The 57671-nt window shown below is 39.9% G+C and carries 49 protein-coding genes and 2 pseudogenes (1 of these 51 running past the window's edge); 21 read left to right on the plus strand and 30 right to left on the minus strand.

The features are described 5' to 3' along the window. From E0H81_RS16350 to E0H81_RS10820, 3 genes are all read right to left on the minus strand, one after another. On the minus strand, window positions 1-101 hold a 101-nt coding region (locus E0H81_RS16350), incomplete at its 3' end, for a transposase (protein ID WP_214613819.1). Window positions 102-406: 305 nt separating this feature from the next. Further along, entirely contained in the window at window positions 407-1579 is a 1173-nt protein-coding gene (locus E0H81_RS10815) for a glycosyltransferase family 2 protein (protein ID WP_131318834.1), read from the minus strand. A gap of 805 nt (window positions 1580-2384) precedes the next feature. Beyond that, the gene (locus E0H81_RS10820; protein WP_131318918.1) at window positions 2385-2990 is read right to left on the minus strand and encodes a sugar transferase; all 606 of its coding nucleotides are present in this window, start codon (window positions 2988-2990) and stop codon (window positions 2385-2387) included. A 748-nt stretch (window positions 2991-3738) separates the two neighbouring features. Here E0H81_RS10820 and E0H81_RS16240 point away from each other — a divergent pair. Beyond that, a pseudogene (locus E0H81_RS16240) lies at window positions 3739-4046 on the plus strand (transposase); the annotation flags it as partial. A gap of 116 nt (window positions 4047-4162) precedes the next feature. Here the strand turns inward: E0H81_RS16240 and E0H81_RS10830 are convergent. The 10 genes from E0H81_RS10830 to rfbB form a co-directional block, all read right to left on the minus strand. Then, window positions 4163-5317: a glycosyltransferase family 4 protein gene (locus E0H81_RS10830; RefSeq protein WP_131318836.1), complete on the minus strand. Its 1155-nt coding sequence runs from the start codon at window positions 5315-5317 to the stop codon at window positions 4163-4165. Beyond that, window positions 5307-6392 carry a glycosyltransferase gene (locus E0H81_RS10835; protein ID WP_131318838.1) on the minus strand — a complete coding sequence of 362 codons (1086 nt, stop codon included), beginning with the start codon at window positions 6390-6392 and terminating at the stop codon, window positions 5307-5309. Before E0H81_RS10835 ends, E0H81_RS10830 begins: the two co-directional genes overlap by 11 nt. Then, a complete protein-coding gene (locus tag E0H81_RS10840; protein WP_131318840.1) occupies window positions 6392-7465 on the minus strand; it encodes an EpsG family protein in 1074 nt (357 codons plus the stop codon). Before E0H81_RS10840 ends, E0H81_RS10835 begins: the two co-directional genes overlap by 1 nt. A gap of 53 nt (window positions 7466-7518) precedes the next feature. Further along, window positions 7519-8607 carry a glycosyltransferase gene (locus E0H81_RS10845; RefSeq protein ID WP_131318842.1) on the minus strand — a complete coding sequence of 363 codons (1089 nt, stop codon included), beginning with the start codon at window positions 8605-8607 and terminating at the stop codon, window positions 7519-7521. 84 nt (window positions 8608-8691) lie between these two features. Then, window positions 8692-9591: a glycosyltransferase family 2 protein gene (locus tag E0H81_RS10850; protein ID WP_131318844.1), complete on the minus strand. Its 900-nt coding sequence runs from the start codon at window positions 9589-9591 to the stop codon at window positions 8692-8694. Between the two features lie 153 nt (window positions 9592-9744). Continuing rightward, window positions 9745-10995 (minus strand): O-antigen translocase, encoded by a 1251-nt coding sequence (locus tag E0H81_RS10855; RefSeq protein WP_131318846.1) that lies wholly within the window; start codon window positions 10993-10995, stop codon window positions 9745-9747. After that, the gene (locus E0H81_RS10860) at window positions 10996-12111 is read right to left on the minus strand and encodes a DegT/DnrJ/EryC1/StrS family aminotransferase (protein WP_131318848.1); all 1116 of its coding nucleotides are present in this window, start codon (window positions 12109-12111) and stop codon (window positions 10996-10998) included. 429 nt (window positions 12112-12540) lie between these two features. Further along, window positions 12541-12966, minus strand: coding sequence for a sugar 3,4-ketoisomerase (locus tag E0H81_RS10865; protein WP_131318850.1), 426 nt, complete (start codon window positions 12964-12966; stop codon window positions 12541-12543). 2 nt (window positions 12967-12968) lie between these two features. Beyond that, on the minus strand, window positions 12969-13847 hold the full coding sequence (rfbA, locus tag E0H81_RS10870) for a glucose-1-phosphate thymidylyltransferase RfbA (protein ID WP_131318852.1): 879 nt from the start codon (window positions 13845-13847) through the stop codon (window positions 12969-12971). Continuing rightward, on the minus strand, window positions 13847-14905 hold the full coding sequence (rfbB, locus tag E0H81_RS10875; protein ID WP_171458595.1) for a dTDP-glucose 4,6-dehydratase: 1059 nt from the start codon (window positions 14903-14905) through the stop codon (window positions 13847-13849). Before rfbB ends, rfbA begins: the two co-directional genes overlap by 1 nt. A 748-nt stretch (window positions 14906-15653) precedes the next feature. Here rfbB and E0H81_RS10880 point away from each other — a divergent pair. Further along, the gene (locus E0H81_RS10880; protein WP_131318855.1) at window positions 15654-16724 is read left to right on the plus strand and encodes a polysaccharide biosynthesis/export family protein; all 1071 of its coding nucleotides are present in this window, start codon (window positions 15654-15656) and stop codon (window positions 16722-16724) included. Between the two features lie 439 nt (window positions 16725-17163). Further along, window positions 17164-19362 carry a polysaccharide biosynthesis tyrosine autokinase gene (locus tag E0H81_RS10890; RefSeq protein WP_131318857.1) on the plus strand — a complete coding sequence of 733 codons (2199 nt, stop codon included), beginning with the start codon at window positions 17164-17166 and terminating at the stop codon, window positions 19360-19362. Between the two features lie 536 nt (window positions 19363-19898). Here the strand turns inward: E0H81_RS10890 and E0H81_RS10895 are convergent. Further along, a complete protein-coding gene (locus tag E0H81_RS10895) occupies window positions 19899-21746 on the minus strand; it encodes a polysaccharide biosynthesis protein (RefSeq protein WP_131318922.1) in 1848 nt (615 codons plus the stop codon). 59 nt (window positions 21747-21805) lie between these two features. After that, window positions 21806-22187 (minus strand): annotated as a pseudogene (locus tag E0H81_RS16245) (aminotransferase); the annotation flags it as partial. Window positions 22188-22718: 531 nt separating this feature from the next. Between E0H81_RS16245 and bamJ (E0H81_RS10905) the strand changes: the two are divergent. The 9 genes from bamJ (E0H81_RS10905) (at window position 22719) to ahr (ending at window position 29395) form a co-directional block, all read left to right on the plus strand. Beyond that, window positions 22719-23423: a BamJ family beta-barrel-assembly machinery protein gene (gene bamJ, locus E0H81_RS10905; RefSeq protein ID WP_131267606.1), complete on the plus strand. Its 705-nt coding sequence runs from the start codon at window positions 22719-22721 to the stop codon at window positions 23421-23423. A 49-nt stretch (window positions 23424-23472) separates the two neighbouring features. Further along, entirely contained in the window at window positions 23473-24174 is a 702-nt protein-coding gene (gene bamJ, locus E0H81_RS10910; protein ID WP_131318859.1) for a BamJ family beta-barrel-assembly machinery protein, read from the plus strand. A gap of 359 nt (window positions 24175-24533) precedes the next feature. Then, window positions 24534-25274 carry a dienelactone hydrolase family protein gene (locus E0H81_RS10915; protein WP_131318861.1) on the plus strand — a complete coding sequence of 247 codons (741 nt, stop codon included), beginning with the start codon at window positions 24534-24536 and terminating at the stop codon, window positions 25272-25274. An 86-nt stretch (window positions 25275-25360) separates the two neighbouring features. Further along, window positions 25361-25723 carry an HIT family protein gene (locus tag E0H81_RS10920; protein ID WP_131267609.1) on the plus strand — a complete coding sequence of 121 codons (363 nt, stop codon included), beginning with the start codon at window positions 25361-25363 and terminating at the stop codon, window positions 25721-25723. 121 nt (window positions 25724-25844) lie between these two features. Further along, on the plus strand, window positions 25845-26879 hold the full coding sequence (mutY, locus tag E0H81_RS10925; protein ID WP_131318863.1) for an A/G-specific adenine glycosylase: 1035 nt from the start codon (window positions 25845-25847) through the stop codon (window positions 26877-26879). A 62-nt stretch (window positions 26880-26941) separates the two neighbouring features. Next, entirely contained in the window at window positions 26942-27484 is a 543-nt protein-coding gene (locus E0H81_RS10930; RefSeq protein WP_131318865.1) for a M23 family metallopeptidase, read from the plus strand. A 17-nt stretch (window positions 27485-27501) separates the two neighbouring features. After that, on the plus strand, window positions 27502-27747 hold the full coding sequence (locus E0H81_RS10935) for a hypothetical protein (RefSeq protein ID WP_131318867.1): 246 nt from the start codon (window positions 27502-27504) through the stop codon (window positions 27745-27747). 21 nt (window positions 27748-27768) lie between these two features. Beyond that, window positions 27769-28341 carry a DNA-3-methyladenine glycosylase I gene (locus E0H81_RS10940; protein WP_131318869.1) on the plus strand — a complete coding sequence of 191 codons (573 nt, stop codon included), beginning with the start codon at window positions 27769-27771 and terminating at the stop codon, window positions 28339-28341. A 31-nt stretch (window positions 28342-28372) separates the two neighbouring features. Next, entirely contained in the window at window positions 28373-29395 is a 1023-nt protein-coding gene (ahr, locus tag E0H81_RS10945) for an NADPH-dependent aldehyde reductase Ahr (protein WP_131318871.1), read from the plus strand. 83 nt (window positions 29396-29478) lie between these two features. Here ahr and E0H81_RS10950 read toward each other — a convergent pair whose 3' ends face one another. Then, the gene (locus E0H81_RS10950) at window positions 29479-30369 is read right to left on the minus strand and encodes a LysR family transcriptional regulator (RefSeq protein WP_131318873.1); all 891 of its coding nucleotides are present in this window, start codon (window positions 30367-30369) and stop codon (window positions 29479-29481) included. A gap of 116 nt (window positions 30370-30485) precedes the next feature. Here E0H81_RS10950 and dkgB point away from each other — a divergent pair, with 116 nt between their 5' ends. Both dkgB and E0H81_RS10960 read left to right on the plus strand, forming a co-directional pair. After that, window positions 30486-31289, plus strand: coding sequence for a 2,5-didehydrogluconate reductase DkgB (gene dkgB / locus E0H81_RS10955; protein WP_131318875.1), 804 nt, complete (start codon window positions 30486-30488; stop codon window positions 31287-31289). Between the two features lie 9 nt (window positions 31290-31298). Next, window positions 31299-32477 (plus strand): MFS transporter, encoded by a 1179-nt coding sequence (locus E0H81_RS10960; protein ID WP_131318876.1) that lies wholly within the window; start codon window positions 31299-31301, stop codon window positions 32475-32477. Between the two features lie 64 nt (window positions 32478-32541). On the opposite strand, the gene E0H81_RS10965 is transcribed toward E0H81_RS10960, so the two are convergent. From E0H81_RS10965 to E0H81_RS10990, 6 genes are all read right to left on the minus strand, one after another. Further along, window positions 32542-33186, minus strand: coding sequence for an START domain-containing protein (locus E0H81_RS10965; protein ID WP_131318877.1), 645 nt, complete (start codon window positions 33184-33186; stop codon window positions 32542-32544). A gap of 58 nt (window positions 33187-33244) precedes the next feature. After that, entirely contained in the window at window positions 33245-34066 is an 822-nt protein-coding gene (gene dapB / locus E0H81_RS10970) for a 4-hydroxy-tetrahydrodipicolinate reductase (protein ID WP_131318878.1), read from the minus strand. A 175-nt stretch (window positions 34067-34241) separates the two neighbouring features. Then, window positions 34242-35351, minus strand: coding sequence for a molecular chaperone DnaJ (gene dnaJ, locus E0H81_RS10975; RefSeq protein ID WP_131267620.1), 1110 nt, complete (start codon window positions 35349-35351; stop codon window positions 34242-34244). A gap of 107 nt (window positions 35352-35458) precedes the next feature. Next, the gene (locus tag E0H81_RS10980; protein WP_131267621.1) at window positions 35459-35836 is read right to left on the minus strand and encodes a hypothetical protein; all 378 of its coding nucleotides are present in this window, start codon (window positions 35834-35836) and stop codon (window positions 35459-35461) included. Window positions 35837-35969: 133 nt separating this feature from the next. Then, complete coding sequence (locus tag E0H81_RS10985) at window positions 35970-39128, minus strand: efflux RND transporter permease subunit (protein ID WP_131318879.1); 3159 nt, start codon at window positions 39126-39128, stop codon at window positions 35970-35972. Then, window positions 39125-40231, minus strand: coding sequence for an efflux RND transporter periplasmic adaptor subunit (locus tag E0H81_RS10990; RefSeq protein ID WP_131318880.1), 1107 nt, complete (start codon window positions 40229-40231; stop codon window positions 39125-39127). The genes E0H81_RS10985 and E0H81_RS10990 overlap by 4 nt, the downstream gene beginning before the upstream one ends. A 146-nt stretch (window positions 40232-40377) precedes the next feature. Between E0H81_RS10990 and E0H81_RS10995 the strand changes: the two genes are divergently transcribed. The 4 genes from E0H81_RS10995 (at window position 40378) to E0H81_RS11010 (ending at window position 46469) form a co-directional block, all read left to right on the plus strand. Further along, window positions 40378-41001 carry a TetR/AcrR family transcriptional regulator gene (locus E0H81_RS10995; protein WP_131318924.1) on the plus strand — a complete coding sequence of 208 codons (624 nt, stop codon included), beginning with the start codon at window positions 40378-40380 and terminating at the stop codon, window positions 40999-41001. 173 nt (window positions 41002-41174) lie between these two features. Then, window positions 41175-43859, plus strand: coding sequence for a phosphoenolpyruvate carboxylase (gene ppc / locus E0H81_RS11000; RefSeq protein WP_131318882.1), 2685 nt, complete (start codon window positions 41175-41177; stop codon window positions 43857-43859). Window positions 43860-44160: 301 nt separating this feature from the next. After that, the gene (locus E0H81_RS11005) at window positions 44161-45462 is read left to right on the plus strand and encodes a solute carrier family 23 protein (protein ID WP_131318884.1); all 1302 of its coding nucleotides are present in this window, start codon (window positions 44161-44163) and stop codon (window positions 45460-45462) included. 104 nt (window positions 45463-45566) lie between these two features. Then, complete coding sequence (locus E0H81_RS11010; RefSeq protein ID WP_131318886.1) at window positions 45567-46469, plus strand: LysR family transcriptional regulator; 903 nt, start codon at window positions 45567-45569, stop codon at window positions 46467-46469. Between the two features lie 35 nt (window positions 46470-46504). On the opposite strand, the gene E0H81_RS11015 is transcribed toward E0H81_RS11010, so the two are convergent. Continuing rightward, complete coding sequence (locus tag E0H81_RS11015; RefSeq protein WP_131318888.1) at window positions 46505-47242, minus strand: sulfite exporter TauE/SafE family protein; 738 nt, start codon at window positions 47240-47242, stop codon at window positions 46505-46507. Between the two features lie 501 nt (window positions 47243-47743). Here E0H81_RS11015 and E0H81_RS11020 point away from each other — a divergent pair. Continuing rightward, window positions 47744-48235 (plus strand): peptidoglycan amidohydrolase family protein, encoded by a 492-nt coding sequence (locus tag E0H81_RS11020; protein ID WP_131267627.1) that lies wholly within the window; start codon window positions 47744-47746, stop codon window positions 48233-48235. Between the two features lie 78 nt (window positions 48236-48313). Here E0H81_RS11020 and E0H81_RS11025 read toward each other — a convergent pair whose 3' ends face one another. From E0H81_RS11025 to ilvD (E0H81_RS11040), 4 genes are all read right to left on the minus strand, one after another. Next, window positions 48314-48601, minus strand: coding sequence for a chorismate mutase (locus E0H81_RS11025; protein ID WP_131267628.1), 288 nt, complete (start codon window positions 48599-48601; stop codon window positions 48314-48316). After that, window positions 48582-49892, minus strand: coding sequence for a hypothetical protein (locus tag E0H81_RS11030; RefSeq protein ID WP_131318890.1), 1311 nt, complete (start codon window positions 49890-49892; stop codon window positions 48582-48584). The genes E0H81_RS11025 and E0H81_RS11030 overlap by 20 nt, the downstream gene beginning before the upstream one ends. A 70-nt stretch (window positions 49893-49962) precedes the next feature. After that, window positions 49963-51648, minus strand: coding sequence for a dihydroxy-acid dehydratase (ilvD, locus tag E0H81_RS11035; RefSeq protein WP_131318892.1), 1686 nt, complete (start codon window positions 51646-51648; stop codon window positions 49963-49965). Window positions 51649-52011: 363 nt separating this feature from the next. Next, a complete protein-coding gene (ilvD, locus tag E0H81_RS11040) occupies window positions 52012-53841 on the minus strand; it encodes a dihydroxy-acid dehydratase (protein WP_131318894.1) in 1830 nt (609 codons plus the stop codon). Between the two features lie 429 nt (window positions 53842-54270). Here ilvD (E0H81_RS11040) and fmt point away from each other — a divergent pair, with 429 nt between their 5' ends. Together fmt and rsmB are read left to right on the plus strand one after the other, a co-directional pair. Continuing rightward, complete coding sequence (gene fmt, locus E0H81_RS11045) at window positions 54271-55230, plus strand: methionyl-tRNA formyltransferase (protein ID WP_131318896.1); 960 nt, start codon at window positions 54271-54273, stop codon at window positions 55228-55230. Further along, window positions 55230-56537, plus strand: coding sequence for a 16S rRNA (cytosine(967)-C(5))-methyltransferase RsmB (gene rsmB / locus E0H81_RS11050; RefSeq protein WP_131318898.1), 1308 nt, complete (start codon window positions 55230-55232; stop codon window positions 56535-56537). The genes fmt and rsmB overlap by 1 nt, the downstream gene beginning before the upstream one ends. Before the next feature lie 91 nt (window positions 56538-56628). Here the strand turns inward: rsmB and zupT are convergent, their stop codons facing one another. The 3 genes from zupT to E0H81_RS11065 all read right to left on the minus strand — a co-directional run. Continuing rightward, window positions 56629-57438, minus strand: a complete 810-nt coding sequence (zupT, locus tag E0H81_RS11055; RefSeq protein ID WP_131318900.1) for a zinc transporter ZupT — start codon at window positions 57436-57438, stop codon at window positions 56629-56631. 89 nt (window positions 57439-57527) lie between these two features. Beyond that, a complete protein-coding gene (locus E0H81_RS11060) occupies window positions 57528-57638 on the minus strand; it encodes a methionine/alanine import family NSS transporter small subunit (protein WP_004814066.1) in 111 nt (36 codons plus the stop codon). A 10-nt stretch (window positions 57639-57648) separates the two neighbouring features. After that, window positions 57649-57671, minus strand: the 3' portion of a protein-coding gene (locus E0H81_RS11065; protein ID WP_131318902.1) for a sodium-dependent transporter. 1453 nt of this gene lie beyond the right edge of the window; 23 of the gene's 1476 nt are visible here — the last part of the coding sequence; its start codon lies off the right edge, out of view — the gene reads right to left on this strand; it ends in the stop codon at window positions 57649-57651.

Raw genomic sequence — 57671 nt, forward strand, 5'->3', positions numbered from 1 at the left:
CTCATTCCATGCTCACGGCAAAGGTTTGGAACAGGTGTTCCTGCTTCAGCTTGTTTCAAAATACTCATAATTAAGCTGTCTGAATATTTAGATATTTTCATAGAAAATCTCCTTAAATCAAGGGTATTCGATTTTCTACTTTTAAGTCCAATTATTTGCGGGGGGCATTACCATATTATCTGATCTATTCATAAGTAAATGTAATTTTCAGTCCAAAAACTCATTCACCGATTTTTGTCTCTAGTCGCTATTATTAGCATAGATTTATAACATTAAATACAGTAATCATTTTACCTGCGTATAAAATGATTGAATAAATAAGTAACTATTTTAAAATATTTTATTAAAATAAAACCACCATTTGAATATTAGATTCTAAAAAAATCTATTTAACGCATTATAAAAATTAAAATGCAATCTTTTTCCAAGCATTGACATATCTATTCTTAATACAAACTAGAATTAATCTTTCACGAATTGTCAGCTTAAAACCTTTATTACACTCATTAAGCAAATCAGTTAATTTAGAGAAAATGAACAATAATTCAGGAGAATTTAAATAAAAACTCCTATTCTTCATCATTAAACCAGACTCAAGAATAAGTTGCCTAAAAAATAGATTATCTATAGATAGATTTAATCTTTTAGTTTCATTTACACAATATTGAATCATGTACAAATGATCCCATACTAAATTCTTATTTTCTATAGATTTAGTTATAGAACCTGGAGCATCCCTGTATAAATAACCAACACACCCCAAGTGCATATATTGGTTGCAAAGTCTAAACACTATTTTATGTATAATTTCATCTTCAAATTCTACTCCTTCTGGAAATCGAATATTTTCAAATAATTCTCGCTTATAAAGTTTAGCCCATGCATAACCAGAAGAAAATTCTAACATTTTACTATGAACATTCGTTATTATTGGCTTAGAAACCGATTTAGTTAAATTATAATCTATAGTTTTTTCAGATTGAAATCTGACATAAGAAAACTCTACTATATCCAAATCATAGTTCATGGCCTGATCTATAGTTTTTTGTATGCTATTGTTATATAAAAGATCATCACAATCTAAAAACATTAAATATCTTCCAGCAGAATTGATAATACCAAAATTTCTGGCTGAAGAAACACCTTGGTTTTTTTTCCAATTAAATATTCTTATATTTTTATGATGTGAAAATTCCTCTAAAGATTCTCTTGTTGAGTCTGTAGAGCAATCATTAATGACCAATATTTCATAATTATATTTTATATCTTGCTCTAGAATTGAATAAATGCATTGTTTAATATAATTCTCTGCATTATATGCGGCAATAATAATAGACAAATCCACCTGAATCTCTTTTTCAAAACCATATTGAATTTTTCTTAACTTGACTTCTTTACCCTCTTTAATACTGGGTATCACTTTTGTAGCAAAGATATCTTTTATAAGATGAGCTAAAAACTCAAGATATCGATATATCAAATAAAAATAAAATAATAATTCTATCAAAAATGAATAACCAATTTTTCCTAGCCTTACTTTTATTGCATTTTTAATAATATTATCTGTTAAATTATGCATACACACTCCCCTTAAAAAAATAAATTAAAAATTATAATAATATATTGGCTTTAAAAACTAATCTGCTCTCATTAACTCCCGTTTTACTCTCAAGATCTAGCCCAGATAGGATAATATTATTAGTTTCAACTATCTTGCAGCATTTTCCACAATAAGCTTGCTATATTTATAATTATTAGTCAGCAAGTTTTTTATTTAGCGAAGAAGAACGCCCCTTCCCGTTATCCTAACCTATGAGAAGTAAATATCAGCAGACTAAATAACTCTGCCTGCTGCATGGCTTGCTTAAAAATGATTGAACCAGCAATATTTTTATCAAAATGGTTAGGCGGAATCTGACTAGCTTTTCCCTACAAGTTTGAAGTCAGTAAAATGGATCAGCACATCAATTAAGTAATGTATAAAAATTTGGTGCATTAGAGCAGTACAAATATCATTTTTGATAAATTTCAAGGTTGGGCCAGCCAATTTCTGTAAACTATTGAGTGCCTCGAGTTACGATTCGTAGCTTACCCAATACCATCAAACTATCTCTGCATTTAGCAATTCAATCCTGGTATATGAGCCAATATAAATACCCCTTTATCCTATGCTTTAATCATCAATTTCACCTAATAAGATTTTCAATACACCTTAGAATGTCAAAGCATTCTAAGGATTGCCTTCTTAGATCATATCGGGTAAATACAGCAAGCTAATTTTATCCATTTTTTATAATTTGAATGTAAGAATAATTCTTAACTTTAAATATATAAATGAAATAGCATTTTAATCATAATTAATAATTATTTTAATTAAATTCTCCTTACTCTACTTCTTTTATATTCCCTTTAAATAACGAAGGTCCAACATGACCGGGTGCATTAATGCCTTCACATTTTACCATGACAGTAACTGTCTTAAACATAATCTTAAAGTCGACCCATAAATTATGATTATTGACATACCAGACATCACATTTAAAACGTTCTTCATAGTCCAATTCATTACGTCCACTAACTTGCGCTAAGCCGGTCATACCTGGACGTACTTCTAAGCGACGTGCCTGTTCAGGAGAATACAATTCTACAAATTCTTTAAGCATGGGACGTGGTCCAACAATACTCATATCACCTTTTAACACGTTAATTAGTTGTGGCATTTCATCCAGACTGGTCAAACGCAATTTTTGTCCAAAAGGAGTAATACGCTGCTCATCTGATAGGGGCTGACCATCTTGATCATATATATCCTTCATCGAACGAAATTTAATCATCTTAAAAAGCTTGCCATTTTTTCCTGGACGCTCTTGGTAAAAAAATATCGGAGAACCAAGATTCTTCCTTACCTTATAAGCCACAATAATAAAAATCGGAGATAATATGAATAAAGCTATGAATACAATAACTATATCAACTAGACGTTTAAATATTCTGCTTCTATTTTCAACAAGATCAGCAATAAGATAAAACTTTTCCTGAGGTATAGAGGAATTTTCCAAAATCAAATCATTTTCAGTAAGAGGATGCCAAGAGCTTGCTGTCTCTGATTCAACAACTTGCTCTTTTTTTGGATAAAATGGTATATACGAAGCGTTGTATCTATACATATTTGTAGAATATTTTTTTAATGTAGTATCATTTTTCTGAATAAATAAAGACTTATACATCACAATAGGATTCCCCACAGAACTTTTGATCCTATTTTTTTCTTGTTGTAGATCCATTAATAAACACCTCATATGTCTATTTTTTTTCAATCATATCAATTGTTTTCTATTTAAAATAGAGGTATATTTTTTGTAAAAAGTGTTAATTTATGATTTTATAAAACATTAATAATTCTATTTATCAATAATCTTATTTAATATTTCTATTTACAATTCACTTAATATAGAAAAAAAACACCTATATAATTATTAATAAAATAAAGAAGTTAATAAATTTCATCTATTTAAGAATCTTTATTATATTTCAATTAATAATTGTGAAAATTATTATTTTTTAAGAAAATATTACTTTACAAAATATGACAAATATCCTATTTAAAAATATGTGACAAAATGTAAATTAATACGAAATAATATGAATAGATATACCGAATTTACCTCTGATGAGATCAGATTTACATCGTTAACAGTTTTATTACACAAATCTATAACTAAAGGCCAATAAAGTGGAAATCAAACTTACACAGATACAGCTATTCAATACTGCCTGATAATCAAATCGCTATTTAGGCTGTTTTTAAGAATGGCCTCTGGATGTGTACAGAGCTAAATTAAGATGTACTGGCTAGATTGGATTACATTACAATTTTCAGATGAAAAAGACATAAGGATATCGCGATTAGCTATCAAAAAAAGCACTCTTGGACTGCATTTTATTATTGATAGTACATGCCTAAAATTCCTAGGTGAAGGCGAATGGAACGCAAGAAACCTGACTATCGATGCCAGTGGCATAAATTACATATTAATAAAGATGCTAGCATCTCATATCTTAAATTTGGATGGAATGGTCTACTAAATTTAATTGCTTAATATTTTTGCAACAAAGCCATAGTTATTTATATGAGATTCAAAAATATTGTTAAATAACTTTCCTATAACTGATTAATTCCTATAATTTTTAATAGTCTATAATTTATAAGATCAGCATTAAAGTTTTTTTTAGCATATAAAAATCCTTGATATCCCATTACATTCACTTGCTCAGGATATTTAATAAAATAAATCATTTTTTCTACCAGTGCATCTACATTCCATTTTGGAATAAGAAAGCCAGTTACGCCTTCTATTACTGTTTCCTTACAACCAGGAACATCAGTTGTAATCACTGGGCGTCCAATGGCCATAGCTTCTTGAGTGCTGCGTGGCACCCCTTCTCTGTAATAGGATGGCAATATAAATACTGCACTGTTGCTTATTTGCTGATTAACATCTGTTACAAATCCATCGTATATAATAATACCTGTTTTTATAAACTCATCTAATTCTGCTTGTTTTAAACCTGTTGGATTCTCAGTATCCAAATTACCAATAATCTTAAATGATACTTCAGGATATTGTTTTTTAATTATTTTTGCAGCCTCTAGATATTCAAATATACCCTTTTCAGCAATTAATCTCGCTATAAAAATAAAAGATAGATTTTTTTGATCATCCCATTCTTTATACACATAATCCTGTAAATTAAGGCCTATCGGTCCTAATACCTCAACCGCATTTTTTTTATGTGAAATATTATACTGGTCTACTAAATCTTTAGGATCATCATGATTTAAGAAAATAATTTTATCTAAAAATGGAAATGCAAGACGATATAAATATACCTGCATGAATCGTATAAATTTAGTTTTAAAACTTTGTCCGTACTTATGTATCGTAAAAGGTGAACCTAAACCCTCAATCATGCCACAAATATAGGGAACTTTTGCCTGATAAGCAGCTAAGGTAGCATAAATCACTGGTTTCGTTGAATATGAAAATACAATATCAGGTTGCATTACTTTTATTTTTTGCATAAGTTGATAAGTCGATTGGACATCAGCCAATGGATTTAGGCCTCCTCGGCTAAGTTGATAAGTAATAGGAGTAGCGCCTAAATTTTCTATTTTAGCTAACCATTCATTGGTATATTCTGATACAAAAGCATAAACTTGATAATTCTGTTCTAAACATAACAATATTAAATCTTTACGAAAAAAATAAAGATTGAATGCAGTAGTTCCAATAATAATAATTTTTTTATTTTTCATATAAATTTAGCCATTTTTTTATTATTAATTGTAGGTCAAAGTTATGTTTAACATACTCTAAGCCCTGCTGATTATTTATTTTAATATCTGCATTGGACATTTCCATTGCAGTGGTTAAGGCTTGTGCCAAAGCTGTGCTATCTTTGGGTGGCACGAGTAAACCCGTATTACCCATAACTTCTTTTACGCCACCACAGTCTGTGGCGACAACAAAAGTCTCACAGGCCATTGCTTCTGCAACCACAAGACCAAAGCCTTCAAAAGCAGATGACAACACAAAGACATCTGCCTCAGACATTAATTCTGGAATATCATTACGTCGGCCTAATAGCTCAACATTATTTTCAAGGGAAAGTTTCTGAATTAAACTGAGTATATTTTTTCGTTCTTCACCGTCACCAACAATGAAGAGCTTAAAATCACTTTTTTTTTCTTTTTTTATAATTAGTAATGTATTTAGCAAATTAGGATAGTCTTTTTGAATATTTAAACGACCCACTGCCAATATTTTTTTTATATGATTTCTTGTATCATCATGATTTAACTTTGGCTGAGAAAGTTCAATATTTTTAAATTTATTTAAATCTATACCATTATAAACTGCAATTGCAGTATCTTTGAATGCTTTTTTTTGAATAAATGCTTCAACTGCTTCAACACTCACGTTGGTATTAATATCAGATAAACTATCCGTAATTCGGTACGCTGCCATACGGAGCTTACCACCTTCATTTGCGTTGTGGGCTGTACAAATAATTTTAGGCACATTACAGACTATACGATTTAAACGTACGAAAATATTTGCATGCACCATATGTGCATGTACTATATCTGGTTTAAAAGATAAAATTAATGCCCGATATTTTTTTGATGCAAAAACAAAATCATTAATTTTTTCAAAACCTAAGTAAATCAATTGAATATAATTACACTCAGGTTTTACAACGACATCTCTTCCTTTTAGATAGGCTATTTTAACTTGATGACCACGTAGATGCATTTGATCAGCCAAAGTTGCAACTACTTTTTCAGCCCCACCTCCACTCAACCCCGTAATAACATATAAAATTTTCATTAAAACACCCAATTAGACAGGTAGTTAGATATATAATTTTGATAAGGAATCCATGCTTTTACTGACCAAACTCCATGAAAAAACCATAAATACATTTGTATGGTATAGAATGCAATTAAAGTAAAAAGTAAAAATATTTTATTTGTTCGTGAAAAGTTACTAAAAATAGTACAGATTACAAATAGATCAAAAAATATTAAATAAAGGTTGAAGCGATCTGCCAAAGTAGAAAAAATAATACCTAATGGCAATATAAATAAAACCAAAATACAAAAATAACGAATTATAGGGTAATAACTTTGTTTTTTAAAAAAATCATTATATTTATAAAACAATAAAAGTGGGATTAAATGATATATCCAGCGAACAAAAAAACCTTTAGAATTTATATTTTCATTACCTTGAAGATATATATTAGTGTCTTGCAAACTAGAATAATAAATTATAATTGAAATTAAAATTAATGATATACCAATATAGAAAATATTAAAAAATTTAGAGTATTGAAACTTAGTAGATATAAGAATAGGCAAGAAAAATAACAATGCAATTGCAGTTTTATGAAAAAGTGCTGCTAATATAATTAAAAAAGTAAATTGAATAAATCGACTTTCCAACAACCTACAAAATGCCCATAAACTGATACTAATAGCTACAGCCTGGCGATTATAGTTCATAGATACAACTAAAAGGTAATAAGGGAAACATACCAATAAAACTAACCAATATTTTTCTAATTTTAATGCAGATTTCAGTAAAAAAAATAGCACCAAAAAACCACAAATTGCATTGACAAAAAAAGTATCCTGATAGCCAAAAACATGCCCCATGTAATTTAAAATCTTATAGGCTGGATCACTCCCAAGAAGAATTAATTTTAAATCTGTGTCTTTTCCTAACTCATAAAAAAATAAATAATTATACCAATCAGCTCCAACCTGATAACGAAAACCAATAAAAACAAATAAAAATAAAAAAGTAATAATTAAAATAACTTTCCCAAAACCATTTTTATAAGAGGAAAATATATTGCATAAGCATAAATAAAACCAAATCACCCAATAAATGACCATATTATTTTAAAACCTTTTATTTATTAATAACAATTAAAAAAATAAAATAGATTTCATTTGATAGATAAAAAGAAATTATTCCATTTTTCATTTATATTGTTTACGCTATACTCCAAACTTTTCTTATATGCATTTTCAGATCTTTCAAGTAAATTATCTTCGTTAAAAATAATTTCTGATATTTTCTCCGAAAACAATTTAATATTATTATTTTCAACCAAAAAACCAACCTGATCATCTATAATATTTTTTGGCCCAGTTGGACAATCAAATGATACGACTAACATACCAGCTGACATAGCCTCTAATAGCACCATACCAAAACTTTCATAATAGGATGTCATCGCATATATTTTTGATTCCCTCATTAATTCAATAATATAAGAAGTTGAAGGCTTAATGGAAACTGTATCTGACAGCTTTAATTGCCTTATAAGCGCTTCAAGATCATCAAGTACATTTTTCTCTCCATCGCCATATATTTCTAAAACCCAATTTGGATGTTTGTCCTGTACTAATGACCAAGCTGATATAAGTCTATTAAAACCTTTAATTTCGACTATTCTTCCAGCAGCAAGAATTTTATTTTTTCTTAAGGGAAAGGGAATCAAACCTCGATGATCAATTTTTATTGGATTTGGGATAACGATCTTATTTTTAAGAAAATCTGCTAATCCAGCTTCTTCTCTTGTTAAAAATACATGATACATAAATTTCTTCATAATTCCTTTCCTAATTCCATTAGGAGGATATTGATAGATACTCGCATGATGTTCTAAAACTGTTTTTCCTTTCCCCCACAAGAACGGAACAAAATATAAACTATGTACCCCTATTACATTTATCGTTGCATCTGGATTTATCTTCAAAATCTGAATCTGAAGTTTTATAAAAAAAACAATACTCAAAAATATATTATAAAAATTCAATTTAAAGCCACCATTATTTTTTCTTTTAAATTTTATATTTATATCTACATATTTAATTTTATCATCTTTTCCAAAATAAAAAGGCAGTTGTCCATTCTCTGTAGTTAACACATAAACATCATGCTCTTTACTTAACTCACTAAGTCTATTACTGACAACCCTTTCAATACCGCCAGGTTTATAAAGATGATTCAGAATAAAGCATAACCTCATAATAATAACTCACAATTCATTCATTTATATTAATTACATACAAATAAAATCATGAAACATTCAATTAAAATAGTTTATATTTTATTAATTAGCTGATTTTAAAATTTTAGATAGAAAAAGCTTTTTCAAAATATATGTTTTCTTAAAAAAATCTATTATAAACCGCTTAGGATCAATTAAAAAAAGCTGTAATAGGTATTTAATCTCATAATTTGATTTAGCAGCAAGTTCCAAACAATTAAGCCAATATACATTCCTTAAAGCTTTTTCATAATATGGGGAATCTTTAAAAAAAGACAAAACATCTAAGCGACCTCTATGCATTTTATCTAATTGTTTGATTGTATTATTATCATGTTGCCTGTATTTCGCAAAGAAATCTGGAACAACGAGTAGATCTCCAATTTTTGCCAATTTTAACCACATATACCAATCCTCAATAATCAATCCATCTTTATATCCTCCCACTTTCTTTAAATGTTCACTTCTAATCATTTGACTAGGACAAAATATCTGACATTCATTTAAAATAATACTTTTAAAATCATATAAACGTGATTCAACTATCCTCTCCTCTCCTATATTTTTATTTTCTTCATCAATCAGATATATTGATCCAAATACAGCAACAACATTTTTATTATCAGATAAAAGTTTGACTTGTTTTTCTATTTTATCAGGCAAAATAATATCATCTGAATCTTGTGAAGATAAATATTCACCTTTACACCACTCCAAAGCTTCATTTAAAGTCGCGCTTAATCCTTTATTTGGTCTATATCTAAACTCAAATTTTGTAAATCTTTTTTCACACAATACAACCATTTCTTTTATTTTTTCTACAGATGAGTCTTTAGAACCATCATCAATAATAATTAGTTCAACATTCTCATAAGATTGATTAATTATACCTCTGATACTATCCTGTACAAATTTTTCATGATTATAGCAAGGTATAATAATTGAAACTAAAGGAGCCTTCATTTTTAATAATTCCTCATTTTATTTTTAAATCCATAACATCAATATTAATTATTGTTTTAAAAATTTTACAAAACCCCAATTTTGCTATTCTTTATATTTTTTAATTTGTTCTATTTTTTAATTCTTACATATTTCATTATCTAAATTATTAAATCATATATCGTTTAATTTTTTAAATGCCAAGTAATTACATACCCCCCAATACAATAAGCCGTTTGTAGCAAATGCTATCGTAATACCTTTATACCCCCATATCCCTGAAAATAAAACTGTTAAAGGAATAATACTTAAAGCAAAAAAAATCTCTGTACCAATAAAAATTTTCATCATGGCTTGACTTAAAATAACATACCCTACAATCCATCCTCCAATCTTTATCACATCTCCAACTAATTGCCATGAGAGCAACTCCAGCATAGGTAAAAACTGATCTGTAAATAACAATTTAACGACCCATTCTTTCATTATAAAAATAGTTAAACAAGTTATTATTGCTATAGGGAGTATCCATTTATATCCATAATTTACTTCTTTTTTTATTTCTGTATAAGTCTGCAGTTGAGACAATTTTGGAAGATAGTAAATACTTAAAATAGATCCGACTAGCATGAGATAACCATTGCTTAATTTTGTCATGGCATCCCAATAACCAGCATAATTTATACCAAATTCTGAAATTATGATTTTTCTTATTAATATTTGTGAAATATTATCAAAAAAGACACTTATTAATACCATTAAAGCAAATATACTTAATTTTTTTGCAATGTCCCTTTGAATTACCCCAAAAATATAACTGAATTTAAACCAACTTGTACGATAGCATAGTATGATTGTAACCACGAAATTTAAAGACTGAAAAATAGATAATGCAATTAATGCACCTTTTAACCCAAAATTTATAGCTAATAAGGAAGTAATAGCCAGTGAGAATATACTACCAAAAATGTTTGCAACTACAAGCTTACTGATATCTTGCATACCATTCAATATAGCAAGTAAAAATGCATTAAAACTAAAGAAAATCAAAAATATAGCAAACCATACTAATATTATTTGATATTCAGTTGATCCAAATAGATAAAGTATAATTGTTTTCTGAAATAAAATTATAAGTGCCATTAAAATTAGGCTACAGACTAAAACTATACTTCCTGCTGTTCGCCAAAGCTCTCTTTGTCTTTTTTCATCCTCATGATATTCAGAAGTGTATTTAACTACACCCGTATTAATGGCATTACCAGCAAAAGTAATGACCATTTGAATAAAATTTTGAAACTGGCTGATTGCTGCATATCCAGCAGGACCAACATAAACAGCCAGTATTTTATTCAGAACAAACATAGCAGCAATTTTAATCAAGGAAGCTATGCCATTCAGTACACTGGTTTTTAGCAAATTCATTTATATTTTAAATCCATTACATAATTGAACCACTTTTTTTGCTTCATCCATAGATAAATTAGGCCCAATAGGTAAACTCAAGACTTCTGCATGAATTTGTTCTGAGATCGGTAAACTTAAATCATTCCATTCCTTATATGCGTGTTGCTTATGCGGTGGAATGGGATAATGAATTAATGTTTGCACCTCATGCTCTGTCAGATATTTTTGTAATGCTTCACGGTGCTTGGTCCGTATAACAAACAAGTGCCACACATGTTGTAAATAATTTTTTGCCTCTATATTTTTTAAGGGAAGCGTAATAGCTGGATTTTTAATTTCTTTTAAATATAAGTCAGCAATTTGACGACGGTGCTGATTTTCCTGATCTAAAAAGTTCAATTTCACATTCAACATTGCAGCCTGAATTTCATCAAGTCGGCTGTTCACACCAAGTACTAAATTTTTATATTTTTCATGTGAGCCATAATTACGTAATGCTTTGAGCATATTTGCCAGCTCAGCATCATTGGTCGTAATAGCGCCGGCATCGCCAAGTGCACCTAAGTTTTTACCTGGATAAAAACTAAAGCCTGAAGCGTCCCCCCAACTCCCCGCTTTTCTACCTGCTATTTCAGCACCATGAGCTTGTGCAGAATCCTCTAACACCAATAATTTATGCTTTGCTGCTATATCCATAATTTCTGGCATTGCAGTGATCTGCCCATATAAATGAACAGGCAAAATCACTCTAGTTTTAGCTGTAATAGCGGTTTCTATTTTTTTATAATCAATATTAAAAGTTACAGCATCCGGTTCAACCAACACTGGTTTTAGATCATTCTCTGTAATAGCAAGAATACTCGCAATATACGTATTTGATGGAACAATTACTTCATCTCCATCTTTTAATTTACCCAATTCTTTCCATGCGCGCAGAGTCAAAATAAGTGCATCTAATCCATTAGCTACCCCTATTGCAAACTGTGTTCCACAATAATTTGCAAAGTTTTGTTCGAATTCTTTTAGTTCATTACCATCTATATACCAACCAGAATCGATTACACGCATGCAAGCAGTGACAAGCTTGTCATGATATTGAGCATTAATCGCTTTAAGATCGAGAAAAGGAATCATTTTTATTAATCTCATAAAAAATCTTGGACTATGGCTCTGAAACTAAAGCCTTCTTTTTAGCAATTAAGCCTGTATTTATAATCTACTACTGTCTTATTTTAATATAACGAAATCAGTTCTATTGACTACACTGATAAAATTATTAATAAGTTAATTTTTAAAATTTTATTCCCTAATAAAATGTACTCTATTCATTTTATTTAAATCAGCTTCACCGTTCATCTTAAACAGAACTGGGGAAGTAATTTTCCTTCAATATAAAACAAGGCTTTAGATTCAAGCTGGAATTTTTTTTGAATAAAATTTCTATCTTTATATTTGTTTAACAGAAAACTCTAATATCTATATTAATTTTTCTTAAAATTTTTTTACAAATATCAATTATACAAAATAAAATAACCTCATAAAGATTAATAACATTTTAATAAATTAATAACACGCCCTTTCTGTAGCTTTATTTTTTATACTCCCCAAAAATTCATCATAATTACGAATATAATCATTCTCATCATAATGGCTATTTGCCAATACCAATAATACACAATCTTCAGAAAAATCATGCATTTCACGCCAAGTTAAACTTTCAATCATTAAGCCTTGTGTTGGAGAGTTTAAAATGACTGCTTCCCTATGAAAACCATCATCCAATATAAAGCGGCAACTTCCTTTTACACACACAGCGATTTGTTTTAAATTGATATGTGCATGAAAACCGCGTGATTTGTTACCCGATGTATTAAAAATATAATATAGACGCTTTATTTCAAAAGGGATGGATTGGCTAGACTCAATGGCAACAAACCCACCCCGGTCATCACCAAAACTGGGTAAATCGACCAATTTAACTAAATTCATTTTTATTCCTTCACCAAAGAAATCAAATATTGACCATAACTATTTTTACTCATGCTTTGACCAATAGCTAAAACCTGTTCTTTGCTCAACCAGCCATTATTCAGTGCAATTTCTTCTAGGCAGGCAACTTTATAACCTTGGCGCTTTTCAAGCGTTTCTACAAACTGAGCTGCTTCAAGTAAACTGCCCTGAGTACCTGTATCTAACCAGGCAAAACCACGCTCAAGCAATTCAACGTTTAAATCACCATGTTCCAAATACATCTGATTTACCGTGGTAATTTCCAACTCACCACGCTCGGATGGCTTCACCTGTTTGGCAATCTCAACAACATCATTATCATAAAAATAAAGACCAGTCACAGCAAAATTGGATTTTGGATATTTCGGTTTTTCTTCTATTGAGACAGCACGTTTTTGTTCATCAAATTCCACCACACCAAAACGTTCAGGATCTTTGACCTGATAGCCAAATACAGTTGCGCCTTTTTGACGCGCTGCAGCTTGACGTAACATTGATGTAAAACCTGGCCCATAAAAAATATTATCGCCAAGAACTAAACACACATTGCTTGTGCCAATAAATTCTTCACCCACAATAAATGCTTGTGCTAAACCATCAGGACAAGGCTGTATCGCGTAACTCAGCTCTATACCAAATTGTGAACCATCCCCTAATAAGCGCTTAAACCCATCAATATCATCAGGCGTACTAATCACAAGAACTTCACGAATGCCCGCCAGCATCAATACGGACAACGGATAATACACCATCGGTTTGTCGTAAATAGGAAGCAACTGTTTCGAAATACCTTTGGTAATAGGATATAAACGTGTGCCCGAACCACCCGCTAAAATAATGCCTTTTGTTGTTCTTGACATTATACTGCCTCCCCTAAACGTTCACGCTGATAAGAACCATCCTGAACACGACGGCACCATTCCAAATTATCCAGATACCATTGCACTGTTTTACGAATGCCAGTTTCAAATGATTCTTGAGGTTTCCAACCTAATTCACGCTCAATTTTTGAGGCATCAATGGCATAACGTAAATCATGTCCAGGCCGGTCTTTGACAAAAGTCATTAATTTTTCATAACTTTGACCATTCAGCTGTGGTTCTAGTTCATCTAAAATCTGACAAATGGTTTTAATCACTTCTATATTTTGTTTTTCATTATGCCCACCAATATTGTAGGTTTCTCCCACAACTCCCTCTGTGGCGACTCGATATAAAGCGCGAGCATGATCTTCTACAAAGAGCCAATCACGAATTTGCTGACCATTGCCATAAACAGGTAATGGCTTCCCATCCAAGGCATTTAAAATCACTAATGGAATCAATTTTTCAGGAAAATGATAAGGTCCATAATTATTTGAACAGTTAGTTACCACCACTGGGAAACCATACGTTCTATGCCAAGCTCGAACCAAATGATCTGAGCTGGCTTTACTCGCTGAATAGGGGGAACTTGGCAAATAAGCTGTGTTTTCAGTAAATAAGTCTGTGGTACCTTCTAAATCCCCATACACTTCATCAGTTGAAATATGATGAAATTTAAATTTAGACTTTTTTCCTTCAGCCAGATTTTGCCAGTATTTTCGTGCAACCTCTAATAGCGTGTAAGTCCCCACTATATTGGTTGTAATAAATGCAGCCGGACCATCAATCGAGCGATCCACATGGGACTCTGCTGCCAGATGCATCACAATATCAGGCTGAAAATCTGAGAATAATTGCTCTACAGCCGCATGGTCACAAATATCAGTTTCAGAAAATTGGTAACGAGGATTATCCGATATAGAAATTAAAGATTCTAAATTACCGGCATAAGTCAATTTATCAATATTTAAAACATGATGTTCAGTATTTTTTATAATATGCCGAATTACAGCAGATCCAATAAAACCGGCCCCACCAGTCACCAATATTTTTATCATCATTTTTAGTGTTCCACTTATTCATTTTTATTTTATTTTTCAACTATTATTCTTGATGAATCAATGCCTTCTAGGCATATGTCTTTTTCTTTACTCGTTTATAACATAAATTATTTTTTTATTACACAAACTATCCATAAAAATGCTAATTATTAAATATAGTTACATTTTATAGACTAATTTTAGCTCCCTAGAAAAAAGCTATCTTATATATTTTCTAATTTTTTATACACATTTCAACTAATATTAACTTAATATTTATAAAACCTATTTTTATATTGTTTTAATTAACAACAAATTATTTTTATTAATTTAAAAATACAGTAGTGTAAATACCCATTAAATATAAGTGAAATTTAATAAAACCCACAATCTAAAAAACCTTTAGATTAGATAAAAATTATATGAAAATACTTTTCTATATTAAGTTTCTTACTTTGCAAGTCATACCACTAAGCCATCTAATTTATTAAACAATAATATTTTGAAACAATTAATATAATCTTGATGGCTTAAGCAATTCATTATATCTCTACAGCTTATTGAATAAATGTTTCACATCCATTTTCGTCAATCTCATTACTATGCTTTAGCTCAAAATTATTAAATGGACTTAAAAATAAGTATGGACAAGGTATACAATTTGTTATATTTTTTTAAATGTTAATCACGTAAACCAAGTTAAAAAAATTAATAATTACTAATAAATACTAATTTTAAATAAATAAAAATAAAGGGGTTTCAAGTGAACTATAGACACCTTTTAGGCGTTTTAACCTTAAGCCTATCTTTAGTCGGATGTACAGTAATATCTGGCTTTCAAACCTATGATTTGCCAAAAGAGGGAATCTATAAAACTGAACTGGGAACTCAAGTTAATATCGTAAAACTGACCCAAGACACTTTACCTGCGGAACAACCAACCCAAATTCATGGTTTAAAAAACTACGCATTTTTATTCCAAAACAGCCTGCAGAATTACCGCTTAAGTCCGGGTGATATTTTATCCCTTCAATTATGGGCCTATCCTGAAATCAGTGCAGCTGCAACTGATACTAGCAATGGCTATCAGATTAACCAGAATGGTTATATTCAATTTCCCATGATTGGTCGTTATAAAGCTGCTGGAAAATCATTAACACAGGTTAATCAGGAATTACGCCGTCAATTGGCTCATTATTTAAAAAATCCAGATGTTGTGGTGAGAGTACTGGCTTATCAAGGGCAACGTTACTCAGTTCAAGGTAATGTAAAAGCAGCGGGGCAATTTTACTTATCCGACCAACCTGTGAGTGTTTATACTGCGCTAGGTCTGGCCGGCGGCATGAATGAGCAGGGCGATCCCGCATCCATTCAATTGGTGCGTCAAGGGTTGATCTATGATCTCAATACTATTGTATTAGAGAAGTCTGGATTTTCATTACATAACCTGTTGATTCAAGCGAATGACACCCTTTATGTCAATTCCCGTGAAAACCAGAAAATCTATGTCATTGGTGAAGCCGGCATGAATAAGGCATTGCCAGTACGCGATCAAGGGATGACCCTCAGTGATGTTATCGGTGAAAGTCAGGGTATTAACCCACTTTCAGCCAGTGCTAGTCGGATTTATGTATTGCGTAACAAACCAAATGCCCAAATGACTGAACTGTATCACTTAAGTCTGGAAAGCCTTGGAGATTTTGGCCTGGCCAATCAGTTTAAAATGCGCAGCAACGATATTGTATATGTGGATGCCACAGGTCTGACCCGCTGGCAACGGGTTATCAGCCAGATTATTCCCTTTTCAAGTATCGTTAATACAGCTATACGATAGTAGGCAACCAAGCTATGAAAATTCAAAGTCTTTTGGGGATCTGTATTGGGAATATCTATCGTAGTTCGATGACAGAATATTTATTAAAAAGATATACCTGTATTTGCAGATTGAATTGCAAGTATCACTGGTCTGAGTGACGATTCCGCCGATGACAAAGCACAATTTTGCATATAACAGCATGGAATTAACCTGTAACCCCCATGTGGCCTAAGAACTGAATACAGGACAGATTAAAAAAGCAGGCCTTATTCTGGCAACAGTAAAAAACATCTGGTTCTTTACCACAGGCAAAAATTTTCGTTTGGGGGATTGGTAAAACTATGATGAACCGGATCCTTACCGGCAGGAGCAGCAGTTTTTTGATGAAGTCTGTAACTTGATTCAGTGCTGCATCATAGACTAGAAAAACTACATTTAAACTTTTGATGTCAAAATTATGAATAAAAATAACAATACCGAAGATATGATTAACGTAAAAGGGCTACTCTTTTCTCTGATTGCACAATGGAAACTGATTGCCCTATGCACCTTTCTCAGCCTGATTGCCGCCCTGCTTTATTTACGTACTGCGGCCAGTACCTATATGGTAGATGCACTAGTCCAAATAGAAGAGAACAAAGGTGTATCAGCTGCCTTGTTAGGTGATCTTTCAGATGTGGTTGGACAGATGTCTTCAGCTCAGGCTGAAATTGAAATTTTAACATCCCGACTGATTTTGGGTTCAGTCATCGACCGTTTAAATCTAGATATCAAGATTTCCAGTACTGAAGACACTTTTAGCAATCGTCTGTTTCAACATCCAAATTATCGAACCGAATATCAGCCTCAATCTGTGCGTTTTAAAGATGGTCAAAAAAGCTTTGATATCCGCCAGTTTGAAATTCCTGCAGCTTATTTGGATAAAAACTTGTTGCTGAAATTTCAGCAACAAGGCTTTAGCCTGACCAATCCTGAGACAGAAGAAGTCGTATTTCAGGGAGCACTTAACCGGCCACTACAAGCCACATCTGCGCAGAGTGGCTGGAAAATTGTAATCTTTACTCAGAATCATCTAAATGCCAGCTATCGGATTCAGAAACAGTCATTACCTGCAGCCATTAATTCAATTCTAGCCAATTTTTCAGTTGATGAAAAAGGTAAGCTTACCGGTATATTGCGCCTTCGCTATCAGGGTCATGATAAACAATATATCACCCAGATCCTCAATGCCGTTTTGACTGCATATAGCCAACAGAATATTGAACGTCGCTCGGCAGAAACAGCGCAAACCTTAAAATTCCTAGACGGACAATTACCGGATTTAAAGAAACAGCTGGATGATGCAGAAGATGTCTTTAACCAGTTCCGTCAGCAGTACAATACGGTCGATATTAGCAAAGAATCTGAATTGTACTTAAATCAAAGTATTTCTTTAGAAACCCAAAAAGCAGTACTGGAACAGAAACAGGCAGAAATAGCGGCCAAATATACAGTAGCACATCCGGCCATGCGAGAAATCAATGCTCAACTCAGCGTGATTAATGGAAAGATTCGTGAGCTGAATAACACCTTAAAGCGTCTGCCAGAGCTACAACGCCAGTATTTGCAACTATCCCGTGAAGTAGAAGTCAAGCAGCAGCTTTATACCAACTTAGTGAATTCCTACCAACAACTGCACGTTGCCAAAGCAGGTGAAATTGGCAATGTACGTATCATTGATACCGCAATTGCCCCCATTGAACAGATTAAACCGAAAAAATCACTGATTCTGGTTTTGGCCTTATTATCCGGTGTTTTCCTGGGCATCTTGTTGGCATTATTCCGTTATATGTTGCAATCTGGTGTGAAAGATAGCAGCCAAATAGAAAGCGAACTGGAGCTGCCAGTCTATGCGACTATAGCTCACTCCCCAATCCAGAAATCTGGACTGAAACTGCTGAAAAAGAAAAAGACCCCTTTCTTATTAGCGATCGAGGATAGCAATGATATTGCCATCGAAAGCTTACGAAGCATACGTACAGCAATTCATTTTGCACTGACGCAAGCCAAAAACAACATCATTATGATCTCGGGTCCAGCACCAAAAGTTGGAAAATCATTTGTTTCCAGTAATCTAGCAGTCATCATGGCAGAAAAAAATAAACGCGTATTAGTTATTGATGCAGACTTACGTCGTGGCCATATACACAAATATTTTGACCTGAATAACCAATATGGGTTAACTGAATACCTGAATGAGCAAACTACACTGAAACAAATGGTACAAAATACCAAAGTGCCGAACTTAAGTGTAATTACATGTGGTAAAAGTCCAGCCAACCCATCCGAACTCCTCAATTCAGCGCGATTTCATGAATTACTGCAACAACTGATTCCGTACTATGAACATATCATTATTGATACAGCACCTGTATTGGCTGTCACGGATGCGATTATTGTGTCTCAACATGCCGGGATCAATTTGGTGGTGGCACGCTATGCAGAAACTCAAATGAAAGAGTTAGAACTAACATTGAACCGTTTTAAACAAGCCGGTAATAAAGTAAATGGCTTTATCCTGAATGATATCCAGCGTTCAGCTGGTGGTAGCTATAGCTATGATTATACTTATAGTTACAAGACTAGATTATCCAGTCTTTATAAAAAAACTGGATAATTACTCATGTTGATCAGTTAAGACAAAATGACTGAAATACAATAAAAAATGAGTGTATCCAGATGCACTCATTTTTTATGGCTTTTTCTCACAATCTAAATTTAACATTACATTATGCCTTCTTTATCTCATTTCATTAAGCTTGGATGGATAAAGAACTGTTTAAAACGAACTGGAAGCGTCTATCAGAAAAAGAAAACTCCCTGCAGAACACATTTATGCTTAGTGATTGGTCTTACACTGTCGTGATCAACCTTTATCTAATAGATGCTTTTCAGCAATTACAACTGGTTTTGGGTACAACTGAGTACTGTGCTTCCAGTGCATCTATACAGGCTAGCTAGCGCTTAGGACTCGGCCTTTGCAAGCACTGTTTGAAGCATTAAGTTAGACGCATTGCTGAAAGATTCTCAATATGAATACGATACATTTCATGATATGAGTATCTATGCTATAGGTCGAAAATATTTGTTTTACAAGATAAATTCTATTTTTAATAGCAGAAATGATACGCTTGTATGCGAATTCTATTAAGATCAACAAGCTCTATATCCATCAACATATTTTTTTAATATATCTGTTAACTGATTAAAATTACTATGATCAACACTTTCACCGAGACTATTAAAGACTTTATAAATTTCAGAATATTCAGAATATTCTTCAAATGATTTTAAAATCCGCTCATGACCTGTCTTTTCAACATTCTCTTGGTCAATCAAAAGCTCTTCATACAGCTTTTCACCTGGACGCAATCCAGTAAACTGAATTTCGATATCCCCATTACCTTTATCATCAATCGGTTTAAATCCACTTAAACGAATCATTTGTTTGGCCAAATCTACAATCTTCACTGGCTCGCCCATATCCAGCAGGAACACATCACCACCCGTACCCATCGCACCTGCTTGAATCACGAGCTGTGCGGCTTCAGGAATCGTCATAAAATAACGGGTCACTTCAGGATGCGTCACCGTCACAGGACCACCTTGAGCAATCTGCTTTTTAAACAACGGCACTACAGAACCTGAGGAACCCAAGACATTACCAAAACGGACAATACTGATCTGAGTTTTTGGCTGAGTTGCCGCTAATCCTTGGCAATAGAGCTCTGCCATCCGTTTTGATGCACCCATGACATTGGTGGGACGTACCGCTTTATCAGTAGAAATTAAAACAAAAGTTTCCACCCCTTGATTCACCGCCGCATCCACACTACGTGCGGTACCAATCGAGGTATTGTAAATCCCTTCAAATGGGTTCGCTTCAACTAGAGGCACATGCTTATAAGCTGCTGCGTGATAAATAGTTTGTACTTTGTATTGTGCAATGATGCGCTCAAGTTTTGTTTGATTGGTCACTGATCCTAAAACGGGAATCACTCGAATGCCGGAAGTCTGCAATTCACGATCAATGGAATATAGTGCAAATTCGGACATTTCAAACAGTACCAGCATCTTGGGCTGATATTTCACAATTTGACGGCAAAGCTCGGAACCAATCGAGCCCCCAGCTCCTGTCACCATCACGACTTTATCTTTAATATTTTTCTCGAGCAGCTCAGGTTTAGGTGGAACAGGATCACGGCCGAGTAAGTCGATGATATCCACTTCATGAATATCCGAAATTTGCACCTGACCATCGACCAGCTGGGTTACCCCTGGCAGTTCCATAATTTTCACGTCAGCAGAATCAAAAGATTCAATAATCTCTTTTTTACGTGCACGACCAACCGACGGCATTGCCAACAAAACTTCTGCAATCGCAAACTTTCCGAATTTTGTAGCAGCACGTTTAGGTGAGTAAATTTTCAAACCACTTAAGGATTGACCTTGCAGTGATTTTTTATCATCGATAAAACACACCGGTAAATAATCATCGGAACGGTTTAAAGCCGCTGCAATTTGTTGCCCAGCTAGTCCTGCACCATAAATTGCTACACGTTTAAGGGTTTGCTTTTTAGCAAAAGTTTTAATTGTTGCATAGCGAATAACAGCACGACTCCACCACATATAAGAAAACAGCATGAAGCCATACATGAGCGGAATGCTCATCGGAATAAATGCTAAATCGAGCTTTTTAATCACATATAAAGCCACAATCTGAACAAATATCCCTATGGAAATACGAAGTAAATAATCTTCATTAAATGAACGAACAATCGCGCTATAAATACCAAGCAAGGCAAAAATCAGAACACCAAAAATACTTACATACACATACCAAGCTTCTAGACCAGCCATGACTTCGACATTCGGTCGTGCCAAACGAATGGCATAAGCCAGCCACATCATCAGCGGTAAGACACAAAGATCCATCAACACCAAAACCAGCTGTTTTTGGCGACGCGGTAAGGATGCTATAGATCGAATAATGTCTTTCACAAAAGGCTCAACGGATGAAATAGGAAAATCATGACGTAGATTATAGGCCATGCTGACTTTTAAATTTGGCTGATCACCGTCCGAATTGCACTCACTATTTTTTGCAGGCTCTGCTCAGACAAGGTTGAATGCACGACAAACATCAAATTTGTTTCGCCAAGCTGCTTGGCATTTTTTAAACGCTGTGCAGGGCGCCATAGTGCATCATCAAAAGCTTTTTTCTAAATACACTTCTGAACATGAACCACTAAAATATGGTACGCCCAAAGCATTAATTTCAGCCATGATGCGATCGCATGGCCAGCCTTCAGGTAAAGTATCAATATTCATTTGCATATAGTATTTATAAGCTGCATATACATAACCGCTTAATGGTTTTGCGACGAATGTAGACTGTTTTCGAACACTGCTTGGGATACGTGTCATATTGGCATTGTGTTTTGGAAAAAACATCTTCTCGAAGTTATTAATTTGACCAAAAAATTATATTCGGCTTTCAATGATAAATCATCATGAGGTAGCAGAAGAACCATTCACACAAGTCAATCAAAAAATTATGAAATCAACTCTCTTGTTATTTAGAACTTTATGAAAGTGATCAACTATTAAACATTTATATAGCATTAGACCTTACAGGATTCAATGCTGAAAAATGAGAACACTTCAATTACAACTATTTATTAAGGTTAAATCTATAGCATCAATAGTATTTCACTGGTAAATTTGGTTTTTCCTTTACTCAGCTTATTCATTCAAAATGAGTTGAACTATAAAAATACATCCGTCAACAAAAAATAAATTGATATTTAATTGTATTAAAAATGTTTTATATATTCAGTCTGTTATAGAATAACCAACTTGATAAGAATATATTGGATTTCTGTACAATAGCGCTTCCGCGAAACGTGTTGGATAGAAAAGTCTGCTAAAATTAATGCAACTTTTGAATATAAAATGAATTTGGGAAAACCTATGAGTAAAGCCTTACCCATCGCTGTCGCTGTTCTTTTAGGCGGTGCTGCACTTGTACCTGTTTATTATGCTACTCAAAACCCCGCTACTGCGACATCAAAAGCATCAAAGAATGCATCTGCTGTTGAAAAAATCAGTTACGCGTTAGGTTACGAAGTTGCACATCAAACACCACCTGAATTAAATATCAACAGCTTTGTTACCGGTGTACGCGAAGGCCATGCTCGAAATAAGCCTGCTTATACAGAACAGGAACTTCAACAAGCCTATGAGCAATTCCAGAAGGAAATGCAACAGAAGCAAGTTCAGCAAGCACAACAAGTTCAAACAGCCAGCGATTCTTTCTTGACTGAAAATGCAAAAAAACCGGGTGTAAAAACTACCGCTTCAGGTTTGCAGTATAAAATCATCAAGGAAGGTACAGGTAAACAACCTGCTGCCAACTCTATGGTGACTGTACATTACAAAGGCCAACTGGTTGATGGTAAAGTATTTGATAGCTCAATTGAACGTGGTGAACCGATTGAATTCCCATTGAATCAAGTCATTCCGGGTTGGACTGAAGGTCTGCAATTGATGAAAGAAGGCGGTAAAGCGACGCTTTATATCCCTTCTCAATTAGGCTACGGTGAACAAGGTGTGCCGGGAATGATTCCTGCTAACAGCACCCTGATTTTTGATGTTGAACTCATCAAAGTAAAATAAAAAATTCAAGGAGAGCTTTTGCTCTCCTTATTTATCTTGGGATAAGAGAATGAAAACACCTATAACATTGCTTTGTTTTTGCCTTTTTACCACGGCTAGCTTTGCAAAACCCGTGACCAATACCAGCAGTTTAAATGAACAGGTCGGCTACAGCTTTGGCTATTTAATGGGGCGTAGCAATGCTGAATCTGTAAAAGATTTGGACCTGGATGCTTTCATGCTTGGATTAAAGACCGCGGCTCAAGGTGGTAAACCTGCTCTTAGCGATGAAGAAATGGCGCGCGTCCTAACCCAGCATAAAAAGCTTAGTGATGCAAAACAGCTTATTGAACTAAAACAAAAGGCAGATGCCAACGCCAAAATCGGAACAGAATTTTTAAAAGCCAATGCTCAAAAAGACGGTGTACAGACCACCAAATCGGGTTTGCAATATCAAATATTAAAACAAGGCACTGGAAAATCACCCAAAGCTAATTCCGTAGTCAAAGTCAATTATGAAGGCCGTTTAATAGACGGTACGGTGTTTGACAGTTCAATTGCCCGAAATCAGCCGGCTGAATTTCAGGTCAGTCAAGTGATTCAAGGCTGGACCGAAGGCTTACAATTGATGAAAGAAGGTGCTCAGTATCGCTTTTTTATTCCAGCACAACTTGGCTATGGTCAAATTGGCTCTGGTGATGTGATCGAACCGAATAGCATTTTAATTTTCGATGTAGAACTTATAGAAGTCCTACCTAAGTCATCTAAATAACTTATATTTAATGCATCTTAAAAAATAGCGGGTAGATCAATATGAGCAAAAATCATGCTTATTCACTACTCGCTATTTTTTGATGATTTAATCCATCTGTTTTAAATGTCGGCTTTCAATAATAAGTGCATTTCTTGTTTTTTTAAGTGATGTACATCCCCTGCTTAACCAGCACAATATAATAAAAACTTATATTTATTAATTTCTTATATTTTTAAATCGTCTTATTTAATAGCATGTTTCAATTTATTGATAATAGTATGCAGTCAAAATAAATCGATCTTGTACAATCATCAAAGATGTTTTATTTCTATATTTTAATCAATACATTTTCTTTACTAATAACAAGGATTGAATCAATGGCTCTAAGCATCAAAACTCGCGAAATTCAGTACACTGCGCCCGACGGAACTCATTTGATTGGATACTTTGCAGCACCTGAATCAGAAACACCTGTCGCGGGCGTGATTGTAGCACCTGAGTGGTGGGGACGAAATGAATACACTGAACAGCGTGCACGTGAACTTGCTGAACACGGCTATGCGGCGCTTGCCATTGATATGTATGGTGATAAAAAAGTCACCACGACAGTGCCTCAAGCCAGTGAATGGATGATGCAAACCTTTGATGACGCTGAAACAATTGTGACTCGTGCGTCTGCGGGTTTAGCGACATTAGCAGCGCAAGAAGAAGTAAATGCAGATAAACTGGCTGCTGTAGGCTTCTGTTATGGTGGCAAGGTTGTGCTTGATCTGGCACGTTCCGCTGCCCCTTTACAAGCGGTGGTCACGTTCCATGGCACATTGACCCCGAAAGCCCCTGCTCAGCCCGGAAAAGTAAAAGCTGAAATTTTAGTTCTTCACGGGGAACTCGACAGCATGGTCAGTTTAGATGATGTTGCACGCTTTAAAGAAGAAATGCATGCAGCTCAAGTCGAGCATGAAGTCATCATCTTTGAAGATGCCAAACATGGCTTTAGCAACCCGCTTGCAGACGAACGCGCCAAAGCCAATGGTGTTGATCTTGGCTATAACGCAGCCGCAGAACAACAAGGCCTATCTGCCATGTACGAATTATTAGACAAGCGACTGGGTGAATAGCAACCAAGCTAAATATGGCTCTGCCATCTTGACCCATCCACTGAGCTGGATATTTTAAAAATTGCATTTTTAAAGAGGATAGAATAATGACTGAAAACAACTGCCCATATTGCAACTTTGATGAATATGACATCATTGATAAAAATGACTTTGGTGTGATTTTGCCTGAGCCGAATGCATTATCCAAAGGTCATTCTGTCATTATTCCTCTACGCCATGTCAGCTCTTTTTTCGATGTCACCGACAAAGAACGTAAAAGCTTAATGTCTTTACTTGAGCTTGCACGTAATGAGCTACAGCTGCGCCACCATCCTTCTGGCTTTCATATTGGTTTCAATGATGGCACTGTGTTTGGTGAAGCATCTGAACATTTGCACATTCATATTATCCCGCGTTATGAAGGTCAAACCTTAAAACTGGATGAGCGCTGGGGCATGACCGGTAAATAAAAAAACTGGATCACCCGCTTTTAAAAAATGATGCTGCGGCATCATTTTTTATGTCTGCTCACGACCGCAATGCTGCACAGTTTTCGTTATACTATTCATCTATTCCCACTACGCGGTTCGCATGTCACAGTTTTCTTTTTCCGATGCCCTTCTTTCCTGGTTCGATGTCCACGGTCGTCATGACTTGCCGTGGCAAATAGCAGATGATCCATATAAAGTCTGGGTGTCTGAAATTATGTTACAGCAAACCCAAGTCAAAACCGTGCTGCAATATTTTGATCGCTTTATCGCACGCTTTCCCACGGTTCAAGATTTAGGACTGGCCAGTTGGGATGATGTTGCCCCCTATTGGGCTGGGCTGGGTTACTATGCGCGCGCACGGAATTTACATAAAGCTGCCGGGATTGTGGCACGTCAGGAGCATTTTCCAGCCACATTAGAACAATGGATTGAGCTTCCGGGAATCGGCCCATCTACTGCAGGGGCATTGATGTCATTGGGTCTGCGTCAGTACGGCGTGATTATGGATGGCAATGTCAAACGGGTATTGGCACGTTTTTTTGCCATTGAAGATGATCTGTCCAAACCGGTTCATGAACGTGCGATGTGGCAACTGGCAGAACAGCTCTGCCCTGTTGAGCGTAATCATGACTATACCCAGGCGATTATGGACTTAGGTGCAACCGTATGTACCCCGAAAAAACCGCTGTGTTTATATTGCCCGATGCAGCCGCACTGCAAAGCCCATCAACAAGGTTTAGAAACTGAACTGCCGTTTAAAAAACCGAAAAAAGCTGTGCCGGTCAAATCTGCACAGGTTCTGGTGATTCAATCGAAGGGTCAATGGTTATGGCAACAACGTCCGAATAGCGGCTTATGGGGCGGCTTATGGTGCCTGCCAATTATTGAAAATCCAGCGGAATTTGAAAATCTGTGCCAGACATTGGGACTTAAAAAAGTCATCCAACGCGCTGAAATCACGCATAGCTTTACCCATTTTACCTGGCAACTTGAAGCCATCTGCTTTGAGTCTGATGCAGATCAACAAGAACATCTTGCCATTGAATTAGGCGGTACTTGGTTAGCTACACCCATTGCCAGCGAAATGGGCATTCCCACTGCGATGAAAAAATTGATCTCTGCCATAAATTTATGACATAGTCAGGCACTGTAACTCTTATAATTTTCACATAAATCAGAATGAAAAAAGGATGAACAGTGCTTCGTTTTATTTATGCCTTATTACTGGGTTTTAGCGTGCTATGGATTGCTGCATGTACCTCAAGTCCAAAAAAAACCTCAACCATACCACTGCCGCCTGCTCAGGTACAAAAACTGAAAAGTATGCAATTGAAATCTTCATTGCCTATTCCGGTACAAAATATAAAAGCCAAACAGTTGCGCGATACTTGGGCAGCTTCACGCAGTAACGGACGCACCCACGAAGGCATTGACATCATGGCTCCACGTGGAACAAAAGTGCTGAGTGCCACAGAAGGTTTAATTGCTGACTTACGCAATAACAATTTGGGTGGTAAAGTGGTTTGGATTATGGGACCTGGCGGAAGCTGGCATTACTATGCCCATCTGGATGATCATAAACGCGGCTTAAATGTCGGCGATTATGTCAAAAAAGGCCAGCTGATTGGTTATGTGGGCAACACCGGCAATGCCCGCCACACGGCACCGCATTTGCACTATGGAATTTACCTCGAGGGTAAAGGTCGTGGTGTGGTGAATCCCTACCCTTATTTACGTTAATTTTTTAGGAACTATTCATGTCAGAAGCGCTGATCAATCGTTTGGTCGAATTTGCTGAATCAGGCAATCAACAAAAAATTGTTTTGGCTGGGCAAAGCCATCAAGGCTGGGTGATGGAAATCACCGAAGACGCGCTTTTGATCAGCACCGGTTTTGCTGAAAAAACCGGACAAGACAAGTGGATTCAATTCACCGACTTGCCCCAGGCAGAACTGTACTACTGGGATAATCAACACGATCAATGGGCTGAATTCAAGCTTTAAGCCGTTTCAGGAGCAGCAAAAATGTCGATGCAACGCTGTGATTGGTGCTCGAATGATCCTGTTTATATCGCTTATCATGATGATGAATGGGGCAAAGCCAGTCATGATGAAGCGCATTTATTTGAAATGCTGTGTCTGGAAGGACAGCAAGCGGGTTTATCCTGGATTACGGTGCTAAAAAAACGTGACAGCTATCGTCGACATTTCTTTCAACATACTATTGCCGAGATCGCGCAATTCAGTGATGCTGATCTGCAAGATAAACTCCAGGATGCCGGATTGATTCGGCATATCGGCAAGCTAAAAGCCATTCGTGACAATGCCATTGCCTGGCAAAATTTAACCCAAGAATTAAAGCCACAACAGAGCAATGTCAGCGACTGGTTATGGAATTTTGTTGCAGATCAAACGCTACATAATGATGTTGCAGATTATCGTCAGGCACCTGCCCAAACCGAAATTAGTATTGCCCTTTCCAAAGCGTTAAAAAAGAAAGGCTTTAAATTCGTCGGACCCACCACCTGTTATGCCTTTATGCAGGCGGTGGGTATGGTCGATGATCATGAAAATCATTGCTCTTTTAAATCATTTTAAAACACCAACAAGATAATAAAAGGATTCTCCCATGAGTGACAACATTATCCATGCTTATGCAGCCATGCAGGCGGGTGCAGCACTTGAACCCTATCAGTTTGATGCCGGAGAATTACAGGCGCATCAGGTTGAAGTCAAAGTTGAATATTGCGGTTTATGCCATTCCGATATTTCAGTGATCAATAACGAGTGGCGCTCTTCGGTTTATCCGGTGGTTGCTGGGCATGAAATTATTGGCACCATTACCCAGCTGGGTTCAGAAGCCAAAGGCTTGAAAGTGGGTCAACGCGTGGGCATCGGCTGGACAGCAGAAAGTTGCCAGCACTGTGACCCTTGCGTTTCAGGTCAACAAGTCATGTGTACCGGCGGACAAACGGCGACCATCGTTGGACATGCCGGTGGTTTTTCCGACAAGGTTCGTGCCGGTTGGCAATGGATCATTCCACTGCCTGAAGATTTAGATCCAGAAAGTGCCGGTCCGCTGCTGTGTGGTGGGATTACCGTATTTGATCCGATTCTTAAACATGAAATTCAAGCCATTCATCATGTTGGGGTGATTGGGATTGGCGGTTTGGGGCATATGGCCATTAAACTGCTCAAAGCCTGGGGCTGTGAAATTACCGCTTTCACATCTAACCTAGACAAGAGTGATGAACTGAAAGCCATGGGCGCAGACCATGTGGTGAATAGCCGTGATTCTGCTGCACTCAAAGCTCAACGCGGTAAATTTGATTTGTTACTTTGCACCGTCAATGTCACGTTAGACTGGCCAGCTTACTTAAGTACCTTGGCTCCAAACGGTATCATACATATGTTGGGATTGGTGCTTGAGCCAATGCAAATTCCAGCCGGCATGCTAATTGGCGGCGCAAAATCGGTCACAGGTTCGCCTACCGGCTCCCCTGCTGCACTGCGTCAACTGCTCAAGTTTGCAGCGCGTAAAAATATTGCACCGCAAATTGAAGTTTTCCCGATGTCACAACTCAATGCAGCGATTGAACATTTACATTCCGGCAAAGCCCGTTACCGGATTGTGTTAAAAGCTGATTTCTAATTTTTCTTTTATCCCGCCGAATTCAAATCTGCCCAAGCACTATGCTTGGACAGATTTTTTTGAAGACTTCACAATCAAATCACTTATAAATACACGGCTAGCTTTTCTGCCAAAAACTCGATAAATAAACGCACGCGTTTCGGCAGATGTTCTTGCCGGTAGTAAACTGCATGAATTTTTTGATAATGCAGCTGAATTTGATCTTCAAATAAGGCTTTCAGGCGACCGGCCTGCAAATCTTCTTCCACCAGAAAGCGTGACAGGCAGGTAATCCCTACGCCCTGTATAGCCAGCTGCCGTACCGTTTCGCCATTGGATGCTTTTATTTTCGGATGCGCGATAAAGTCGTCCCCATTGAACTGAATCGGCCAAGTATTTAAATGGGTCGGCTGGCTAAAGCCCAGTAAAGCATGTTGCGATAAATCTTCTGGAGCTTGCGGCACTCCGTTTTGTTGCAAGTAAGCAGGACTCGCGACAATATATAAGCGGCTGCGGCACAACAACTTGGCATGTAAGCTGGAATCATGCAGCTCACCAAACCGGATCGCAACATCAGTTTTATGTTCCAGTAAATCAATCACCTGATCATGATTACTCAGCTCAATTTCGATATGCGGATAGTACTGCATAAACTCCTGAATTAAGGGCACGATTACATGCAAGACAAAGGGTGTGGCAGAGTCGACCCGAATCAGTCCCGAAGTGTCAGTATCGGACTTGAGTAAAGCATCCTCCGCTTCAGCCAGGTCATTTAAAATTTTACGGGCTTTTTCCAGAAACAGTTGGCCTTCCTGGGTTAATTTCAGCTTGCGTGTGGTGCGTTCCAGCAAGGTTACATTCAATTTATTCTCAAGCCGTTGTAAGGCACGGCTCACACCGGAGGTGGTTTGGCCTAAACGCTCAGCTGCCATCACAATCGAGCCACTATCCACAATGGTCACAAAAGCATGGAGTTCCTCAATGGTCGATTTCATCTGCCGCTCATTTGTTGATTTTTAATCAATAATATTTTGCAAATGACTGGGTTTTTTAGCAACAATAAAAGCATCAAAATAGCTTCCATCTTAAAAACTTAAATATTGAGTCAACCATGATTGTGCCCAAATTTGGTCTCGGAACTTTTCGCTTATCTGGACAAACCGTCATTGATTCGGTCAAGACCGCCCTTGAAGTCGGCTATCGTGCTGTCGATACCGCACAAATTTATGCCAATGAAGCAGAAGTCGGACAAGCGATTGCTGAAAGTCAGCTCAATCGAGATGAACTGTTTATCACCACTAAAATTTGGACGGAAAATTATGCACCAGAAAAACTAATTCCCAGTCTGAAAGACAGTTTGCGAAAACTGCGGACTGACGCCGTCAATCTTAGCTTGATTCATTGGCCTGCACCTAAACTCGGGGTGTCTATTGCTGAAGTGATGCACGCTTTATTAGAAGCAAAACAGCAAGGTTTGACCGAGCATATCGGGATTTCCAACTTCAATATTGAACTGACCCGGCAAGCCATCGATAGCATTGGTCTGCAGCATATTGAGACCAATCAGATCGAGCTCAGCCCCTATTTGCAAAATCATCGCTTGGTGGATTTCTTACAAGCGCAAAAGATTGATGTGACCTCTTATATGACTCTGGCTTATGGCAAAGTGCTGAATGATCCCGTCCTGCTAGATATTGCTGCGCAGTATCAGGCATCCAGTGCGCAAATTGCCTTGGCTTGGGCCTTACAACAAGGCTTTGCCGTCATTCCATCCTCGACCAGACGCGAACACCTCATTGCCAATTTAGCTGCGCAAGAGATTCAACTGACCAAGGATGAAATGGCGGCCATTGCCAAACTCGACCGTAATGCACGTGAAATTAATCCCGAACAACTTGCACCGCTTTGGGATTAAAATTAGCTGATGAAAATTAATTTTCCTTTACTGGCACTGGCGATCGGTGCTTTTGCCATTGGCACCACAGAATTTTCACCGATGGGTTTTCTGCCTGAAATTGCGCAGGACTTGGAGATCTCGATTCCGCGTGCCGGCATACTGGTTAGTGCCTATGCCTTGGGTGTGATGTTGGGTGCACCGCTGATGACTTTGTGGCTAAGTCGCTATTCCAAACGCAAATCCTTAATTTTACTGATGGCGATTTTTACCCTTGGCAATATTCTGGCAATGCTGGCACCCAGCTATTTAAGCTTAATGGGCGCACGCATCATTACCAGTTTAAATCACGGTGCTTTTTTCGGGATTGGTTCGGTCGTTGCAGCCAGCGTGGTGCCGAAAGACAAACAGGCTAGTGCTGTCGCGATGATGTTTATGGGACTGACCATTGCCAATATTGGCGGCGTGCCACTGGCCACCTGGATTGGACAAAATATTGATTGGCGCATGTCTTTCCTCGGTATTTCTGCCCTTGGCTTAATTACCATGTTTGCTCTATGGAAGGCCTTACCTGAAGGTAAAATTAGTCATAAACCGAATGTAAAACAGGAGCTGAAAGTCCTCAGCCGTTTGCCTGTGGTTCTGGCATTACTAACCACGGTCATGAGTGCAGGTGCAATGTTCGCCTTATATACCTATATTGCGCCAAGCTTAAAAAGCTTTACCCATGCTTCGCCTGAACTGATCACCCTGATGCTGGTATTGATTGGGATCGGTTTTTCAATTGGCAATCATTTGGGCGGTAAATTTGCCGACCTGTCTTTAAATAAAACCCTGATTGGCTTTTTATTGCTACTGATCGTGATGATGTTGCTGTTCCCTATTTTGGCAACGACAGCTCTAGGTGCAGCGCTCGCATTGGTGATTTGGGGTGCAGTTGCTTTTGCCGTGGTTCCGCCACTGCAAATGCGGGTGATGTCCGTGGCACATGATGCACCGGGCTTGGCATCTTCAGTGAATATTGGCGCCTTTAACCTGGGCAATGCTCTGGGTGCCATTGCCGGAGCAAGCGTGTTGAATATGGGACTGAGCTATAGCGCAGTTTCATTTGCAGGTGCAGGATTGAGTGCACTTGCATTGGTGTTGGTGCTGATTCAGATGAAACTTGCAGCGAACAAAGCGCTGGATGATTATCAGACCTGTTCATAAAATCTATCTCAAAATATGTCTAAGAAAAAAGTCCGCATCATGCGGACTTTTTTAATGTTATGGATTAACGCAAAGCTTCGGGCAAGGCAGGAATACCGGATGGCTTGCCGAGTTCCATCTTCATTTTTTGTAGCATCTGATAGGGCTGCTGCTGTACAAACATATTCACAAAGGTCAAAGGAATAGAGCCTTCAGGATTGGCATAACCATAAGTCGAAACTTTGATTTTATTATTGGCCAGTTTCTGAAAAGTCCAATCGCCTTCATAATGGGTTAAACGGACATAATCCGGATTTTTGGCATAGCCTTTATCGACGGCCTTATTTTTAATCGTGATAATGCCTTGGGCATCTTTGATCATTTTACCTTGCACCACCAAATCACGATCTTTTAGCGGAAAAGGAAAATCCAGCACCATATACAATAAAAATTCGCCCTTTTTGTCATCCCGCGAAAGCACTTTGATACTGCCCATATACGGCACCCATTGCACCGCGTGGTCAACATCTAAAATCAGACTGACCGCTTTTTCGAGCGCAGTATCGTAAGTGGTTTCAGCTTTGTATAAAAATACCGGGTTTTGACTGTTTTGAATGGTCCAGACTTTAATATTATTTTTATGAATGCTGAGTTTGGCATGATCAGCAGGTTTAGCCTGCACTGTAGCCAACATTGCTACAGCACAAGCCATCAATATCACTTTTTTCATTCCGTTGAGCATCTTATTTTAATTTTGTTGTATTGTTATAAATGATTTTGATGAATTTTTATACTTGAATATCATTAAATCCAAGTACATCTTTCATGTCATATTTAGCTGCTTCACGGCCCACGACCCATGCAGCAGCGCGTACTGCACCTGAAGCAAAGTTCATGCGATTGGTCGCTTTATGGGTGATTTCAACACGTTCGCCATCGGCAATAAACATGGCAGTATGTTCACCCACAATGTCACCACCACGGATAGTTTGGAAACCAATACTTTTGCGCTCACGCGGACCGGTATGCCCTTCTCGGCAATACACCGCATCTTCTTTTAAGTTACGGCCCAAAGCACCGGCAATCGCTTCACCCATCATCAGTGCTGTACCCGATGGCGCATCCACTTTATGACGGTGATGTGCTTCAATCACTTCGATATCGACCGTGTCACCAAACACTTTAGAGGCAAGTTCCAACAGTTTGATGGATACATTGACACCCACCGAATAATTCGCTGCATACACCACAGGAGTTTCAGTTGCGCTGTCATCCAAAAATGCTTTTTGTTCGTCATTCATGCCAGTGGTGCCAATAACAATGGCCACGCCTGCTTCACGGCATAATTTCAAATGCTGTTCGGTCGCGACAGGCGCTGTAAAATCAATCACCACGTCACAGTCTTTTAATACGTCTTGCAGATTGCCAACAACCTTAACACCCACAGCACCAATACCCGCAAGCTCGCCTGCATCTGCACCAATCAAGCTGCTTTCAGGGCGTTCAACTGCCGCTGCAAGCTGGTAACCCGCTTCTTTTACGGCTTGAATGAGGATGCTTCCCATACGACCGCCTGCACCCAATACACCAATGCGTGGAGCTGCTGACATAACATATTCCTAATGTTGCTTCTAAATTGTTCTTACTATAGCAAAACTCTGTACCGAGACTAAGTTTCAAGCCTAAAAATTTTATCGAAAAAATCTGGCTTGCTGTCTCTGATTTTTTAAAGCCCATAAAAAAGGGCGATATCAATATCACCCTTTTTCTAAACGCCGTTTGAAATCAATCAAACAGACCGAAGAACGATTTTTTCTTTGGAGATGACTTGCTGTCCTCACCATCCATGGTTTCTTGCAATTCTTTTAACAGTTCACGTTGGCGAGCGGTCAAATTCACCGGTGTTTCGATCACGACGCGGCAGAGTAAATCGCCCTGCATGCTGGTACGTACAGGTTTAACCCCTTTACCACGCAAGCGGAACATTTTACCGGTTTGAGTTCCCTCAGGAATTTTCAAACTGACACGGCCATCGAGTGTTGGAATTTGAATCTCTTTACCCAATGCTGCATCGGCAATGCTGACAGGCACATCCATATACAGGTCTGCACCATCACGCTGGAAGATTTCGTGTTCACGAACCACTACTTCAACGTATAAATCGCCTGACTGGCCATCACGAATCGCTTCGCCTTTGCCGGTTAAACGTACGCGGTCGCCATTGTCCACGCCTGCAGGAATGGTGACTTCCAGCGTTTGTTGACGATCGGATACACCAGAACCATGACATTTATTACATGGGTTCTTGATGATGGTCCCTTGACCACGACAGGTGCTACAGGTTTGCTGAACCGAGAAGAAACCTTGCTGCATGCGCACTTGACCTGCACCATGACAGGTTTTACAGGTTTCAACATCTTTAGGATTTTTTGAACCTTTGCCATCACAGGCATCACAAGGTGCAGGTGCGGTAAAGGTAATGGTTTTTTTCACGCCCTTGACGGCTTCTTCAAGCGTCAATTCCATGACGTAGCGAAGGTCGGATCCACGACGTGCACGTTGTTGCTGACGACCACCGCCACCAAAAGCGCCACCAAAGATATCGCCAAACTGGCTAAAGATATCTTCTGCATTGAAACCGCCACCGAAGCCACCGCCGCCCATACCACCTTCAAAGGCATTGTGCCCCATACGGTCATACATGCTGCGTTTTTCGCCATCGGATAAAATTTCGTAAGCTTCAGCAGCTTCTTTAAATTTATCTTCCGCTTCAGGGTTGTCTGGGTTGCGGTCTGGATGATATTTCATCGCCAACTTACGGTAGGCTTTTTTAATTTCATCATCACTAGCGGTTTTAGCGACGCCCAAAACCTCATAATAATCACGTTTAGCCATGTCTGGCGATGCTCCTCACGGAATTTGATTTAATGCTTAACTGTGGACTGAAATTGGGGGTCAATCCCAGTTTTACAAGGGTAAGAATGGAAAAAAATTTGGCCAGATTAGAAAACGGCTTTATTTTTGAAAAATCGAGAGATCCCTTTGAGCCATGCATTGAGCAAAAACAAAAAGGCGATGATCGTAAATACTACCCCAGCAACAGTACAACCAGTGACCCAAAGTGCGCTATCCCAATAAAAGAAAATCAGCGGAATAAACCAGAGTGCAGCAAATACCACCAAAATGGAATAAATTACGGTATTTCGCATCACCCAAAGCCCTTGAGCTTCAAGCCATACTTCAGCACCATCCACTTGTGTGACTTTGCGCGCAAACCAGTAAGCAAATATGCCACTAATCACGGTAAATAAAGCAAAAAACATGAAGACATAAGAGATCGCAATGGAACGGCGAAGTCGGCTTAAGTTGTCTTGCTTCATGTGCTTTTTAACCCCATTCACTACACGTTTAGTTTTTTAATATGCAGTAAATTGCTTTATAGAAATGTATACAAATATTAGGTGCTACTATATTGAAATTTTCAATATTTCGCACCTCATTATTATCAAAAAATTATGTAGTTTGCTTATTTTTTTCCACTTTAAAGCATTGTGCATACAATGCAGGCAAGAAGAACAAGGTTAACAGGGTGGCCACAATCAATCCGCCCATAATGGCAACTGCCATCGGGCCAAAGAAAATACTGCGTGATAAGGGAATCATCGCCAGTACCGCAGCCAATGCAGTCAACACAATCGGACGGCAACGGCGCATGGTCGCATCCACAATAGCTGACCACGGATCATGTCCTTCCTGAATATCCTGTTCAATCTGATCAATCAAAATTAAAGAATTTCGCATGATCATGCCGGAAAGCGCAATGGTTCCCAACATTGCCACAAAACCAAAAGGTTTATTGAATAATAACAGGAATAACACCACCCCGATTAAACCCAAAGGTGCGGTTAACAAGACAATGAAGGCACGTGACATGCTCTTGAGCTGAATCATCAACAAGGTCATGACCACTGCCAGGAAAAATGGCATCCCGGCATTGACCGAGTTTTGCCCGCGTGCAGACTCTTCCACGGTTCCGCCCACTTCAACCAAGTAACCACTTGGCAATTCAGCACGCAGTTGATCCATTTTTTCGGCCAGTTCTCCCACCACGGTGGCCGGCTGCAATTTGCTGCGGATATCGGCACGCACGGTAATGGTCGGCAAACGGTTACGATGCCAAATCAGGCCATCCTCAAAGTCATATTCAATTTTCGCTATTTGCGCCAGCGGCACAGAACTCCCATTGGCAGTCGGAACGGCCAGACTGGACAGTGATTCCACATTAATCCGTTCAGCCTGATCACCACGCAGACGAATTTCAATCAATTCACGTTTTTCACGGTATTGATTAATGGTGGCACCACTGACTGAACTGTTTAAAAAATTGGCCAAATCCAAGCTGGATACACCGATTTGACGGGCACGGTCCTGATCGATATTCAAATGAATGACTTTACTTGGCTCGCCCCAATCCAGATGCACATTGCTGGTATTCGGATTATCCCCCACGACTGCGGCGACTTTTTGCGCCCACTGACGAACCAGATGCAAGTCCTCACCTGAAACACGATACTGCAATGGATAACCAACGGGTGGGCCATTTTCTAGCAGCGATACGCGGGTACGCACATCCGGCAACAATTTACGAATTTCCTGATCCAAAGATTGACGAATTTCATCACGGTCATCCAGGGAAGAGGCCAAAACCACAAACTGGGCAAAACTGGCCTGTGGCAATTGCTGATCCAGTGGCAAATAAAAACGGGTTGAACCTGTGCCGACATAGGCCACATAGTTATCAATGCCCTCTTTGGTCGACAAGAATTTTTCGACTTTTTTCACCGCATTTTCAGTTGAAGTGAGCGATGCGCCTTCTTCCAGTTTTAAATCCACCAAAATTTCGGCACGGTTGGATGGCGGGAAAAACTGCTGCGGCACCAGTTTAAACATCAGGACTGACAATACAAAAATCCCCACCGTGGCTGCAATCACCGTTTTACGGTAGGTCAGGCAAGTATTTACCCAGCTTCTAAACTTTTGATAAAACTTGGTCTGGTAGGGATCATGAGCTTCACCGGCATGATGCTGTAGCAGTTGCGGTTCAGGTCGCTTGCGTAAACGTGCCCAAAGACGCTGATACCACGGCGCTTTTTGTGGCAGGTTGGCAAAATCCGGCAGCAGTTTATCGCCCAGATACGGCACAAAAAGCACTGCGGCAAACCAGGATACAATCAGGGCAATGGTCACCACCTGGAAAATGGAACGCGTGTATTCACCGGTACTGGATGCAGCTGTTGCAATCGGCAGGAAACCTGCTGCGGTAATCAAGGTTCCGGTCAGCATGGGAAAAGCAGTGGTTTTCCAGGTAAAGCCTGCTGCTTCAAGCCGGCTATAGCCCTGCTCCATTTTTATCGCCATCATCTCGACGGCAATAATGGCGTCATCCACCAATAAACCGAGTGCCAAAATCAGTGCACCCAATGAAATTTTATGCAGTCCGACATCAAATAGGTTCATGCCGGCAAAGGTCATCGCCAAAACCAAGGGAATCGAAAATGCCACCACCAGTCCGGTACGGAAACCGAGTGAGAAGAAGCTGACCAGTAAAACGATAATCACCGCTTCAGCCAATACTTTCATGAATTCATTCACGCTGCGTTTTACCGCAACCGGTTGGTCAGAAACCTTTTGCAGCTGCATGCCTAAAGGCAAGGACTTTTGTAATTGTGCAAATTCCGTTTCCAGATTTTTACCCAAAGCCAGAATATCGCCGCCCTTGCGCATGGATACCGCAATGCCAATCCCGTTTTCGCCCATAAAGCGCATACGCGGCTGAGCCGGCTCACTAAAGCCTCGGTAAATCTCTGCGACATCGCCCAATTGAATGGTTTTGCCTGCCACCAACAGGGGCATTTGCTTGAGTTCTTCTACATTTTGCAACTGACCACTGACCCGCATCTGAATACGGTCAGTACCCGTTTCAAAGAAACCGGCACTGGCCACGGTATTTTGCTGTTGCAGGGCTTGTTGAATCGCCGTGACCGGAATGCCGAGTTGGGCAGCTTTGGTATTGGAGAGTTCAATCCAGATTTTCTGGTCTTGCAAACCAACCAGATTGACCTTGCCGACATCTTTCACCCGCTGCAATTGCAGTTGCAAGCGGTCGGCGTATTCTTTCAATACCCCATAGTCAAAGTCTTTGCCGGTCAGGACATAAATATTGCCGAAGGTATCACCAAATTCATCGTTAAAGAACGGACCTTGTACGCCACTGGGTAATTGCTGTTTGATATCACCGACTTTTTTTCGGACTTGATACCACACATCTGGAATCTGATTGGAGCGCAACGAGTCTTTGGCAACAAAAGTCACCATCGATTCGCCCGGACGCGAATAGGCCATGATGCGTTCATAGCTGCCCGTGCTCATCAGTTCTTTTTCAATACGGTCGGTAACCTGTAATGAAACTTCTTCAGCCGTTGCTCCCGGCCAATAGGTTTGGATCACCATCACCTTAAAGGTAAACGGTGGATCTTCACTTTGTGCCAGTTTGGAATAAGAGACAATCCCGACAATGCCGAGGAGCAGCATAAAATAAAGGATTAAGCCTTTATTTTTCAGCGCCCATTCCGACAGGTTATAACGTGATTCCGACTTCAGGTCTTGTTTCATGATGCAGTCCCTGCCTGAATTTTCACGGCACGGTTTTCGCGGTCAATTGGCTGGATTTTTTGTTTTTCACGCAATAAATGTACTCCGCCAATCACCACATAATCACTGGTATTCAAACCAGACAATACCGGCACGCTGTCACGGCCATACGCTCCCAAAGTGACTGGCACCTTATGAATGGTCTGATCCGGCTTCACCACCCAGACATAGGCCTGCTGGTCATTGGCCGAGACACTGGATAAAGGCACGCTCAATACATTGTGCTCAGTATGATTAAAAAATACCCGGGCACTTTGCCCCAGTTGAATTGCAGCATTGCCTTCACGTAATGCCACTTTCACGCTAAAGGTACGTGACTGATCCGCTGCGGGTGAAATTTCACGCACATAGGCTGCAAATTTATCTTCAGGTTTAGACCACAAGGTCACCCATGCGCTTTGACCGACTTTAATCTCGGAAATGGCCTGTTCAGGAACCCCGATCACCACTTCACGATCACCGGCAATCGCCATTTGATAGGCCGCTTGCCCAGCAGCAACCACCTGCCCCACTTCAATATTACGTGCAGTAATCACGCCATTTTTATTGGCGACCAACTGGTTATAACCGGTTTGGTTACGGCTGACGTCATAATTGGATTGTGCCTGTTTTAAGTTCGAAAGCGCTGCTTTGTACTGGTTATCGACAGCATCATATTGCGAGCGGCTCACCGCATTCATTGGGAGCAGCTGCTTAAAGCGTTTCAGTTCATCTTCGGCATTTTTTGCCGCAGATTGCGCACTTTCCAGTTGAGCATTGGCCGCATTCAGTTGTAGCTGTGCATCTTTCACATCCAGTTTTGCCAGTACCTGACCGACTTTGACCTGATCGCCGACATCGACATAACGTTCGATAATTTGCCCAGCCACCCGAAATGCCAAAGCAGTTTGCTGGCGCGCCTGTACATCCCCGGCATAACTTTTCTGATTATTGTAGCTACTGTTCGGCTGGGTCACCATGACAAAGGGCACTTGTTCTGTTTCGGTTGCATCCGTGCTGCATCCCCATAAGGTCACACTGCAAACGATGATCATGCTGACAGCTGCGGTCTTAATTATGCTCATGAAATTCGCTCTTATTTAAAAATGTTTTTTAGGGCAAAATAAGGAGTATCTTAAATTGTCTATTTTTTAATTAATATACTCATTGGTACATTAATTAGAACTCACGGGTCAAAGCAATGACCTTTTTGATTTTTTTGGAAAAAATTGTGCAAATAAATGTCGGTCGTCCGAAGGACTTGGAAAAACGTCAGCGCATTTTAAATGCAGCAAAAAACCTGTTTTTAAAATGTGGTTATCATGGTTCCAGCATGAATCAGATTGCCCTCGAAGCAGGCGTGACCAAACTGACGGTCTACAATCATTTTCAGGACAAAGCCAATTTATTTGTCTGCGCCATTGCGGTGACCTGCGAGGAGTTGATCAGTGCGCGTCCACTGAATTTACAGGCCGACAGTGATTTTCATAAAGAATTTATCCATGCCTGCGACTTGGCGCTGAATATCACCAATTTACCTGAAGCCATTAAACTGGAACGCTTACTGGTGGAACTGGCGGCTGAACAGAATCCATTGGCACAAAAGTTCTATGAGGCTTCGCACCTGCGCATGAATGCGGTGTGGGAAAATTTCTTTCAGCAGGCGATTGAACTGGGTTTTATTCAAGTGGAAGAATTAAAAAGCTTAACCCTGCTGATTGTGTCCTTATTATTCGGCATGCGCCATCATGAAGTTTTGCTCGGCGTTCGTGCTATTCCCACCGCTGAAGAAAAGCAGCAGATTATTTTAAGCAGTATTGAATTGTTTATGCTGAAATATCAAAAAACAACTTAAAACAATTACGTAAAAAATCCTTTAAAAAGTCAGCTTTCATTTTTATCAAGGCTCAACGGGCAGATCAATTGCTATTTTTAGCAGCAACAAACTACATACTTTTGTCTGCCCCCTACTTGGAATGTCATCGAATCGGGGTATATTCAAAACAGAAGTCTAGGAGAATGAAAAAAATGATTCAACAAATTGATGCTCCACTGCGTGAGGATGTGCGCTTACTTGGGAATTTGTTAGGAGAAACCCTTAAGGAACATGCGGGACAAGATTTGTTTAATCAGGTCGAACAAATTCGCGCACTGTCTAAAGGTGCCCGTGATGGTCAGGTGGAAGCAGAAAAACAACTCGAACAACTTTTTTTAAGTCTGGAAGATGATGAAATTCTTCCCCTGACGCGTGCATTTACCCACTTTCTGAATTTTGCCAATATTGCCGAACAGTACAATGTGGTTCGAAGTCGCCGTAAGAGTGAATTTGATGAAAATGCCCCTTCACCCAATCCTCTTGATCATCTGTTCCAGAAATTTAAACACCATGAAATTTCATCAGACACCTTGTTCAAGCAAATCTGTGAACTGAACATTGAACTAGTGCTGACCGCGCATCCGACTGAAGTCAGCCGCCGTACCCTGATTCAAAAATATGACGGTATTAATGACTGCTTATTCAAAGCGGACCAACAAAAACTGACCCCGCGTGAACGTAAAACAGTCCTCGAAGAACTCAAGCAGCTGATTTGTTCAGCCTGGCAGACCGATGAAATCCGTCAGCACCGCCCTACCCCAGTGGATGAAGCGAAATGGGGCTTTACCACCATTGAACAAACCCTGTGGAACGCGGTACCCAAATTCGTGCGTGAACTGGATGAAATGGTTGAAGACCACTGCGGTCAGCGTTTGCCTTTAAGCATTGCACCGGTTCGTTTTGCTTCCTGGATGGGCGGCGATCGCGATGGTAATCCGAATGTTACCCATAACATTACCCAGGAAGTACTGTGGTTATCGCGCTGGAAAGCGGCAGATTTATATCTACGCGATATTGAAGACCTGCGCTGGGAATTATCGATTCAAAACGCAAGCGATGAACTGATGCAGGCGCTGGGACATCCACATGCAGAACCATACCGCGAATATCTGCGTGATACCCGTGAGCGCTTAAAAGCTACGCGTCATTGGCTAGCTCAAAAATTACAAGACCAAGATGCCGACGACAGTCTGGTGATTAAAAGCAAAGATGAATTATTACAGCCATTATTGCTTTGTTACCGTTCATTGATTGCCTGCAACTTGCCGGAAATTGCCAATGGCAAACTGCTCGATTTTATCCATCGGGTCAACTGTTTTGGCATTGAACTGCTAAAACTGGATATCCGTCAGGAGTCAGGGCGTCACCGTCAGGCCATTTCCGCCATTACTGAATATTTAGGCTTGGGCAATTTTGAAACCTGGACTGAACAGGCGCGTCAAAACTTCCTGTTGCAAGAATTACAAAGCAAACGTCCATTGCTGCCGAAGCATCTGAATGAGCCTGAACAAAGCCTGATTCAACATCCCGATGTGCAAGAAGTATTTGCCACTATGCGTACCTTGGCAGAGCAACCTGAAGAAAGCTTGGGTGCCTATATTATCTCGATGGCTGAATATCCAAGTGATGTACTGGCAGTCTTATTACTACAAAAAGAAGCTGGCATTAAACATCCTTTACGTGTGGTGCCGTTATTTGAAACGCTCAAAGACTTGGACAGCGCAGCCGACACCATGAACACCCTGTTTAATATGCACTGGTACAAGCAGCATATTCAGGGCAAGCATGAAGTGATGATTGGCTATTCAGATTCTGCCAAAGATGCCGGATTCATGTCTGCCAACTGGGCGCAATACCGCGCGCAGGAAGAACTGACCGCGATTGCGCAAAAGCATGCTGTGCAGTTGACCCTGTTCCATGGTCGTGGCGGTTCAATCAGCCGTGGTGGTGCACCAACCCAGCAAGCACTGTTTTCACAACCGCCGGGTTCTATTTCCGGTGCCATCCGCGTGACTGAACAAGGCGAGATGATTCGCTTCAAGTTCGGTCTGGAAGGTATTGCGCTGCAAAATCTGGAGATTTATACCGCAGCGACTTTGGAAGCAACCTTGTTGCCACCGCCAGTACCTAAAGATGAATGGCGTCAGTTGATGCACACCATGACGGATTTATCGGTACAGGTTTATCGTGAAACGGTACGTGAAAATCCGCATTTTGTGAAATACCTGCGTACCGTTACCCCAGAACTTGAACTGCAAATGTTGCCACTCGGTTCACGTCCAGCAAAACGTAAAGTCAGCGGCGGGATTGAATCCTTGCGTGCCATTCCATGGGTGTTTGCATGGACGCAAATTCGCTTGATGCTTCCGGCTTGGCTCGGTACAGGTGCAGCGATTAATCAGGTGATTAATCAAGGCCAAAAAGACTTGCTCGATGAAATGTTGCAGCAATGGCCTTATTTCCAAACCTTGATTGATATGCTGGAAATGGTGTTGTCTAAAGCCGACAGTCATGTGGCCTTATATTACGAATCGCATTTAACCGATGATGAAGATTTAAAAATCTTGGGTGAACAACTGCGTCAACGCTTAAAAGATGCGGTACAGACGCTATTGGCTTTAAAAGGTGAATCGCAACTGCTCAGCAGTAACGAAGTCCTCGATCAGTCCATGAAAGTACGCAAACCTTATTTGCTTCCACTGCATTTATTACAGGCTGAGCTGATGAAACGCCGTCGCCGCTATTTAGCGAAATGTCAGGCCGAACATACGCCAGTCGATCATGCGTTAATGGTGAGTATTGCCGGAATTGCCGCAGGTTTACGTAATACCGGTTAAATATTTCATCTACACCGCAAAGCACATCTTCAGGATGTGCTTTTTTATTGCTCAGCAACTAGCAGAAAATATCATATTGTTTATAAGTAAAATAAGTATTCGTTATGAATAATGGACTGGCTCAATTACTCGATTAATACGCTGATTTAACTTTAATTTTCCAATAATAAAACTTTTACCATTCGGTAAAAAAACAAGAAAAGTCAGTAGATTAATTTGAACAAAAATATTGTTAAAGAGATTAAATCTTCTAAAAAACAAGAGTATGATGTGCACAATTTATCTTTTGAGCGCTCATTTTATGTCCAGCTGGTTCCCCAAATGGCGTCCTTATTCAGGTCAAATCGATGCACGTCCAGTCGGTACCAATGAGTATCTCCCTCCTGCTCAAAGTGTGGTCCTAGGTATACAACATGCTTTTGCCATGTTTGGAGCAACGGTTCTTGCACCTTTTTTGATGGGTTTTGATCCGAATCTGGCGATTTTAATGTCAGGCATTTGTACCATCCTGTTTTTCTTGATTACAGGTGGTCGTGTACCGAGTTATTTAGGTTCAAGTTTTGCCTTTATTGGTGTGGTAATTGCTGCAACCGGTTATGCCGCGTCTGGTACAGGTGCAATCAATGCCAATTTGGCTGTGGCTGCTGGCGGCATCATGGCCTGTGGCGTGTTATATGCCATTTTTGGTTTTATTGTCATGGCGACCGGCACCAACTGGATCGAAAAACTGATGCCACCAGTGGTGACTGGTGCTGTGGTGATGATTATCGGTTTAAACCTTGCACCGGTTACAGTTAAAGGCGTAGCGGGCAATAACTTTAATATGTGGATGTCACTGGTGACCGTGCTGTGCATGGGCTCGATTGCGGTATTCACCAAAGGTTTATTGCAACGTCTGTTGTTATTGGTGGGTTTATTACTGGCTTACCTGACCTATTACATTGTTTCCAATGTCATGGGTTATGGCACACCAATCAACTTTACCCCGATTCAACAGGCGGACTGGTTTGGTATTCCAACCTTCCATTCACCGGTATTTGATATCAATGCCATGCTGATCATTGCACCAATTGCTTTGATTTTGGTGGCAGAAAATCTGGGGCATATTAAGGCTGTGGGTGCAATGACCGGTGAAAACCTGGATCCGCATATTGGTAAAGCCTTTATTGCAGATGGTCTTGCGACTACATTATCGGGCGGTGTCGGTGGTCCGGGGATGACCACATATGGCGAAAACATTGGCGTGATGGCAGTAACCCGTGTCTACTCCACCATCATCTTTGTATTTGCCGGTGTATTTGCAGTGTTCTTGGGTTTATCTCCCAAGTTTGGTGCCATTATTCACACCATTCCGACTGCCATTTTAACCGGTGCATCAATTGTGGTATTTGGTTTAATCACCATTGCCGGGGCAAAAATCTGGATTGAAAACAAAGTTGATTTCTCTAAAAACAAAAACCTGATGGTGGCTGCGGTGACCATTATTTTAGGAACCGGTGACTTTGCGCTGCAATTCGGTAGCTTTAACTTAGGTGGTATTGGTACCGCTACATTTGCAGCACTAATCCTGAACTGGTTCTTTAGCTTGGGCGATAAATCATAACGATAAATACATATTTTTAGGCAGCCGCAAGGCTGCTTTTTTTATCTCAGCTATCTAGAAAATTTTAGTATGATGAGCTGACTTTCACTTAGATGGCACAGCACATGCGTCTGGACTTTTTTGATCTACAGCTGTTTTTAAATATTGTGGACACAGGCAGTCTAACCAAAGGTGCCGAACGCTCTGCAATTTCGCTGCAAGCCGCCAGTGAACGGATTAAAAAACTCGAACAACAGTTTGCCGTGCATTTATTTACCCGGCATGCATCTGGGGTCAAACTGACCATTGCGGGGCAAACTTTTGCAGAGCAGGCACAATTACTCATCCAGCAAGGCAGGCACCTGCAACAGCTTATGGCATCTTTCGGCCAAGGCTTAAATTCGCAAATGACCTTATGGTGTAATTCATCGGCACAAAGTGAATATCTTCCTCTTTTATTACCGCAATATCTGGTGGAAAACCCCAATATACAGATCGATTTAAAAGAAGCAGAAAGTGACGATATTATTCAGGCCTTGGAAAATGGCAGCGCCCAGCTCGGCTTAATTTCGGGTTTTTTTAATTCAAAAAATTTGCACACGCTGGAATTTATCGATGATCCCTTAGTGCTGATTTGCCCGATGAATCACGAATTAAAAGATCAATCGGCACTGCAATTAGAGAAGGTATTACATTACCCTTTTGTCGGTTTAATGCAATATCATTCCCTGCAACAATCCATTGAAACGCAGGCAAAATTACTCGGCTGTGCCATTCAGTATCGTTTACGTTTGCCCAATTTTGCCGCGATTGCCCAAGTGGTTGCCAATGGGGTCGGGATTGCGATTATGCCAAAACGTGCTGCCATTCGTTTAAAGACGGTTTATGCCTTTCATCACATTGAACTGACTGGAGACTGGGCGAACCGGAAACTGTTATTGGCCGCCAGAAACTTTGATGAATTGCCCGTGTCCTATCAACATTTCAGTCAGTTTTTACTTTCGAAAAAGTCCAAATTATTAATTTAATTTCAGCGACCACTGATCACTGTTTAAGCATAAATTTAGATCATTCCAAACTGATGCAGCACCATATAGCCACCAAAAATTACCAAGCCACAAAAGAACACTTTACGGAATTTCTGTTCCGGAATGCGATAGCGAATTTTTGTGCCCAGCCACATCCCCACCAATGCCGGTAATAACGCAATCAATGACATTTTATAGTCGATGGGAATACCTTCGACAGGATTTTGATGCAAAAAAACTGCGAGACAAATAGTTGAGATGGTAAAAGCCAAACCTAAGGATTGCACCAGATCATCACGTTTTAAATGCAGCGATTGCAAGTAAGGAACCACAGGAATCACCACCACACCGGTTGCCACCGTCAGCGCACCGCCTAGATAACCGACCATTGGGGATAGCCATTTCTCATGCGGGGCAAGGTTCGGCATATTTTTAGCAAATAGACCGTATAATCCATACAATGCCAGCATTCCGCCGAGCAAGGCCTCACTTTGAAATTCGCCATGTCCAAGTGTAGGAAAAATGCTCCAGATCGAACCGACAATAATACCCAGCAGCAAAGGCCAAAAACGGCGAACCAGTTTCAGCACATGACCTTCTGCAAACAGTTGCCAGAAATTGGTCACCATTGAAGGTACAATAAGCAAAGTGGCGGCTTGAAAGGGACTAATAAAAATCGTCAGCAAGCCCATGGAAACAGCGGGTAAACCTAGGCCAATAATGCCTTTAATCATGCCAGCAATGGCAAATACTGCAATGACAAACCCAACCATGTTCAGCACTCTTCAGATCGTAGCGCTATGTTAGATGAATCGGGAAAATTGAAAAATCATTGTTTTTTGGACTCAGCCTCAAGGAAAAATTGAGGCTTTTTGAGACTGGAATGTTAAAAACATGCACTACAAATATGACAAAATGTTAAGTTTTGATCAATAATTGAGCGTTTAATTGCACGATTACATAAAAATTCACTCAATTAATAACATATTTGCAAGCCGCCCTTAACTGTATGATTTATGAGCTGTCTTGTATTTATTTTCTGGCCTTATCAGCGCAATTTGAGCGCTTTTTTCGCCCATATTGGCTTTTTTGCAGAGTAAATCTGGGTGGATTTTCGAACAAAACCACTTTAAAGTACCAACTCCTGATGAACAAGAGATATGTAATAACATATCAATTAAGTGATTTTAAGGAAAAAATATTGGTATTTCAGTTCTGAAAAATGCTGTCTATTTTTTTCTAAAAGCAATTGAAGATAAGGTAGAAATTTAAGAATGATGTATGATGCACCCCAGAGCAATATGATTAACACTGTAAACCAGAACACTGCAGTGATCTCCCAGAAATATCAAGATAGTCAAGCAGGTTTAAGAGCCAAGAATACCAATAAAAATAAAGGCATCCCTTATCTTGATGTGCGTAAATTCACGCAAAAGTTACATAGCATGTCGTCAGCCTCTAGTACCAAAAAATGTGCGCGAAGCATTCGTATTGCATTACAGTCAGCAGGTGCCAGAATTGTAAACCATCCGGTGGCAGCTGCAGATTGGGGAAATACGCTCCAGACGATTGGCTACAAAAAAATCAATCCCTCTTTTAATAATCCGAAAGAGGGCGATATTTATATTATTCATAGAACCCAAAAACATGTTTATGGCCATATTGCTGCCTATACCGGCCGCCAGTGGGTTTCGGATTTCCGTCAAAACAGCCATGCAGTTTATAAGAATGATCAGGTGAGCTATACCTATTACCGACTGGTGTAATAGACCGATCACAGCATTTAAAAAGACACCTTTTAAGGTGTCTTTTTTATGGCATCCTGGGCATTCGCCTCAATCCAATTAGGGTCTAATCTCTTTTAACTCGCGTTGAATAAAACGCTGGATCATTTCTCTATATAAGTGTTCAACCAGATCCGGATCGGTTCCCAATTCAACCGCTTGTGCGCGCACTTTGCTAATCACCTGCTCAACCCGTTCCGGTGACTGCACATCCTGCACAGTACGTTTAAAGCGTACTGCCTGATCCACATAAAATTGACGGGTTGCGATCATTTCAATCAGTGCAGTATCAATGACATCAATTTTTTCACGCGCTTGTTCTAAAGACTCACATTTTTCTTTCTTCATCTTTTCTATCATCATTTTCACTTTTATATTGGTCTTCTAAAACATTGCTAAAAATGCTTTCAATCATCCAGACACGGTACAAGCTATTAAACACATAACTTTGCCCGTCAATGCGAAGTTCAAGCACAGGAAAATCAGGCTGTGATTTCATTTCACAGCGTATGTCATTTTCTTTCAGTTTGGCAGTGATATCTTCATGGCTTAATTCACTGATCTCTAAATCACGCTGCATCTGGTCGAAATGTGATTTAAACGACATGTCCTTGCCTTGGGTCCATACCGCCTGCAAAATGCTATGCATCGCTTCAACGCGCTGCTCTTCGGGCACGCTATAAAACAGTTGTGCCATCGCAATAGTGGCAGACTGTGTCGGACGGCAAAACGGAGTGAATTTCACTTCTGTGCGTTTTGACAGACGGGTCGCCAGACTCCAGTCAAACAGATCACGTCCATGATAAGAAAGCGGGTAAACATTCAATTGAATATTATAGTAATTCGCCAGTTCTTCTTTAATATAAGCCAACAGTAACCAGGAGATTGGATCTTCAAGGGCAATATATAAATCCAGTTCTGGGTCTAGCGCCTGAATTTCATTCAGTTCTTCTGCATCACTAATTAAATGTTCACACCAATCAATATGATTAATCAGGAAGATTGGATTTCCAGTCAGCAGTTTTTGTTGTTTTAAACGACGTACCAGTCGAAGCAGGTCATCGACCGCATGGTATTTACGCTGACCAAATTCAAAATAGCTGGCCAGCACTTCGTCATCATTAAAAATACGTTCTGGAAATGCTTGAGCGCTATGATGCCGACTGGCCATGGCATGTAAAGTGCGTAATTTCCCATACTGTTTTTGCCACAGCATGTGAAATACATCTTCGAGTAAATAGAGGAAATCTTGGCCACGTAATGGGGTATTGCGAAGGATGGTTTCTGCTTGTTTTATGGCATCAAGCGGGGGTTGTTCTGGGGTTTCATGGAAGCTAAAGCGATGCTGCTTGGATAGAATTTTGGCATCATTTAAGCAGTAATTTTGCCACTCGATTGCGGACATATGATTGGGAGGTTCTGCCGTTCGGCTGGAAATAACCACTTTTAAAGGCTTGAGTTCATCACTCAAAATTTCCTCAAGTTCAGGCAACTGCTGTACAGCCAGATAACTGTACACATCATCTAAACGTAAATGGATACTTAAACCCTGTTCCGTAGATAACACCACTTTACGAGTCGGCTTTTGGTAAAACCAACGCGATCGAAGTGGATCAAACCAACGGCGCAACAGTGACATGAGATAAGCCTCGAAAAAAAACCCTTGTAGTGCTACAAGGGTTTATAACAATTTGTTAGGGAATGATCAATTATACATCTAAATTTAGATCCGTAACTGCCCCTTTTTCAGCCCCTGTGGTCAATTTAGCAAACTTCGCCAAAGCACCATAGGTGTAATTGGGTTTTGGCTTCACCCAAGCGGCTTTACGTACTGCCATTTCTTCATCGGAAATGTGTAACGTCATTTCTCGGGTTTCAGCATTAATGGAAATTTTATCGCCATTTTTAACCAAGCCGATTGGACCGCCTTCATAGGCTTCAGGGGTCACATGACCAATCACAAAGCCATGACTTCCGCCGGAGAAACGACCATCTGTCAGCAGTGCGACTGATTTACCCAAGCCTTTACCAATAATGGCCGATGTCGGTTTAAGCATTTCTGGCATACCCGGACCGCCTTTAGGGCCTTCACCACGAATCACTACCACTTCGCCTTCTTGTACTTCGCCGTCCAAGATTCCGCGCATCGCACCGATTTCACCTTCGAATACCCGTGCCGGACCTTCAAAATACAGCCCTTCTTTGCCGGTAATTTTTGCCACTGCACCGGTTGGTGACAGGTTGCCTTTTAACACCACTAAATGAGAGTCTTTTTTGATTGGCGCATCAAATGGCAGGATAATTTGCTGGCCTTCAGGATAATCTTCAACATCGGCCAAGTTTTCAGCCAAGGTTTTACCGGTCACGGTTAGGCAAGAGCCATCCAGCATACCTGCGTCTAACATACGTTTCATTAACGGCTGGATTCCGCCAATTGCAATCAGTTCAGACATCAGATATTTCCCTGATGGGCGCACGTCTGCAACGACTGGAATGTCCTGACCAATGCGCACGAAGTCATCTAGTGACAGTTCAACACCTGCTGTATGTGCCATAGCAAGCATATGTAGCACACCATTGGTTGAACCCCCAAGTGCAATCAGCACTTTAATCGAGTTTTCAAATGCCGCTTTGGTCATGATGTCGCGAGGTTTAATGTCTAAACGCAGCAAGTTCATTACCGCTTCACCGGCACGATTACAGTCAAGCAGTTTCTCGTCTGAAACAGCTTCCTGTGCAGATGAACCGGGCAAGCTCATACCTAGCGCTTCAATGGCAGAAGCCATCGAATTTGCGGTGTACATGCCGCCACAAGAACCTGGACCTGGCAGTGCCACTTCTTCAATATGCTTGACCTGAATGGCATTAATTTCGCCTTTGGCATGCTGACCGACCGCTTCAAATACGGAAATCATGTCAGTATGACCCGCGCCCGGTTTAATCGTTCCGCCATAAATGAACAGACCCGGACGGTTTAAACGTGCAAGCCCCATGATGCAACCCGGCATGTTTTTGTCGCAGCCACCAATCGCAATCACACCATCATAAGCCTGACAACCAACAACGGCTTCAATCGAATCTGCAATAATTTCACGTGAAACCAGTGAGTATTTCATGCCTTCGGTACCGTTTGAAATACCGTCAGAAATAGTAATGGTATTGAAGATAATACCTTTACCATTTGCGGCATTGACGCCTTTTTCCACTTCACGTGCCAGACCATCAATGTGCATATTACATGGTGTGACATTGGCCCAGGTGGAAGCAATCCCAATAAATGGACGGGTAAAATCTACATCTTTAAACCCTGTGGCACGCATCATGGAACGTGCCGGGGCATTTTCAATCCCTTCATACACCGGTGCGGAATGCTCGCGGATATTATCTTTACTCATTATTTTATTCCTTGGCGATGACCAATTTTAAGCTTCAGTCTGTAGCAATCTATTCTAGGATCATTGTATAGAAGGCCTACGATATGTAAAAGCATATGATTGAGAATCAAGCTTCGTGATTATTTCCATACAGCCATACTTTATGTCTAGGACGATATGATGAGTGTGTAGGCTTTACTTTACTTTTGACTGGACAAAAGTAAACAAAATCCCTTTGTTTCCTCGATATGACATCCCTGTCATACGAGGAAACATGCGACTTCCTGTCGCACTCCATGAAACGAATAACGGTAAATACTCAAATGATGTGGCATAAAAAAGCACCCCATCTGGAGTGCTTTTTTAATCTGTAAAAACTACAAATTAGATTTCACGTACCGCACCTTTCGCCGCACTTGTGGTATGCATGGCATACGCTTTCAGTGCTTTTGAAATTTTACGTGGACGTTCCTCAACTGGATGCCAGCCTTTGGCTTCTTGCACTTCACGGCGCGCAGCCATGGTTGCATCATCCACAGCCAAGTGAATGGTACGGTTTGGAATATCAATTTCGATGATATCGCCATCTTCAACCAGACCAATTGCACCGCCTTCAGCCGCTTCAGGCGATACGTGACCAATTGAAAGACCTGATGAACCGCCAGAGAAACGACCATCGGTCAATAAGGCACATTCTTTACCTAAACCTTTCGATTTAAGGTAGCTGGTTGGATACAACATTTCCTGCATACCTGGGCCACCACGTGGACCTTCGTAGCGAATTACCACTACATCACCGGCTTTAATACCGCCACCCAAAATACTTTCTACCGCAGCATCCTGACTTTCAAAGACACGTGCTGTGCCGTTGAATTTTAAAATCGAATCATCTACACCAGCCGTTTTGACGATACAGCCATCCAGTGCAATGTTGCCGTAAAGCACTGCCAATCCGCCATCTTGCGAGAAGGCATGTTCTGCATTACGGATTACACCGGTTTCACGGTTGCCATCTAAAGTTTGGTAATAACGGTTTTGCGAGAAAGCAGTTTGAGTCGGCACACCGCCTGGGGCTGAGCGGAAAAACTCGTAGACATCAGCATCTTCAGTACGGATGATGTCCCATTTATCCAAGGCATCTTTTAAGGTTTTTTCATGTACTGTGGGTACTGAAGTATCCAATAAGCCTGCGCGGTCAAGTTCACCCAAGATTGACATAATCCCGCCTGCACGGTGTACGTCTTCCATATGTACATCTTGTTTTGCTGGTGCCACTTTACACAGCACTGGAACGTTACGAGAAAGACGATCAATGTCAGTCATGGTGAAATCGACTTCAGCTTCATGTGCCGCGGCCAATAAATGCAGTACAGTATTGGTTGAACCGCCCATTGAAACATCTAAAGTCATGGCATTTTCAAACGCTGCTTTAGTCGCAATTGAACGCGGTAAAATGCTGTAATCATCTTGTTCATAATGGCGTTTTGCCAGTTCTACAATCAACTGACCTGCACGTTCGAATAATTTTTTACGGTTGGCATGCGTAGCTAAAGTTGAACCGTTACCCGGTAAAGACAGACCCAAAGCTTCAGTTAAACAGTTCATTGAGTTGGCGGTGAACATGCCTGAACATGAACCACAGGTTGGACAGGCAGAGCGTTCGTATTCAGCTACTTCTTCATCGGTGAAACTGTCATCTGCTGCAACAATCATCGCGTCGACCAAATCAATGGCTTTTTCATCACCACGAATTTTGACTTTACCCGCTTCCATTGGGCCACCCGACACGAACACCACTGGAATATTGAGACGCATTGCTGTCATCAACATGCCCGGAGTGATTTTGTCACAGTTGGAAATACAGACCATGGCATCGGCACAGTGTGCATTGACCATGTATTCAACCGAGTCCGCAATCAGGTCACGTGAAGGCAATGAATACAGCATGCCGTCATGCCCCATCGCAATTCCGTCATCTACGGCAATGGTATTGAATTCTTTGGCTACACCGCCTGATGCTTCAATTTGACGTGCCACAAGCTGACCTAAGTCTTTCAAATGGACGTGACCCGGTACAAACTGAGTGAAAGAGTTGACCACCGCAATAATCGGTTTACCAAAATCTTCATCTTTCATTCCGGTTGCGCGCCATAAGCCACGCGCACCCGCCATGTTTCTTCCGTGTGTCGATGTTTTTGAACGATAGTCAGGCATTGTGTATTTCCAACAAAGTTTGTGCTCGAAATGAATTCTAGGATTCACTCTGGCTGAATGATACTGATATATAACGCTAAATCAGTCGAAATATAGATATATCTTACTACAGCTTGCAGTTAAGCAAAGTCCTGTAAGCATGATCTTTTACGAGAGAAATCTATGGATCTTTCGACGATTCATATAAAATAAACTGATACTGAAAGCTAATATAACGCCATAACACTGAATTAAATACAAAACTTTCATGAATAATTTTTTAATTTTGCATTACTTTATTTTATTATTAATCGCTTTTAAATGAAAACCCATCTTCAAAAAATTGAGATAAGTATCTTAGTTTCAGTAGCTTGTGAGTTCATGTACACGACCTTAGGTCTCGCTCTGGTTTTGCCTTATAATAAGTTAAGTTTATTTGGAATTTCATGTGTGAAAATCATCTTTGCGGGTACCCCAGAATTTGCAGCGGTCGCCTTAGACGCGCTGTTAAAAACCGACCATGAAATTGTGGCTGTTTATACCCAACCTGACCGCAAAGCAGGTCGCGGGCAAAAACTTCACGCATCCGCAGTCAAAAAATTGGCTTTAGAACACAATATTCCGGTTTATCAACCGTTACATTTCAAGTCTTCTACTGAAGAAGGTCTGGCAGCTCAACAAGAACTGGCTGCTTTGGGCGCTGATATTATGGTGGTGGCAGCCTATGGCCTGATCTTGCCGCAAGTGGTTTTAGACACGCCTAAATATGGCTGTTTAAATATTCATGGTTCATTATTGCCACGCTGGCGCGGTGCAGCCCCGATTCAACGTGCCATTGCTACCGGCGATCGCGAAACCGGCGTCACCATTATGAAAATGGCTGCTGGTCTGGATACTGGTGACATGATGTATAAAACTATCTGCCCGATTGAATCCACCGATACTTCTGCAACTTTGCATGACAAACTCGCGATTCAGGGCGCGGCAGCCATTGCCGCTGTTTTAGATTCAGAACAAACATTACAGCACTATTTAGAAACGCGTGAAGTTCAGGATGAAGCTTTGACTGTCTATGCACACAAATTGTCAAAAGCTGAAGCTCAGATTGACTGGTCAATCGATGCGCTACAAATCGACCGTAATATTCGTGCCTTTAATCCGTGGCCCGTGGCATTTATCGTACTCGATGAGCAAAACAACCTGCGTGTCTGGAACTCCCAGTTATCCAATGCCACTGCAGAAAATGCTCAAGTGGGTGAAATCATTGCAATTGATAAACACGGCGTCCATGTTGCCTGCGCAAATAACACTGTAATCACGCTAACTGCTTTACAATGGCCGGGTGGCAAACCGCTGAATGCCGTACAAATTTTACAAACTCAAAAACTGAATATCGGACAAATTTTATAATGAGACAATCTCCCCACGCCTCTGGTAAGACTTTAAACTTACGTGCTCAGGTTGTTAAAACGTTATTGGCTGTCCAAAATGGTCAATCACTGGCATCTGTGTTAAATCAGCACATGAATATCGTGTCAGACAAAGACCGCGCGTTGTATCACGAACTGGTGCTTGGCTGTCTACGCCAGTGGCACGCCCTGAAACAGGTGACTTTACCCCTGCTTACTGTACCACTTGAAAATCCGGTGGTTGAAACCTGTTTATATGTCGGTTTATATCAATTGCTGTGTACCCGTGTGGCTGCACATGCCGCAATTTCTGAAACGGTAGAAGCCAGCAAACAACTGGGCATGGAAAGTTTAAGTGGCGTGGTGAATGCCATTTTACGCCGTGCAACGCGTGAAACCGAACAGTTCTACGATGTATTGGAAAATGCGTCGAATTTACCAAGCTGGTTGGCTAAACGTTTGAAAAAGGACTGGGGCGAGCAATTTGCAGAACTCAGCTACGAGCTTAAACAGGTTGCGCCACTGACTTTGCGTGTCAATACCCGCCAGGTCAGCCGTGAAGAATATCTCGACATTCTGGAAGATGAAGGCATCGACGCACATCGTTGCGAACTTTCCGATGTCGGTATTGTGCTGGATGAAAGCATTCATGTGCCGAGCCTGCCAGGTTTTGAAGCCGGCGGTTTTTCGGTACAGGATGAACACGCTCAGCTTTGCGCAAGCCTAGTGCCCAATCTGGACGGCAAATTTGTGATTGATGCCTGTGCAGCACCGGGTGGTAAAACGGCGCATCTTTTAGAGAAATATCAGCCGAAAAAACTGATTGCACTCGACCAAGACGAAAAACGCTTGAAACGTGTCTCCGAAAACCTGGAGCGCCTGATTCTCGATGGCAAACACGTGGAAATTATCACCGCAAATGCAGCGACATGGACTGCACCTGAGCTTGCAGATTGCATCGTACTGGACGCGCCATGTTCAGCGATTGGTGTGATTCGTCGCCATCCAGACATTCGTTTACTGCGTCAGTCGGGTGATATTGCCAAAACGGTTGAGTTGCAAAAACAGATTCTTGAAAATATGTGGCAACAGCTGAAAGTCGGTGGCACCTTGCTGTACATCACCTGCTCGATTTTAAAAGCTGAAAATGAACAGCAAATGGTGGATTTCTTCGCCAATCATGCCGATGCACAAGAACAAAAAATTGATGCGGACTGGGGAATTGAACAAATCCACGGTCGTCAGTTATTGCCACAAGTGGGTCATGGCGATGGATTCTTCTATTGCCGTATCCAGAAAACTGCTTAACGACATAACGGTAATGCAAATAAAAAGGTGGCTTTCGAGCCGCCTTTTTTATGTGTACGTTTCTTAAATATATGTTTTTAAATATATTTTTTTAACTGACAAATTTAAACAGCACTAAACTAAGCGCTAAAGATGCCATCCCAATGACCAGTCCATACACCGTTTCATGCCCTTTGGCGTAACGCTTTGCTGTGGGTAACAGTTCATCCAAGGCCAAAAATACCATCACCCCGCCAATCACGCCAAATACCGCACCATACACACTAAAACTCATAAACGGTGCCAAAATAAAGTAACCGAGTGCCGCACCCAATGGCTCGGCCAAAGCAGAAACAAAACTGGCGCCTAGAGCCAAATCTCTGCGTCCGGTCGCCATATAGACCGGTAAGGTAATCGCAATACCTTCAGGAATATTATGAATAGCAATGGCTACTGCTAATGGTGCACCCAAGGTCGGACTTTCTAATGTCGCAAAAAAGGTTGCCAAACCTTCAGGGAAGTTGTGTGCCGTAATGGCGAATAAAGTCAGTAAACCGGTACGCCTTAATTGTCGTTGTTCGATCTCGGCGGCATTGTTCGGTTCAATGGTTTCATGTGGATTGGGAATAAAATGATCCAGGAGCAAGACTAAAATCACCCCAGATAAAAAGGCAAAAGTACCAAAGGCAAAACCAAATTTAGGATCAAAAGCCTGACTAAACGAAGCAATCGATTTATTTAAAATTTCAGTCAGGGAAACATAGATCATTGCCCCTGCTGAAAAAGCCAGGCCGAAAGATAACAGGCGATAGCTGGGTTGCCTAAAAAATAAAACCAATGCTCCACCAATCACCGTGGCCAATCCGGCAAGAAAGGTCACTGCAAATGCGATCCACACTTGGTGCTGCAAAATGGTTTGCATCAATGTGCTCCATTTCAGAAACAAGAAAGCCATTACCATAAATGATAATGACTTTCGTTTACAACAACAATCAGTTTATTTGAAGATTCTTAGTCTTCTGGTTCTTCCGGATTTTTTGCCAGATGAATGACAGACAGTACCAGACCACCCCATAATAAAACAATGGAGAAAATCATCATGATCAATGCAGATGTATTCATATTCCTTCTCCTAACTATGACGATCTTTAACTA

This window comes from Acinetobacter terrestris (assembly GCF_004331155.1).
GTDB lineage: Bacteria > Pseudomonadota > Gammaproteobacteria > Pseudomonadales > Moraxellaceae > Acinetobacter > Acinetobacter terrestris.

Bases quoted from the DNA above. Each gene is read 5' to 3' on its own strand.
- E0H81_RS11020 (WP_131267627.1), top strand. From the start codon at position 47,744: ATGATGTATGATGCACCCCAGAGCAATATGATTAACACTGTAAACCAG.
- rsmB (WP_131318898.1), top strand. From the start codon at position 55,230: ATGAGACAATCTCCCCACGCCTCTGGTAAGACTTTAAACTTACGTGCT.
- ilvD (WP_131318894.1), bottom strand. From the start codon at position 53,841: ATGCCTGACTATCGTTCAAAAACATCGACACACGGAAGAAACATGGCG.
- ppc (WP_131318882.1), top strand. From the start codon at position 41,175: ATGATTCAACAAATTGATGCTCCACTGCGTGAGGATGTGCGCTTACTT.
- E0H81_RS10915 (WP_131318861.1), top strand. From the start codon at position 24,534: ATGGCTCTAAGCATCAAAACTCGCGAAATTCAGTACACTGCGCCCGAC.
- E0H81_RS10850 (WP_131318844.1), bottom strand. From the start codon at position 9,591: ATGAAGGCTCCTTTAGTTTCAATTATTATACCTTGCTATAATCATGAA.
- E0H81_RS10860 (WP_131318848.1), bottom strand. From the start codon at position 12,111: ATGATTCCTTTTCTCGATCTTAAAGCGATTAATGCTCAATATCATGAC.
- bamJ (WP_131267606.1), top strand. From the start codon at position 22,719: ATGAGTAAAGCCTTACCCATCGCTGTCGCTGTTCTTTTAGGCGGTGCT.
- E0H81_RS11005 (WP_131318884.1), top strand. From the start codon at position 44,161: ATGTCCAGCTGGTTCCCCAAATGGCGTCCTTATTCAGGTCAAATCGAT.
- E0H81_RS10835 (WP_131318838.1), bottom strand. From the start codon at position 6,392: ATGAAAATTTTATATGTTATTACGGGGTTGAGTGGAGGTGGGGCTGAA.
- ilvD (WP_131318892.1), bottom strand. From the start codon at position 51,648: ATGAGTAAAGATAATATCCGCGAGCATTCCGCACCGGTGTATGAAGGG.
- E0H81_RS10940 (WP_131318869.1), top strand. From the start codon at position 27,769: ATGTCGATGCAACGCTGTGATTGGTGCTCGAATGATCCTGTTTATATC.
- E0H81_RS10830 (WP_131318836.1), bottom strand. From the start codon at position 5,317: ATGAAAAATAAAAAAATTATTATTATTGGAACTACTGCATTCAATCTT.
- dapB (WP_131318878.1), bottom strand. From the start codon at position 34,066: ATGTCAGCAGCTCCACGCATTGGTGTATTGGGTGCAGGCGGTCGTATG.
- E0H81_RS11060 (WP_004814066.1), bottom strand. From the start codon at position 57,638: ATGAATACATCTGCATTGATCATGATGATTTTCTCCATTGTTTTATTA.
- rfbA (WP_131318852.1), bottom strand. From the start codon at position 13,847: ATGTCAAGAACAACAAAAGGCATTATTTTAGCGGGTGGTTCGGGCACA.
- zupT (WP_131318900.1), bottom strand. From the start codon at position 57,438: ATGCAAACCATTTTGCAGCACCAAGTGTGGATCGCATTTGCAGTGACC.
- E0H81_RS10920 (WP_131267609.1), top strand. From the start codon at position 25,361: ATGACTGAAAACAACTGCCCATATTGCAACTTTGATGAATATGACATC.
- E0H81_RS10845 (WP_131318842.1), bottom strand. From the start codon at position 8,607: ATGAGGTTATGCTTTATTCTGAATCATCTTTATAAACCTGGCGGTATT.
- E0H81_RS10990 (WP_131318880.1), bottom strand. From the start codon at position 40,231: ATGAGCATAATTAAGACCGCAGCTGTCAGCATGATCATCGTTTGCAGT.
- E0H81_RS10935 (WP_131318867.1), top strand. From the start codon at position 27,502: ATGTCAGAAGCGCTGATCAATCGTTTGGTCGAATTTGCTGAATCAGGC.
- E0H81_RS10865 (WP_131318850.1), bottom strand. From the start codon at position 12,966: ATGAATTTAGTTAAATTGGTCGATTTACCCAGTTTTGGTGATGACCGG.
- E0H81_RS10855 (WP_131318846.1), bottom strand. From the start codon at position 10,995: ATGAATTTGCTAAAAACCAGTGTACTGAATGGCATAGCTTCCTTGATT.
- E0H81_RS10815 (WP_131318834.1), bottom strand. From the start codon at position 1,579: ATGCATAATTTAACAGATAATATTATTAAAAATGCAATAAAAGTAAGG.
- E0H81_RS11015 (WP_131318888.1), bottom strand. From the start codon at position 47,242: ATGGTTGGGTTTGTCATTGCAGTATTTGCCATTGCTGGCATGATTAAA.
- ahr (WP_131318871.1), top strand. From the start codon at position 28,373: ATGAGTGACAACATTATCCATGCTTATGCAGCCATGCAGGCGGGTGCA.
- E0H81_RS10890 (WP_131318857.1), top strand. From the start codon at position 17,164: ATGAATAAAAATAACAATACCGAAGATATGATTAACGTAAAAGGGCTA.
- E0H81_RS10960 (WP_131318876.1), top strand. From the start codon at position 31,299: ATGAAAATTAATTTTCCTTTACTGGCACTGGCGATCGGTGCTTTTGCC.
- E0H81_RS10840 (WP_131318840.1), bottom strand. From the start codon at position 7,465: ATGGTCATTTATTGGGTGATTTGGTTTTATTTATGCTTATGCAATATA.
- E0H81_RS11010 (WP_131318886.1), top strand. From the start codon at position 45,567: ATGCGTCTGGACTTTTTTGATCTACAGCTGTTTTTAAATATTGTGGAC.
- E0H81_RS10980 (WP_131267621.1), bottom strand. From the start codon at position 35,836: ATGAAGCAAGACAACTTAAGCCGACTTCGCCGTTCCATTGCGATCTCT.
- bamJ (WP_131318859.1), top strand. From the start codon at position 23,473: ATGAAAACACCTATAACATTGCTTTGTTTTTGCCTTTTTACCACGGCT.
- E0H81_RS10950 (WP_131318873.1), bottom strand. From the start codon at position 30,369: ATGAAATCGACCATTGAGGAACTCCATGCTTTTGTGACCATTGTGGAT.
- E0H81_RS11025 (WP_131267628.1), bottom strand. From the start codon at position 48,601: ATGAAGAAAGAAAAATGTGAGTCTTTAGAACAAGCGCGTGAAAAAATT.
- mutY (WP_131318863.1), top strand. From the start codon at position 25,845: ATGTCACAGTTTTCTTTTTCCGATGCCCTTCTTTCCTGGTTCGATGTC.
- dnaJ (WP_131267620.1), bottom strand. From the start codon at position 35,351: ATGGCTAAACGTGATTATTATGAGGTTTTGGGCGTCGCTAAAACCGCT.
- E0H81_RS10965 (WP_131318877.1), bottom strand. From the start codon at position 33,186: ATGAAAAAAGTGATATTGATGGCTTGTGCTGTAGCAATGTTGGCTACA.
- E0H81_RS11030 (WP_131318890.1), bottom strand. From the start codon at position 49,892: ATGTCACTGTTGCGCCGTTGGTTTGATCCACTTCGATCGCGTTGGTTT.
- E0H81_RS10985 (WP_131318879.1), bottom strand. From the start codon at position 39,128: ATGAAACAAGACCTGAAGTCGGAATCACGTTATAACCTGTCGGAATGG.
- dkgB (WP_131318875.1), top strand. From the start codon at position 30,486: ATGATTGTGCCCAAATTTGGTCTCGGAACTTTTCGCTTATCTGGACAA.